Here is a 57671-nt window from a genome sequence, read left to right as displayed (position 1 = left end):
CCACCCCGTCACTATCTGCATCGGCGGTCAACTCAATCTTCCCACTTCCAGAGGCAAAGTCTAAAGCATTATCGGTTAAATCCTCAATCCGAATATCATTCGTTGCCTGTAAAATAACAGTCGTATCCCCCGATAACCCCTCCAACTCCGACTCATAAATTGTCGTCGGTGCCGCATCATTAATCTCACTCAATGGGGCACTCAAAATCGCCCCCGTCACCCCGGAATTATTCCCAGCAAACGTATCCGTACCATCCGCTGCACTATCCGCTGAACCATTAGCAATGACAATATTTGTCGGGTCAAGCAGCAATGTCCCCGATACCCCATTCACCGCCGTTGTATCCACCGTCCCCCGAACTATCAACTGTTCCTTTCCCGACACCTCGACAAATCCACCATTTCCCGCTTCAATTCCCCCACGGGCGCTAATCGTGCCATAAAACCCGGTCACTTCATCTGCCCAAACGAAGACATTACCCCCATCGCCCGTTGTCAAAGCATCCGCGTTAATCGTTACACCTGAACCAATGAAAGTACGCAACGCATTGGCAACGTCACCCTTACCCTGAAACCCTCCGCCAATCAATACCGTGCCACCACCCGTCTCAGCAGACACATCAATCTCAGCATTGTCTAACAACCCCACCCGTTCGCCTAACACCTGCACCAACCCCCCTGGTGCGATGAGAGAACCCGTACTGGTAACAGTGCTGCCGAATAACGTCACCGATTCTCCTGAATTGACCGCTAAATTCCCCTGATTCGAGATAGTTCCTCTAGGCGAATTCGTCCCATACTGCAATCCCGGTGTAATATTAATCGTCAACAATGGCGGCGCTTGGGGATTCGTGGCGCTAAACTCACTGCCATCAGGAAACGTAAAACGATTGGCGGTAGAGGCAAAAAAGGAACCGCCAATATCCAACCGGGCATTCTCCCCGAAAATTATCCCATTGGGATTAATTAAGAATAGATTCGCCGTGCCATTCGCCCGAATCAAGCCATCAATCTCTGAACGATTAGCACCCGTCACCCGCCCAAAGATAGTCTCAATATCCAAGGCATTATTAAAAAATGCCTCACCCCCCGTCGGCACAGAAAATTCTTCAAAACTATGGAACAGGTTCATCCCCCGTACTGTTCCCCCATCAATCTGGCAAACTGGACACCCCGTCACCTGAGAATTGACTGGCAGAGTATTATCGGGGACGACTTGGGCTGAAGCCGGACTCAAATGCGCCAAAAAAGCCAAAGCCAGACTGCCCATCATTGAAACTCGAAATCTCGCCTGTGCCATAGCTGATCAAATAGAGGGGTAACTAGATTATCCTTTTACTATAGTCCGGGTTAAATCTATCGGCAATAATTCACTGGACTTTGGACAAACAAAGTGCGATCGCGGTTGGGAATCTGGTGTTTTTTGAACGGGTTTCAGGTTAATATTAAAATATGATATGGGGACATAAAACCCAATGTAGGGGCGGGTTTAGGAACAAAATTAATGGAGCCACCAATCACCTTTCTACAAAACCCGCCCTGCCCAAATCTTTCACTAATTCCCTAAAGTCCCAATTTCGACATTTTTTTGGTGCGATCGCGGTTGAGAATAAGGTGGGTTTTGTTGTTCCATTATCGGTGAGGAGGGCGGGTTTTGTTGTTCCATTATCGGTGAATATCTGAATTTAGTCCCTAAACCCGCCCCTACAATTGTCCCTAAACCCGCCCCTACAATTGTCCCTAAACCCGCCCCCCCGTCTGTTGATCCTTTACCACTGGGGTAAATTCATCATTAACTGTTCTGCGGCTTGCCGATTCAATGGCTTGGAGAAAAAATATCCCTGACCATATTCACATCGCCGCCCTCTCAGTTGGGCTAACTGCATATTCGTTTCTATCCCTTCTGCCACAACATCCATACCTAAATTGTGAGCCAAGGTCACAATCGCTTGCACAATCTCTCCATTTTCTCCTGCATCCCCCATCCGACTGACAAAGGAACGGTCAATTTTTAAGGCATCAATGGGAAACTGATGTAAGCGACTTAACGACGAATAGCCAGTGCCAAAATCATCAATGTACAACTGAATATTCAATGCCTTAAGTCGCTCCAATAAAGCCGACGCCGAATCGGAATGTTCCATAATGCCGCTTTCGGTAATTTCTAACTTGAGAGTGCTGGGATTGACCTCTGTCTCTTGAATAATTTGGGCAATTTGCTCAATCAAATTCGTTTGGGAAAACTGTTTCCCCGACAAATTAACGCTCATGGTTAACGGGGGATAGTGGGGAAACTGTTGTTGCCATTGGCGTAGCTGATAGCAGGACGTCAGCAACACCCACTGACCAATGGGAATAATTAAACCTGTTTCCTCGGCTAACGGAATAAACGCGCCCGGTGAAATCATTCCCTGTTCTGGATGCTGCCAACGCACCAGCGCCTCAAACCCGGTAATTTTACCTGTCCCCAAGGAAATAATCGGTTGGTAATAAACCTCAAGTTCTTGGCGTTCAATTGCCCATCGCAGTTCAGTTTCCAAGCGTAACTGGGCAAGGGCGCGACCGGACATGGCGGTGTCAAACATAACATAACAAGCCGTTCCTTGAAGTTTTGCCCGATGCATGGCGGTATCGGCATCTCGGAGCAAATCCTCCGCTCGGTGATACCCCATACCACTCAGGGCAATCCCGATACTGGCTGTGGCAAACACCTCATACCCATCTAAGTTAAATGAGGATTCCAGGGTTTGGTGAATCGATTTGGCAATATCCGTGGCTGCTGCCGTATTGGGGATATCATCCAGTAGAATCGTAAATTCGTCCCCCCCTAACCGGGCTAAGGTATCGCTAGGGCGTAAGCACCCTTGTAATCGCTCTGCGATCGCACTCAGCAGTCGATCGCCGACCAGATGCCCTAAACTATCATTAATCACCTTGAAACGGTCTAAATCCAAGACAATCACCGCACATAAATAGTCCCAGCGTTGCCCTGCCCGTCGCAACGCATACTCCAGCCGATCCATGAATAATGCCCGATTCGGTAATCCGGTCAATACATCGTGGAAAGCATCGTGGAGTAACTGTTCCTCCATGCGTTTGCGATCGCTAATATCCACCACCTGACTAATGTAGTGTAAGGGTTGACCTTGAGCGTCTCTGACCAACACAACCTTCAAAATAGCATTGACAATCCTGCCAGATTTTGATATTAATCGCCGTTCAGTTTGCAGATGAGAGAGTTCCCCCTGCAACAAGGATTGGTGTTGGGTAAAATGGAGTGCCCGTTCAGTCGGGTGGCTAATTTCTGTAAACGTAAGAGCCAACAGTTCTTGAGCCGTATACCCCAAAGCGTCACACAATGCCTGATTAACCTTGAGGAATTGACCCTCCAGGGATGTCATTGCCATGCCAATGGGAGCCAGTTCAAAGGTGAGGCGAAATTGCTCCTCACTTTTGAGTAAAGCCGCCTCTGCCTGTTTGCGTTTGGTCATATCGGTAGCAATTCCATCCATGCGAATGGCAATACCCCTATGGTCATAAATTAGGCGGGCGCGATCGCGCAGCCAACGCACTTCGCCATCCGGTCGTACAACCCTATATTCTAGATCTTTACTCCCCTGGTGCATCATCCGATTAGATGCCCTCTCCACCCGTTGGCGATCATCAGGATGAATGACGAACTGCCAGAGACTGGGACAATCCACAAAGTCGGATACGGGGCGACCATAAACCCTTTCTGTCGCCGGATTCAGGTAAATAAACTGTTGATTTTCCAGAGACGCTGACCAGACCACATCATCTAGGGAACTGAGAATACTATCCAGCTTTTCCTCACTCTGTCGTAGGGCTTCCTCTGCCTGTTTCCGTTTAGTAATATCGGTTTGAATCCCGACAAAGTGGGTTAAATAGCCGTCTCCATCAAAGACGGGCGACACATAGAGTTCATTCCAGAACGTGCTGCCATCTTTGCGATAGTTCTGTAGAATGACATGGCACTCTCGTTGCTCTTGAATCGCTGTCGCTAACTTAGTCACCCCGGCTTGATTATAATCAGGTTCTTGCCAGAAACGGCAGTTGTGTCCAATCACCTCCTTTGCGGTATAACCCGTCATTGACTCGAAGGCGGGGTTGACGTAAATTACCGGATTATCCGGCTGATTGGGGTCAGTAATAATCACCCCATTATTACTCGCCGCGATCGCTCGCTGCATCAGATAGAGATTCGCCTCTGACTGCTGATGTCCAATCGCCAAGGCTAAAACATTGGCAACCGCTTGGAGAAAGTGAATGTCATCTTCACTAAAACGGCGCTGGCTGGTGGTATGCGCCCCCAACACTCCAAAGGGTTGCTCTTGACCCGGAATCACCACACTCACACCACTGACTACGCGATGATTGTAGAGCAGAGGGGGTCCACTAAAGCGAGTATCAATCGGTAGATCTTCAACCACAACAGGTTCTTGAGATATCAGATTATAACCCGCTTGGGAATTCCTGTTGGCACCGACTAAAGCATACCCAACTAATCCCGGCGACCAACCCACACCCGCTTTTAGTAAAAACACATTACCATTGGGTAGGAGTTCTAACACTTTGCAATACTCAACCTCTAAGGTTTGAGCAATCGTACTTACCGCTTCGTCCATCAGGGTATTTAAATCCAGTCCCGAAAGCGCCCGTTGGCTCAATTTAGCGATAGTTGCTTGCTGACGCGCCCGTACTCTCAGTTCTTGGTCTGGCTGTTCTCTATGGGTCAGATCTCGAATAACCAGTTGGGTTGCTCTTTGACCTTGATAAATGGCGGGTAAACGGGCAATTTCCACATCAATGATCTGACCGTCTAACTGTACAATTTGTTCGGTAACAAATTTTGTGGGTAAGGTTAGGGCGTGAGGTGGATTCGACCTTCGTTTGTGATCAGAGAATTTCTCTGTATACTCAGAACCAATAACTTGGTGATCTTCCCTATCTCTCTGATTTCCCTGATCCTTAGGGTTAAAGTCTGACCAAGGTTTACCGATAAGTTGGTTGTGACTAATGGTTCCCAGTAGTTTGACACCTCTAGGATTGATATAAACCAGGGTTCCCTGATGTTCGAGGGCGATCGCGTTGGGAGATTGTTCGACCAACGTCCGATAGCAAGCTTCACTGTCTTTGAGAACGGCTTCTGTTTGCTGATATTGGGTAAGTTGCTGGTAGGTATCACTGATATCATGGAATACACTCAGAATTGCTTTTTCCTGATTGAAGGTCAACACCTGCATCGATACTGTTACCCACAACGGCCTGCCATTAATTGTATGAACGCAAAGTTCCTCATTCTGGACAACACCCTTTTGGTCTAATCTGGCTAACAGTCTTTGCCAGTCGGCAGGATTTTCATAAAAATCGGGCATTGAGTTACCGACTAACTCTGAGGTAGCAACACCAAATAGTACGTTCGCGTGGGAATTTCCGTAGACAATCGTGCCATCAGAGACTCGTGCGATCGCGACAGGTACAGGAAAGGCTTGAGTAATCGCCCGAAATTGTTCTTCTTGCTGTTGCAGTTCGGCGTTAGTGTGTAGACAGTTTGCTATCTCTTGCTTCAGTTCATCCGACTGGGCGATCGCGCTGCCTTGATCGTACAATTTGCAAGTATAATACTCTTCCGAGTTAGAGTATAAAGGGGACAAAATGTCTAGCTTCTTGACCTTGGCAACAAACGGTAACCATTGCCATAAGCCGATCGACAGCAGTGCAAATCCCAGCAGATAGACCAGTGTCATTGGAATCGGCGTATCGATTAGATTCAGGTTTAGGGTGGTCAAACCAAAAGTACGGTTAACTAAATCCATAAACCCATCCAGACAAATTAAGCCGTAACCCGCCAGCATGTAGAACCAGCCCGATTTTCGTTCAATCTGTGATTTTGAGCCGATCCACCACAAATAACCAAGAATAGGCATCATTAGGGACACCCTGAGGCTCCCGATTACAATTTCCCTCATAATTCATTTAGGGCAAGCGTGAGTCATCAACAAAAGGAACAGTCTATTTTGGAAGATCCAAACGTTTGTCAGATGTTTTCTTAAAAACGAAATAACACCAAATATCCACGTTAACTGGCTCAAAGGAGAACTCCCTGGTGTCAGATTAAGTTTAGTCCGATGCATCTGCCCTGATATTTCTTCGCCAGAGTGGTATATTCAGTAATTTTTCAGCAACATCTGCTTATTGACACCAACTTGGGGATAAAAAGGAACAGTAGATTGGTGACGACAAGTACGTCGCCATCTGTTTGTATATTAGAACACTAACTTCGTCTTAGCCGTTGACAAAATCGTCATACTATGCATTGGAAAAGCGAGTATTCTAGTCTGATTTTCCCAATCCAGTACCAGCGCCCATAGGATGACTTGACTGACTCTAGCCCTATAGTCTCTTGTCCCTTCAAAGACGCTCAGCCAATCTCAACTTGGCAGAACGAGCACGGGGGTTTTCATCCCGTTCCGTGGGTTGTGGAGTTATGGGTTTTTTGGTAAGCACCCGCAATATTGGTGAATCCCGCAAGTGGTGTTTAACCAGACGGTCTTCCAAGCTGTGAAAACTAATAATACCAATTCTGCCGCCTGGTTTTAACCATCTAGGCGCACAATTGAGAAATTTTTCTAGGGAGGATAATTCTTGATTAACGGCAATGCGAAGCGCTTGAAAGGTGCGCGTGGCGGGGTGAATCCTACCATAACGGTATTTTTTGGGAACGGATCGCGCGATCGCATCGGCTAATTGGGTGGTTGTCTCAAAGGGGCGACGTTCCACAATTGCCCGGGCAATCCGCCGGGATAAACGTTCTTCACCATACTCATAAATAATATTTGCCAGTTGGGTTTCATCCCAGTGATTGATAATCTGGGCGGCGGTTAAGGATTGGCGTTGATCCATCCGCATATCTAGAGGGGCTTGATGGCGAAAACTAAAGCCGCGATCGGGAATATCCAGTTGGGCGGAACTCACCCCTAAATCAGCAATAATGCCATCAAATAACGATTCGGGCGGTTGATAGTCCACAAAATTCCCCCGCCAAAATTGGATGCGATCGCCATAAGAGGCTAACCGAGTTTGAGCGGCTGCGATCGCCTGGGCATCTTGGTCAATCGCAGTAACACGGACATCTGGGGCAGCAGATAGAATTAACTCACTATGTCCACCTCCACCCACCGTCGCGTCCAAATAATGCCCACCTGGACGAATCGCCAATCCAGCGATTAACTCCTGACTTAAGACTGAACGATGAAAAAACTGCGCTGTTTGCGCGTCAAACTCCATATAATTAAAGGGATGCAACAAAAGTAAACATAAGCGAAGCGATCAGCGATGAGCAATAACGGTTGTCAATCGGTAGGGTTGGTCAATTCAATCCCAAGGTGGACACAAATCAATAGACAATAGGGATATTCAGAAAAAGACTTGTGCTAATCGCGCTCTCTGGGACAGGATGCTATTGTACCGTTGTTCTAGACCATTACCTGAATGTCTATGTTAAAGCGTCATCGCTAAAAATTGGGTAAACCAAATACATCACTATGGCACAAATCGAAACCAGAACCGACCCAATGGTTCTCAACTTGGGTCCTCACCATCCGTCCATGCACGGCGTTCTCCGCTTAATCGTCACTTTAGACGGGGAGGATGTGATTGATTGTGAACCGGTTATCGGCTACCTGCATCGCGGTATGGAGAAAATAGCTGAGAACCGCACGAATATTATGTATGTCCCCTACGTGAGTCGGTGGGACTATGCAGCGGGAATGTTTAACGAAGCGATTACCGTTAACGCCCCAGAACAGTTAGCGGATATTGAAGTACCTAAACGCGCCAGCTATATCCGCGTGATTATGCTGGAGTTGAATCGCATCGCTAATCACCTGCTGTGGTTAGGACCTTTTCTGGCGGATGTGGGGGCGCAAACGCCTTTCTTTTACATCTTCCGGGAACGGGAATTAATTTACGACTTGTGGGAAGCCGCCAGCGGACAACGCCTGATTAATAATAATTACTTCCGTATTGGTGGAGTAGCGGTTGATATTCCTTATGGGTGGGTTGACAAATGTGAAGACTTTTGCGATTATTTCGCCCCTAAAGTCGATGAATACGAACGCTTAATTACCAACAACCCCATCTTCCGCCGTCGCGTTGAAGGGGTGGGTACGATTACCCGTGACGAAGCAATTAACTGGGGGCTGTCAGGTCCAATGTTGCGGGGGTCTGGCGTGAAGTGGGACTTGCGGAAAGTTGACCACTACGAATGTTATGACGACTTTGATTGGGATATCCATTGGGAAACCGCTGGGGATTGTCTCGCCCGGTATTTAGTTCGGATTCGGGAAATGCGGGAATCCCTAAAAATTATTCGTCAGGCATTAAAAGGATTACCGGGTGGTCCTTATGAAAATCTGGAAGCCAAACGTATCGCTGAAGGCAAGAAATCTAAGTGGAATGATTTTGAGTATCAGTTTAGTGGTAAGAAAATTCCGCCAACCTTTAAGATTCCCCAGGGTGAACATTATGTTCGCCTAGAAAGTGGAAAGGGAGAATTGGGAATTTTCATTATTGGGGATGATAATATCTTTCCCTGGCGTTGGAAGATTCGTCCACCGGATTTCAACAACTTGCAAATTGTACCCCATATTTTGCGGGGAGTGAAAGTGGCAGATATTATGGCGATTCTTGGTAGTGTTGACGTAATCATGGGTTCAGTAGACCGCTGATTAAGTTATAGATACTGGGAGGAAGTGGCACGTTAGTTGATGTGCCACTTTTTTTGGCGATATAGCAATAGACACATCGATTAGGACGTTCGGCACCATTGTAGAGACGCGCCATGGCGCGTCTCTACTTTTTTCTCTTGCTTGTGAACCCGATTCACCGGAAACTAGAAAAGTTGTGCCAAAACTCGTCCAGTTGAGGGGGAGAAAATTGTGACGTTTACATCAATTCATGCTTGTAGAAAAAGCATCCGTCAAAAGATGGAAAAATGCCGTATGGGTACGTTAATGCTAATTGAAGGGATTGACGAAACCCGATTTTATCGCCAAGCGCATTCGGATTTTAGTCCCGTGGGTTGGCATTTGGGTCATATTGCTTTTACGGAAGCGTACTGGATTCTAGAACGCTATGCTGGCTTAAAACCCCTGTTTCCAGAGTATCATCGGCTTTTTGCGGCGGATGGTTTACCCAAGTGCGATCGCCAAAAGTTACCGTCTCTGGCAGAAATTCAGGATTATCTGGATATCGTCAGAACTCAAGTCTTTGACTATCTGGAAATTGCCCCCCTGGATCACCAAGAACGCTTATGGCGATGGTTAGTGCAGCATGAGAGTCAACATACTGAAACCATTGCCTTTATCTTGCAATTACACCACCTATCGACTCAAGGTAATACCCTGTGCCAAACTGGACGCACACCTAGGTCATTCGTTCTGACTGAATCCTTTGCACCTCAAGCAGATCAGACGCCGGATAAAGGACAGATGATTGAAATTCCGGCGGGTGAGTTTGAGATGGGAAGCGACGAGATTGATGCTATGGATAACGAACGTCCATGCGATCGCGTTTTTTTAGATACCTACTGGATTGATCGCTACCCGGTTACCTGTCAACAGTATCGGGCTTTTATTGAAGCGGGGGGATATCAAAATCATAACTGGTGGTCTGTGGAAGGATGGAAATGGTTGCAGGATAATCCTGTCGCCTATCCCCTCTATTGGTCCGATGAACCCTTTTGGGATAATCATCCGGTTTATGGGGTGAGTTGGTATGAAGCCGAGGCTTATGCTAATTTTGTCGGCAAGCGATTACCTAGGGAAGCTGAATGGGAAAAAGCGGCAAGTTGGGATGTACAAAAGGGATGTCGTCACATCTATCCCTGGGGTGATACGGAACCGACATCTTATTCTTGTAACTACGATAATACGGTAGGACATACGACTCCGGTTAATGCCTATCCCCAAGGAAAAAGTGCATCAGGTTGCTACGACATGTTGGGGAATGTTTGGGAATGGACAGCCACTTGGTTTGATGGATACAAAGGATTTGTCAGTTATCCCTATCGCGGCTATTCTCAAGCCTATTTTGATGGCGAACATCGAGTTTTGCGCGGTGGTAGCTGGACAACTCGTCCGTGGGGGATGCGATGTAGTTTCCGCAATTGGTATTATCCCAGTGTGCGTCAAATTTTGGCTGGATTTCGCTGTGCGACGGATGGATAATTCGTGAAGGGAGATGGGGTGAGGGGGTGAGAGGGTGAGGGGGTGAGGATCAGGGCGGGTTTTGAATTGACGTTATCATCAATAGCGAAACAGAATTCCCTAAACCCGCCCCTACAGACGCGATGCACGAAATCTCTGTAACCCTAAAATCTATTGTTTATCGTTCTAAACCTTTAACCGATTAACGATTTCTACTATTAATCACCGCCGCAAAAAGTAGATAAAGTACACCAAAGGCAATGGCAACTTCTTCAGCACAGATGTGACTCAAGACGCGATCGCAATTCTAGAACGAGTTCCGGGTATGACTGAATGGTTTATGGGGGTTATGTGGGTTGGATTCACAGTGAAGGGTTGAATTCTGCGATCGCCCAAATTAGACGAGAGTTGACTTAACTTTTATTTTTATCATCTTTTATCTCAAATGAATTGAGGTAGATGCTGAAACATTTGCAGAGATTCTTCACTCCGCTTCAGTTCCTTCGCTTTGCTCAGGATTCAGAATGACACTAATATAGTAATATAACAATGTCATGCTGAGTGGAGTCCGTAGCGAAGCGAAGGAACGGAACGAAGCATCTCATTACTCAGTTCAAGAGGGAGAGTTTTCACGTCGCCCAAAATTTACTAACTCAATAAAACAAGGTGAATACCTATTACGTCTACATAATGACGAATCGTTCAAAAACGCTTTATACTGGCGTAACAAATGATTTATATCGTCGCGTATACGAACATAAACAAAAGTTGATTCCTGGATTTACACAAAAATATAATATTAATCGACTCGTTTATTATCAGGAAACTTCAGATGTAAGGGAAGCAATCGCCCGTGAAAAGCAAATTAAAGGGTGGTTGCGTGCTAAAAAGATTGCTTTGATTGAATCGATCAATCCTCAATGGCGTGATTTGAGTGCGGATTGGTTTGAGACGTAGTGCTATATGTTCGCGACATATTGGCACATAGTCTTCGTTGCGCGATCGCTCCCCCAAGAATGACACGATTCGACTTAAAATAGGTTAGGCTTTGCTATTCACTTCCTTTGGGGGTAAGCTCGGATGGGACGCGACACATTTGTAGAGATTCTTCGTTCCGCTTCGCTCCACTCAGAATGACAGTATTGGATTCTACTCAGAATGACAGTATTGGATTCCACTCAGAATGACAGTATTGGGTTCAGGGATGAAAAGCTGGAATCCTAACGGATATAATTATAGGATCATAGTATAGCGATCGCCTTTGAGTCGTGAGTGAAGACAATCCAGAATAAAAGCGATCGCAACTACATAGCTCTGACTTCACCCAGATTCGCTTGCTCGCTCGTAGTAGGCACTTTAGTGCCATCAAGTCAGCGCTATAACTTTTCAGCTTGATTCAAAACCGCTTTAATCAACAGGGGTAAGATTATGATTAGTTCTCATGATACCCACACCGAGGACACTCGCCCACTGAACCGTGATCCGAAAATCGAATCCGTTTGCCGATTCTTGGAGGATATCGAATCCCATTTTAAATATAAAACCCTTTTACATACCCAGCACCCGATTTCCCGTAAATCTCTCTATGTCCCGATTCAAGTCACCCGTGAACGCAATTATCGTCATGAGGTGGAAACCTTCTGGGGATACGCGGAATCAGAAGCTGAACTGAAACGCGCTTATGCGATTAAAAATCGCGACGTAGAAGCCAAGCGTTATCGGGTTCCCTGGGAACAGGCAAAGAAAAACTATCAACGCTTGATGGTTTTGGCTGATCCGGGTATGGGGAAAAGTGCGCTACTCCGCCGGGAAGCCGCATTAACGGCAGCCAGTGAACGGCAGAAATTGGTGGATGCTCAAATTACTGTTGAGGATGTGGTTTTTCCCCTATTTATCCGCTTAGTGGATTTACATGAAACCGCAGATGATATTGCGGTGGCGATCGCATCCCTGGTTCAACGGGATTATCCCACAACCTGGGCGGATATTCAACCCTGGTTACAGGCGAAATTGCGTCAGGGGAAATGTCTGTTGTTGTTCAATGCATTAGATGAAGTTCCCAAACGCGATCGCAATGCCTTAGCCACGAAACTGAACCAATTCCTGGAAACCCATCCCGGTCCGATTATTTGTACCTCTCGGATTGTCGGGTATGGTGGCGCGTTTATTAATGGGGCAAAGGAAGTGGAAATTATTCCCCTGAGTCAACCCCAGATTGAACGATTTATTCATACCTGGTTTCAATATGGCACCGATTCAGACAAAGACGGGATTTCGGCGGCTAGCTTAATTGAACAACTGCGACAAAATCCTCAACTGCGGGGCTTGGCACAAAATCCTCGATTACTTTATTTACTGTGCAGCTTATATTATGAGCAAGTTCTGACATTACCCGCCCGTCGCAGTCAAATTTATCAGAAAACCGTCGAGTATCTCCTGAGTCAATGGACGCACCATCGGGGGTCAGATAGTGGGGTGAAAATCCGCTTATTGGAAGACCTTGCCTATCAGTTTACCTGTAAAGGGCAGGAGGTGTTTGATTCCCAAGAATTGAAACAGGAAATCGCTAACGCCCTAGAACAGGATCAGGGGTTAGAACCCTTACGCCAACAAACCCCCGCCCAACTCTTGGTGCAACTGTCTGGAGAACAGGGAATTCTGCACCGCTTGACTCAAGAAGGCGATCGCTATGTGTTTATTCACCGGATTACCCAGGATTATTTAACCGCCTGTTATTTGCAGCGGGTGATTCAAGACAATCCCAGTCAGGGTATGGCGTTGGTGAAAGCCCATTTGTGGGAGTATGATTGGCATCAAAGCATTAGTCTCCTGGCGGGGTTAATGGATGATCCGATTCCCTTATTCCAAGCCATTGTTCAGGAAAAAGATGATATCTTCTCGACCTTACTCCTGTTAACTGGACGGGCGATCGCTGAATGTAAGCAATTGTCTCATCCTTTAATTACCGAAGTGATTGACCACATTTATGACTTGTGGCATCATTACCCCTTTGTTGGCTTCATTGCTTCTACCGTTGTCGCCTTGGGGCAAACCAATTCCCAGATGGCAGAGAAGTTACAGCAGGACTTGGATGAGAAACAATATTATACCCGTAAGGATTTCGTCGCGGCGTTAATTGCCGCCTTGGGTCAAATTGGCAGTCCCTCCGCCGTCGCTACGTTAATTAAAGCCCTAAATCAGGGACCTTGGTATGTGCGCGGGGAAGCGGCGACTGCTTTGGGTTATATTGGCGATGCCGAAACCGTGAAAGCGTTAATCCCCGCCCTGCGGGATGAAGATACCGTGGTTCGGGGTGAAGCAGCAGCGGCGATGGGGCGGATTGGCACATCGGCGGCGATACAGGCGTTAATTATTGCCCTTCATGATAACGATAGTTATGTGCGGGGGGAAGCGGCGATGGCATTGGCGCAGATTGGCACACCAGAAGCCTTGCAGGAATTGGTTAAGGTGCTGAATCACCCGGATAGCTTTGTCCGTTGGCAAGCCAGTGGCGCGATTCATCTGGAAAATCCCACAGTCGTGCAGGCGTTAATCCAAGCCCTGAATCATCCCCAGGATCAGATTCGCGAAGAAGCGGCGATGGTATTGGGGAAAATTGCCACCAGGGAAACCTTAGAGGCGTTAATTCCGGCGCTGCAAGATGCTGATCCAGTGGTGCGAGAAGAAGCGGCGGAAGCTTTGGCGCGTTCTGGAAATCCTCAGACGTTGGAGGTGTTAATTCCAGCGTTAGCGGATACTGATCCGGTGGTGCGCCAGGAAGCAGCGGCGGCGTTAGGGCGGATGGGGACAACTCCGGCGTTAACCGCATTAATTCCGATTCTCCAGGATCAGGATAAACGGGTGCGAAAACAGGGAATTGAGTCATTGGGGAGAATTGGTACTCCAGCGGCGCTACAAGCGTTAATTCCCCTATTAAAAGATGGCGATGGGGATATCCGAGGCGCAACGGCGACAGCCTTGGGACGGATAGGTACTGCACCCGCATTGCAGGCATTAATGCCCTTGCTAAAGGATAATGACTGGTTTGTTCGGGAGCAAGCGGCAATGGCATTAAGTCGGATTGGCACCCCGCAGACATTGGAGGCGTTGTTGCAATTCCCGACAACTGAGATTGAACGCCCGGAAATCTTGACCTTGATTCGCACATTGGCGGTGCGGTTTAGTCGGGAGAAGTCCCCGTTAGTGCCAGTGTATCCGGAGTTAGTGGGAGCTATGGGGGGATTCCGTCGGTTGGGGCGGAAGTTGAGTGGAAAGCGATAAAACCCATTGGTCATTGGTCATTCGTAGGGACGGTAGGGTCTGTAGGGGCGACCCGCTTGGTTTGATGAATAACACCACTCCATTTAATTAAGTCGGGTCGCCCTGTCCTAGCGATCGCTCCTCAACATTTCCCCCTCATCCCCTAACCCCTTCTCCCACCGGGGGAGAAGGGGAACCGGATGCTTGCTTGGTTTAATCAACAACACCACTCCATTTAATTAGGTCGGGTCGCCCTGTTCTCGCGATCGCACTCTCGGTTATCCGGGTTTAATGGAAATGCGATCGCGTTTTCAGATATGGATAGAGATGTTTCGGCGGAGGAGTCTCTACCATAAGGTTTCTATCTACTCCTCAACATTTCCCCCTCATCCCCTAACCCCTTCTCCCAACCCCCTCGTTCCCCCCTGCGAGGAGGGATGACAGAGGATGCTTCGCTTTTGTTGCATGGGAGAAGGGGAACCGGATTCTCTTGCTCCCCTCTTGCTTCCCTCTTGCTCCCCTCTTGCTCCCCTCTTGCTCCCCTCTTGCTCCCCTCTTGCTCCCCTCTTGCTCCCCTCTCCCAAGCTTGGGAGAGGGGCTGGGGGTGAGGGCTGGCGTGGGAGAGGGGTGAAGCTTAAGTTGACACCAATGCCCCGCTTTACTTCATCAACAACACTATTCCATTTAATGCGATCGCGTCGCCCTGTCCTAGTTTACTCACCAACGAGTGTTTGATACTCACCAACGAGTCTTTGATACTCGCCAACGAGTGTTTGATACTCGCCAACGAGTGTTTGATACTCATCGACGAGTGTTTGATACTCACCCACGAGTGTTTGATACTCGCCCACGAGTGTTTGATACTCGCCCACGAGTGTTTGATACTCGCCAACGAGTCTTTGATACTCGCCAACGAGTGTTTGATACTCGCCCACGAGTGTTTGATACTCGCCCACGAGTGTTTGATACTCATCGACGAGTCTTTATCGCTCTTTTGTTGTAGTGCGTTTAGCAAAGCCATGCCGCAGGCTTTGCATCTTGCTCGCTACTAATACCCAATTTAAATGCATGACAGCTTAGAACACTCAGGTGTCTCCCTGTCTCTGCGTCTCCCTGTCTCCCCATCACCCCCATTGGCTACAGTAAGAAAAGAGGATTCAAGGCTGGCTGATGACAGAGAACGAACTACTCCAACTCATTGAACAGGCGGCGCGGGAAGAATGGACAGAACTTGACCTCAGCGACAATAATATCCAAGAACTGCCTGCCGAAATCGGTCAACTCACCGCCCTGCAATCCCTTTACCTCATCGGCAATAATATCCAAGAACTGCCTGCCGAAATCGTTCAACTTACCTCCCTGCAATCCCTTTACCTCTACGGCAATAATATCCAAGAACTGCCTGCCGAAATCGTTCAACTCACCGCCTTGCAATCCCTTGAGATCATTGGCAATAAACTCCAAGAACTGCCTGCCGAAATCGGTCAACTCACCGCCCTGCAATCCCTTTACCTCTACGGCAATAATATCCAAGAACTGCCTGCCGAAATCGGTCAACTCACCGCCCTGCAATCCCTTGATCTCAGCGACAATAATATCCAAAAACTGCCTCCTCAAATCGGTCAACTCATCGCTTTACAATCCCTTCAGCTCTGGAACAATAATATTCACGAACTGCCTGCCGAAATCAGTCAACTTACCGCGCTACAATCCCTTTACCTCAGCGATAATAATATTCACGAACTGCCTGCCGAAATCGGTCAACTCACTTCCCTGCAATCCCTTGACCTCAGCTTCAATAATATCCAAGAACTGCCGCCGGAAATTGTTCAACTCACCTCCCTGCAATCCCTTGACCTCATTGGCAATAAACTCCAAGAACTGCCGCCGGAAATTGTTCAACTCACCTCCCTGCAATCCCTTAACCTTCGCGGCAATAAACTCCAAGAACTGCCCCCGGAAATTCAACAACTGCCCAACCTAAAAACACTAGATTTACGCGGTAATCCACTACCCATCCCCCCAGAAATTTTAGAAGGAAATAAGTTGTTCACAAACCCTGGCGATATCCAAGAAATCCTCGACTTCTATTTCCGCATCCAAGACCCCACAGAAACCGCCCCCCTCTACGAAGCCAAATTCATTATCGTCGGCGAAGGCGCAGCCGGAAAAACTACCTTAGCCAAGAAAATCGAACGCGAAACCTACGAACTCCAACCCGATGAAAAATCCACCCAAGGCATTGACGTTATCCAATGGCACTTTCCCCACGCCAACGGACAAGACTTTCGCGTCAATATCTGGGACTTTGGCGGACAGGAAATCTATCATCAAACCCACCAATTCTTCCTCACTAAACGTTCCCTTTATGCCTTAGTCGCCGATGACCGCAAAGAAAACACCGATTTTTACTGGTGGCTAAAAGTTGTCGAACTCCTCAGCGACAATAGCCCCGTTTTAATCATCAACAATGAAAAACAAGACCGTCAATGTCCCGTCAACGAACGCCAACTCAGGGGAGAATTCACCAATCTTAAAGAAGTTATCCCCGCCAACTTTGCCACCAATCGCGGACTTGATCACATCAAAGACGCCATTCAACAATATATTACCCACCTCCCCCACGTTGGCACCCCTTTACCCAAACTCTGGGTACGAGTTCGTGCAGCCTTAGAAAACGATTCCCGAAACTATATTACCCAACAAGACTACGACCAAATTTGCCAGCGGAATCAATTAACTGACCGCAAAGATAGGCGGCGTCTCAGTCGCTATTTACATGACCTCGGCGTCTGCCTCCATTTCCAAGATGACCCCACCCTAAAACACTATATTATTCTCAAACCCGAATGGGGAACCAGCGCCGTCTATAATGTCTTAGATAATCCCACGGTTCAGAACAATCTCGGCTGTTTCACCCAAGACACCCTGGCTGATATTTGGCATGAAGATGAATATAACCAAATGCAGGATGAACTGCTGCAATTAATGATCCGGTTCAAACTCTGTTACCCCATACCCAATCAGACGAATACCTACATCGCCCCTCAACTTTTAGATATCAATCAACCCGACTACGATTGGGATGAGCAAAATAATCTCATCTTGCGCTATGACTACGACTTTATGCCCAAAGGAATCCTCACCCGCTTCATTGTCGAAACCCACCCCTGGATAGAAAACCAAACCCTAGTCTGGCGCAGTGGCGTAATCCTCAACAAATACCAAACCCGCGCCGAAATTATCGAATATTACTATCAGCGCCAACTCAAAATCCGGGTATCCGGAAACCGCCAAAAAGAACTCCTGGCGGTAATTACCCATGAACTGGAAAAAATCCACCAGTCTTATGAACGATTGCGGTATAATACCCTCGTTCCCTGTAACTGTCCCGAATGCTTAGGCAGTCCTAATCCCTATTCCTATCGCCTGGACAATCTTCGCAAACGCTTAAACGCGGGTCGCTATGAGATTGAATGCGATAATAGTTATCAAATGGTGGATGTACGCCGTTTAATTGATGACGTGAACCTCTCCCCCTACCCGCAAGACCAAGCTGATAAACTAGGCATAGACTCACCCGTTGATAAAGCTACAGATTCCCGATTACAACAGGAACTGATTCAGGAAAGAGAAGCCTCCTTTACCCATCCCCACCGCCAAACCTCCGCCAAGGATTCCCCGATGAATGAAGCAAACGCCGCCAACTTCGAGAAAGAAATCTTTATCTCCTATGCTTGGAGAGGGGAAAGTGAGGAATTTGTCAACCGTCTCGATCAGGTGTTTCAATCCCAGGGAATCACGATTGTCCGGGATAAGCGAGACTTAGGCTATAAAGGGCTAATCAAGGAATTCATGGAGCGTATTGGACGCGGGAAATGCGTTATTATTGTGATTAGCGATCGCTATCTCAAATCCCCTAACTGTATGTATGAACTCGTCCAGATTGCCAAAAACGGCGAATTCTACAACAGAATCTTCCCGATTGTCTTATCTGACGCCACAATTTATGACCCAATAGACCGGGCTGATTATATCATTCATTGGCAACAGGAAATCGATAAACTCGAAACCAAAATAAAATTAATCGCCTCTGCCGCCAACCTCCCCAGTTTACAACGTTCCATCAACGAATACACCGAAATTCGCGCCACAATCGATGGACTCACGGATACGCTACAAAACATGAACACCCTCACCCCCGACATTCACACTGAATCGGGATTTAATATTTTAATTAACGCCATTCAACAGCAAATTGATAAATAATCATTCACTGGTAGGGGCGGGTTTAGGGATACAATGAATGGGAATACCGATAACTTACCCACAAAACCCGCCCAGATTCAACAGTATTGGGGTTCCGTTACATAAGACTATTGTAGGGGCAGGTTTAGGGATAAAATAAATGGGGATAAGCTGTTCGGCATTTAAACCTTAATGTCAATAATGGCGAAAGCCTTGCCGTAGTGCGAGCATCTTGCTCGCTACATTGAGCATCTTGCTCGCTACCCATTCCCAACTTAAATGCATGACAGCTTACCCAATTTAAATGCATGACAGCTTACCGATAACTTACCCCCAAAACCCGCCCAGATTCAACAGTATTGGGGTTCCGTTACTATTATCAGGGGATTCAGCCTATGGGAAGACAATACGCCGTCATCGGTACAGGCGCGATTGGAGGCTTTTACGGCGCTTGCTTACAAAAAGCTGGACTCGATGTCCATTTTCTCCTCCGGCGCGATTATGACTATGTAAAAGAGCATGGTTTGGCAATTTCGTCAACCTTAGGAGACTTCACCTTACCCCAGGTGAATGCCTATAACCAGGTCAAAGATATGCCCGCTTGTGATGTCGTCTTAATCGCCCTCAAAACAACCCAAAATCATCTCCTCCCACACCTGCTTCCGCCTCTGCTTAAACCTGGAACTGTGGTGATTACGTTACAAAATGGATTAGGGGTTGAACCTGAAATTGCTACCATCGTCGGGGAAACTGCTCAGGTATTAGGGGGACTCTGCTTTGTCTGTTCTAATAAAATTGGATTGGGTCAAATTCACCATCTCGATTATGGTCAAATCCAGCTAGGTGCCTATGGAAATAACCACCAACCTCAAGGAATTACGTCAACAATGCGTCAGATTGCGGCTGACTTTGAACAAGCCAATATTCCGATTCAGCTTGCTGAGAACTTACTCCTCGCCCGGTGGAAAAAATTGGTGTGGAATATTCCCTATAATGGTCTATCTGTCGTCTTAGATGCGACAACGGATGCGATGATGAAGGATAGTTATGGGTATCAGATGGCGGAACAATTGATGCGAGAAGTCATAGCTGGGGCGGCGGGGTATGGTTTAACAATCAAAGAGAGTTTTATTCAAAAGATGCTGGATTATACGATGAAAATGAAACCCTATCGCACCAGCATGAAAATTGACTATGATTGTCATCGCCCATTAGAAGTCGAAGCCATGTTTGGCAACCCAATGCGGGCGGCGCAAACAGTTGGGGTGGCGGTTCCCCAAATAACCATGCTTTATCAGCAATTAAAATTCCTAGATGCCAGAAATACCGCGATTGGGAATTAGGGATTAAATCCTGACGTGCCATGGTTTATGTGTAGGGGCGGGTTTAGGAAAATTCATGTTGCCATGGCTGATAACTTTTATGCAAAACCCGCCCTGACTAACTTTTGATTTTTGCCCACAATTGCGGCGCGACACAGCTAAAATTGTGGAATAGATTTGACGATTAAATCGGGCGCAAGGATGGTGCCCCTACAGTTTCTCTACGTAAGCGGTAAAGCGTTTAGGAAATTTCGTGTTGCCATGGCTGATAACCTTTCTGCAAAACCCGATATTTGTAGGGGCGGGTTTAGGAAAATTCATGTCGCCATTGCTAATAACCTTTAGGCAAAACCCGATATTTGTAGGGGCGGGTTTAGGAAAATTCATGTTGCCATGGCTGATAACTTTTATGCAAAACCCGCCCTGACTAACTTTTAATTTTTGCCCAAAATTGCGGCGCGACACAGCTAAAATTGTGGAATAGATTTGACGATTAAATCGGGCGCAAGCTTTGCGCCCCTCTCCCAAGCCAGCCCTCACCCCCAGCCCCTCTCCCAAGCTTGGGAGAGGGGAGCAAGAGGGGAGCAAGAGGGGAGCAAGAGGGGAGCAAGAGGGGAGCAAGAGGGGAGTAAGAGACAAGAGGGGAGTAAGAGAATCTGGTTCCCCTTCTCCCGTGCAAAAAAAGCGAAGACAGCGCAACGACGAACCGATTTTATTCAAAAATTACGGATAGTTCAACCGCCTCCTGTTCCGTTAAACCGAAATATTGGGCGCGAATGGTTTTTCCTGATTCTACAGGCATTAAGGGTGTAATTGTTCCTAAGGATAATAAATCGCCTTGTCTGAGTCGCTTACCCACGGATTTCAAATCATCCCGTAACCATAAAACCACATCTAAGGGATGTTCTAATAATGCATTAAAGGCGGCTAAAACTTCTTGATTTGGCAAGCCGTGCGTTTCTGATTGGCTGTCGCCTCAACCGTACTTAGTCCAAAAATTTGACTCCCCAATAAAATTGTGAGAACACAGGATTGCCAATAGTTATTTGTCATTTATCATTCGTCTTATGTCATTCGTTATTTGTCTTATGTCGAATGTCACTGACTTAAGCTAGGTTCGTAGTAGGCACGAAGCGTGCCAGAAGCGCTAAAGCGCTTACTACAAACTCTAAAGTCAGTGGCATTGGAAAAATCCTTCCTCATCTTCCTCATCTCCCCCATCTCCCCCATCTCTACTCGTCACTATCTCCAGGTAACTTTACCTCTTCTAACACCTTCAACCCTGCCAAAAATTGTCGATCATTGCTAATATGAGGAAACTTCAACTGAGAATCGGGAACGCCTCGTTCTAACTGACGCTGACGCAAAATAGCAAAACTACCCGGTGCTAAAATTCGTAGGCGGGGCGCGGGGATATAATTATCAGGTCGTTTTACCGCATAAGACGTATTCGCGTCTTGCAGTTGATGGTCAAAACGAGTAAGGAATAGTTGAGGATTGTCCAGACGTTGACCCGGTGCTAACTCAATATTCACAAAATAATGGGGAGTGATAATACTCTCTGAAAGTGTTAGACAAAAATCTTCTAAAGGTACGTCAAATTCCTGTTGTAAGGCTTGCATCACCTGAGTGGCATGGTGTTCCGTTGTCTTCTCTGTGGTAGCCGACATCGTTCCGCCGCGACGATACCGGAAAACAATTAAGGGCGTCTTATTGTAAAATCCAACAACTTCGATTACGTCGCCAATATCGTAGCGATAAAACCCACTATAATTTGTGGTTAAGAGGCGATAGTGTTCCCCTACCTTAACCTCCGTAGCCAGTAGGGTTTTGGGATGTTCGGCGTCCCATTGATCTTGGGGAACAAATTCAAAGAAGCCGCTTTCAATCGCCAATACACTCCCATCGGTATCTACATCGGGGTAGATACTAAATGTTGCTTCTGCTGAAGAATAAACCGCGCCAAAGACAGGCGTATCCTCAAAATAATCAGGAAAGCGCTGAAAGTAAAAATCAGATGTACCGCCGCGTGCGGTGGCGACAAAGGATAAATCCGACCAAACTCGTTTCGGCGTTAGGCGTCCCTCTTGGTTTAAAATATCTCGTAGTTCCCGCGCCCGTTCCGGATAAGCTGACCATTGATGCTCTAATTGTGACCGAATCCCCGATTCTAAGTCCAGCCAATTGGCGATTGTCCCTTTGTCTAAATCCCGAATTAAATCTTCGGCGTAGGTTTCCAAATAACTTGCCGTTCGTAGCAGGAGCATGGGAAAATTAGCAATCATCCCTCGCATCGTGCGATCGCGTAGCGCAAACAGTAAGCAAACGTAATGGCGGGCGAGGCTATTCCCCGGTTGCAGGGTTTCAAAGGGATGGGCAAACAGTTGTTGGTAGAGAAACTTCCCCATCCGTAGTATACCGACACTCGCTGGACCATACTTGACCCCTCCTGGCGTGCGTCCCAGCAGTTGTACGGAGTTGGTAATCAAGAGTTTACCAAACTGGCGCTGGCGAGTCTTCAGCGCATCAACCAAGAAACCCATGCTGGTTAAATTCGCCCCTCTTAGGGAATTCTGAAACCGTTTGGTAACAGGAATCAGCTTCTTTGAACCCGTCGAACCACTGGTGAGATTAAGATAGACAACGGGGTCAGGGGTTAAAATATTCGACTCCCCCTGGAAAATACGTTCCGTGTAGGGTTCATAACTACTATAGGGCAGAACCGGGACGCGATCGCGAAATTGGTCGATGGTTCTAATCTCTCTCAACCCCCATTTCCGCCCTAGTTCGGTGTTCTGATACCGTCGCAACAGCGTCAGCAGAAACCGTTCCTGTACCGCCTCCGTCTGATGCGTCTTATTCACGAAATTGGCTTTAACCTGTCGGGTTAGCGTGGTTAACAGGGGCAGTATATAGTTTGACATGACATCCTCACACCAGTTGAATTTGAGCGGATATTGAGCGTTTCTGGTTAGCAGACTCAGTTTTTGGCAATTTTTTCGGCATTTTTCGGCAGTTTATGGTATTTTCTAATACCGTATCGTTGTCCAGATTCCTATCCTGGTTTGCCCATGACCGATTACAAATTTCATCATTTTTGCCACTTCTTTGATAAATTGTCAAGTGTTTTCCCCATCTCCTCGGATATCGCCCCAATCTCTGATGTTTAATGCCAGAGGGGTTATTGATCTGGATGGAGTTGATCCCAAGTTGCGTTCAAAGATATAATTTCCACTCCCTCTGCTTCCCCAGCTTCCCCTATCTACTATGTTTGAGCGCAACTCGGTATGAACCCTTGCCAAGATGCGCTTTGTTTAGTCTTTGTTCCCGTTTCTCAACTGTTCCCGACTGCTAGACGTTTCAGCGGCTTACCTGATAATCGACAATCTTTTCTCAGGAGTTTGATGTGCCAATGAACCTTTCGATTTCCTCTGTACCGCGTGTCGATATATCCACCCTCACGCCAGAAGCCTTTCGCCAACGCTATCAACAAACTTGGACACCTGTCGTGATTACTGGATTGTTGGAGAATGAACCAGACTGGACGCTGGAGTATCTTTGTGCCAAAATTGGCGATCGCGAGTTTATGGTGCGGAACTACGAACGGGCTAATTATAACAGTGGAGAGGCTAAACGTTCTCGTGTCGGTAGTGGCGTTGCCTTAGAAACCATGCGATTCTCTGACTATGCCGAACTTTTACGCCGTGGCGAAGTTCAAGAGAATGATCTTTATCTGGGGAAAGCGCCCCTCAAGACTACCCCACTAACCCAAACCTCTACCTGGAAAACCTTGGGCGACAAACTTGGTTTTACTCAACCTGTCACCGACTTTAAAATGTATATGGGTTCAGGAAGCCATCGCTCTGGATTGCATTACGATATCCTGGATAATACCCTGATTCAACTGCATGGGGTCAAGAAAATTGTCTTGTTTCCTCCCTCTCAAACCTACAATCTTTATCCCTTTCCTATTCTCGGTCATTTACGTCATGGGATGAAGTTGCGGTGCTGTTTTAGCCAAGTATCTTTAGACCATCCCGATTTTGACGCCTTTCCTAAATTCAAGCAAGCCCTAGAACACAAACAAGAGGTCATTTTAGAACGCGGAGAAACGCTTTATTTACCTGCTAGCTGGTGGCATGATGTCAGCGGAATTGATAACACCATGATGTGTTCAGTCAATCGATTCTGGCGCATTTATCCGGTTAGACGCGCCTTGCTGAATTGGGAACGATGGCGGCCTATCCTGGGGCTTGTCTGTGCTATTCCTTATATAGGAGGAAATTTAATCACGGCTTTAGTTCAGCCTCATCCCCAATCCACAATTCGCCAAATCTTGTACAGAATTTAAAAACAATTAAAAATTAAACTAGCCTTTGTTTTCTATCTACTCTTAAGGGGTTACTGTTTTTAGCTATATCAGGTGCGTTACGCTGCGCTAACACACGATGGCGGCGTGGCACAGCTAAAATGGTGGGATAGATTTGGTTCGTAGTGAGGGAACCTCAGCCCTCTCCAGCTAGGCGTTAGAGAACTAAAGTTCTCACTACAAACTGCATCTTGCTCGCTACTAATATCCAACTTAAATGCATGACAGTTTATAATTATGCAATCTAAGAATTAAAATTATGCAGCCAATGCATATTCAACCATATTTTGTATTTAAATATACGAAACCTACCTGGCAAGGGTGTGATTCTTGTAGCGGACATCGGGGAACCGTAAACAAATTACTTCGGTTAAGTGAGAGCAATTGACGAATTCAATGGATAAAACAATTGCTCGATTAAAATTGCCCCCATTCTGAAATTTTTACACAGGATTAAGTAACAGATGCTGCAAGAATTATGGTCATTTCGCGGTCGATACCGCATTTTACATCTAACGTGGTTCGCCTTCTTTCTCTCCTTTGTCGTTTGGTTCAACTTTGCCCCATTAGCGACAGCCGTACAAGAAGAATTAGGGTTGAGTGCGGCACAAATTCGGACATTGGCGATTTGTAACGTAGCGCTGACGGTACCGGCTCGGATTATTATCGGTATGTTACTCGACCGTTTTGGTCCACGGTTAACCTATTCGGTGTTGCTGGTTTATGCCGCCATTCCTTGTCTGGCGTTTTCCCTGGCACAAGATTTTAGCCAATTAGTGATCAGCCGTTTAGCCCTAAGTATTGTGGGTGCAGGCTTCGTGATTGGTATCCGCATGGTGGCGGAATGGTTTCCCCCCAAAGAAATTGGCTTGGCTGAAGGAATTTATGGGGGATGGGGTAACTTTGGTTCGGCTGCATCTGCCTTTGCCCTACCCACAATCGCGGCGTTATTAACGGTTGGCGCTGGGGGTGGATTGATCAACTGGCGATTAGCGATCGCACTCACCGGTATTATTGCTGCACTCTATGGCGTCTTTTACTATAGAAACGTTCAAGATACACCTCCGGGTAAAGTTTATCAGAAACCCAAGCGTCACGGTGGCTTAGAAGTCACCACCAAGCGGGACTTTGGATTCCTGATGCTGATGAATGTTCCTCTGGTGGGTGTTCTGGCTGTCTTGGCTTGGCGTTTAAGTAATGTTGGTTTCTTAGATCAAACCGGATTAATTATCACCTGGTTAGCACTGTTAGGGTTATATCTGTTCCAGGCTTACAAATGCTGGGATGTGAATAAAGACCTGATGACCAATCAAAAACGCTATCCTGCGGATGATCGCTATAACTTCTCCCAAGTTGCGCTTCTAGAATTAACGTATGTGGTCAACTTTGGTTCAGAATTAGCCGTTGTTTCCATGCTTCCTGCCTTTTTTGAAGGAACATTTGGATTGAGTAAGCAATTAGCCGGAATGATTGCTGCTAGTTATGCGTTTATGAACTTAGTTTCACGTCCCGGTGGCGGATTAATTTCAGATACTTTAGGAAGCCGGAAATGGACGATGACGGTGTTGACGGGTTGCATGGGAATTGGCTATCTGATGTTGAGTACCGTTAATGGGAGTTGGTGGCTACCTGCTGCGGTTATTCTCACCATGGGGTGTTCCTTCTTTGTCCAAGCTGGTGAAGGGTCTACTTTTGCCATGGTGCCGTTAATCAAGCGCCGAGTTACGGGTCAGATTGCGGGGAATGTTGGGGCGTATGGTAATGTGGGTGCTGTTGCCTATCTCACCCTATTTAGCTTGCTCCCAGAAGGTGATATCGGCAACCGCGTTTTCTTCCAAACCTTAGGAGTTACAGCATTAGTCGTTACCTTCCTCTGTTGGTTCTTCCTCAGAGAACCTAAAGGATCTTTTGCGACACATCATGAAGGTGAAGAAACCGAATTGCCAGTCGAAGGTGTTCCAGTTTTGGTGGATGAACAAACCCATTGATTTTGATGATTCATTATTAATTTAGATCCCTTTGTGAGGTACAGTCTTCTAAGCAAGATCCCCGACTTCTTGGAGAAGTCGGGGATCTGTCTGCACTTACTGTGATAGCCCAGGTTCATCGTCAACGGTTTCAATCCCGTTGCCGGGATTCATTATAAGGAAACTCTCGGTCAGGTTGTTATCAACTTTACAGAAAAGTTTCAATCCCGTTACCGGGATTCATTATAAGGAAACCTCAGACCCCCTCCTGTGTGCGATCGCGAAACCCAACATCCCAGAAGACTGGTTCGGATGCGATCGCGTTTGCCCACTTTATTTTCACACCATTCTGTAAAATTAGCATTTCTCCAATGTAATTTTTTCATATCCCATGACTTTTTGTGGCTGTTTATACCAAATCAACACTTTTATTTCCTTAACCTGAACCCAAAGATAGTCAAAAAAATATGAATTCTAAATCTTAATTCCCTGTTCCCTGTTCCCTGTTCCCTGAAAAAATCTATGACTAACTCAACAAAAACACTTTGTCCCTATTGCGGTGTGGGCTGTGGTTTAGAGGTCACACCACCCGCCCAATCCGGTAAAGCCACTCATCGCGATAGTGAAGGAACACCAATATGGCGAGTACGGGGCGATCGCGATCATCCCTCCAGCCAGGGAAAAGTTTGTGTCAAGGGAGCGACAGTAAGCGAATCCTTGGATAAAAATCGTCTCAAATATCCGATGATGCGAGACTCCCTAGATCAGCCCTTTCAACGAGTCAGTTGGGATGAAGCCCTCGATCGGATCGTCCTGCAACTGCAAACCGTCCGCTTTACCCAAGGACCTGAAGCCATCTGTATGTATGGTTCCGGTCAATTTCAAACCGAAGACTATTATATTGCCCAAAAATTACTCAAAGGCTGTCTGGGTACAAACAATTTTGACGCCAATTCTCGCCTCTGTATGTCTTCCGCCGTCTCAGGTTATATCCAGAGTTTCGGGTCAGATGGTCCCCCCTGTTGCTATGAGGATTTAGAACAAACGGATTGTGCCTTTTTAATTGGTACAAATACCGCCGAATGTCACCCCATCGTATTTAATCGCCTACACAAGCATTGTAAAAAGAACCGTAAGGTGAAAATGATTGTGGTTGACCCCCGGCGTACTTCCACCGCAGAAGCTGCTGATTTACATTTAGCAATTCGACCAGGTACGGATATAGACTTGCTGAATGGAATAGCCCATTTACTAATGCGTTGGGGGAAAATTAATACCCTATTTATTGATGACTGTACGCGAGATTTTCCCCTCTACGCCGATATCATTCGCCACTATCCCCCCGAACTCGTAGCGCGTAAGTGTGGGATTCGGTTAGATGAATTGGAAAAGGCGGCTCGATATTGGGGAGATGCGGAACGAGTATTATCCTTGTGGTCCATGGGGATGAACCAATCCTCGGAAGGAACCGCCAAAGTCCGCACATTAATTAACTTACACCTGATGACCGGAACCCTTGGTAGACCCGGTTCTGGACCCTTTTCCCTCACCGGACAACCTAACGCCATGGGGGGACGAGAAGCGGGGGGACTGGCGCATATTCTCCCTGGTTATCGGTTGGTGAAAAATCCCCAACATCGAGCCGAATTGGAACAATTGTGGGGACTCAATCCGGGGCAAATTTCCCCAGAACCGGGTTTAACGGCGTGGGATATGATTCTGGGCTTAGAGACAGGTGCAGTCGGATTCCTCTGGATTGCGGCGACGAATCCGGCGGTGAGTATGCCCGATTTAGAACGCACGAAAGCGGCGTTGAAGCAGTCCCCGTTTACGGTGTATCAGGATGCCTATTATCCTACAGAAACGGCCGCTTATGCTCATGTCATCCTTCCCGCCGCCCAGTGGAGTGAAAAAACGGGAACGATGACGAATTCTGAACGGGTGGTAACCTTATGTCCCCAATTCCGTTACCGAGTTGGCGAATCTAGAGCCGATTGGGAAATCTTTGCCGAAGTTGGCAGGCGTTTAGGGTTTAGGCAACAGTTTGACTTTGCGGATTCGGCGGCGGTGCATCGGGAGTTTGTGCAACTCACCCGTGGGCGGGTTTGCGATATGACGGGTATTAGCTATGAGCAGTTACAGGAGGCTCCAATTCAGTGGCCCCATCCGGAAGAAAACCCGGATGTAGGGGCGGGTTTTACCGATAAGGTTTTGCCCACCTCTAACGTGACTAAATCCGCCCCGACCAATTCAAAACGATTGTATACAGATTGGCGCTTTCCTACCGCCGATGGACGGGCAAAGTTTGCCGCGTATCATTCACGGGGATTGGCAGAACCCCCTGATCCAAATTATCCATTGGTCTTGACAACGGGACGCCTTTATGGTCATTGGCACACCCAAACTCGGACGGGTCGAATTCCCAAGATTCAGCAAATGCATCCGCAACCGTTCCTAGAAATCCATCCCCGTGATGCCCAGAAATTGGGGATTGAAGAAGGGAATTGGGTGGAAGTGCGATCGCGCCGGGGCAAAAGTCGGTTTCCGGCTCAGGTAACGAAAGCGATCGCGCCAGGGACGGTATTTGTGCCGATGCATTGGGGGGCGTTGTGGGCAGCGAATTCCGAAGCGAACGCCTTAACCCATCCAGAGTCTTGTCCGGATTCTGGGCAACCGGAGTTAAAAGCCTGTGCGGTGCAGGTGAGTTTAGTTCCAGAGTCCGCAGAGGTGTTATGGGAACAGGAGGTTGAGCAACAGTCGATTTTGGGCAAATAATTCCGATTTGAGTGTCCACCAGTAGGGTGGGTTAGGCGGTGCTTCGTAAAAAAACGAACCATCTAATCCTATATCCGCCGTAACCCACCAGGTTATCAACAGCGCCATTGAGTAAAGGGCGACCCGAGTCAATTGAGGGGACGCCGTTGTGAATTGATGCAAGCGGGTCGCCCCTACCATAATCAACCGTAGGGGCGCACAGACGTGCGCCCTTTGTCAGACGTGCGCCCTTTGTCAAAACCCGCCCCTACCATTCATCCCCGAATCACCACAATGGCACGATTTCCGGGAGTTTTTGCCGACTCTGTAGTTGTGCGATCGCTAATCGGGGAAAGTCCTTGGCGCTGGTCGAAAATCACCAGCCAGCCTGTATCTAAACCCAACCCCGCCAGATAACGATCCAGTTGTTCTAACCCAGCTTTTATCGGATCAGGACGCCCCTCGCGCCACACTTTTAACTCCATCCCCAATGTGACATCCCCATAACGCAGACATAGATCCATCCGGTCTGTACCAATGGCATATTCCCGTTCCAATGTACCGCCTCCATTCACCACCCGATGCAAAAATGCCATGAGTACCAGATGAGGCGCAATCTCATGATACGGCGCACTTTTGAGTAAGGGTTCCCCATGCTGTCGCCAAAAACTAAGAAACGCATTTAGGAGTTCCCCTGGAGCAAGTTTTCCGTCTGGAGTCAGCCAACTGGGGGAAATTTGCGGTAAGGAGGCTTGCGGGGTTTGGCTTAACACCCGAGGGAGTACCTCCTGATAGATGGGATTCGCGATCGCTAATCCGCCCTGGGAACTCATGCAACACAAGCCCAAATCAATCAGGAATTGGACATCATCATTGGGAATATCCCCCAACTCCCGACCGACGAGCATGGGTTCAATAATCGCCCGTACCCGGTCTTCTTGCAATAGACTAGCTAAACTATCCAGGTGAGTATCTTGCCGTTGAATCAATATTTCCTTGGCTTGCTCGATATGATCCACCGTAATCACCTGTTGCGGATCAGGCAAAATGACTTCCACAATTTCTTTAGCTAAAGCATTGACTAACCAGGGTTGACCCTGGGTTAAGTCAAATGCTCGCTGTACTGCCTCACGCTCAAAAACCTGCCCGGTTTCGCTGGTATGCTGCTCGTACAATTGGGCGACTTCTTTGGCGGTAAAATTGCTGAGGGTTAAGGATTTAATCTTGATATTGAAGGGACTTGAGGTGTTCAAGCGATTACTCCCCCCAGACGCGACTTTATAATCCCGTACATCCCGCACCCCAATCAGCGCCAGAGAGTGAGGAAATCGTTGGGGACGTTTGGGATACCCAGAACGCAATTGACGCAGTACCGAAATTAGAGTTTCATCCTGCAACGCATCAATTTCATCGATGAACAGGACAAGGGGACGGGGGGAGATTTTTGCCCAAGCCCTTAATGCGGACTGGATACGCTGTCCGGGTTCTGCCGGAGACCATTCCGGTGGATGGAGTTCCCAGGGTAAATAGTCTTCGGCATTCTCGCGCCAACTGCCCAGCATGGCGTTTTCTGCGACACCTGGATCATGGGGGAAGGCGGCTCCTACTTCTGCGGATACCATGACGGCGGTGTATTGTTCGCTGGCGGTTAACTGTTGGGCGAGGGCAAGCATGGCGGTGGTTTTGCCCGTTTGCCGGGGCGCATGGATGACAAAGTAGCCCTGCTGCTCAATCAGTCGGTCTAGGTTAGGGAGTCGCGCTAGGGGCGAGAGCATGTAGTGGATATCGGCTTTGCAAGGACCTGCGGTGTTAAACCATTTGGGCATGAGTTTTGAGGTTTGAGTGTGTAGGGGCGGGTTTAAGCTGTTATGCATTTAAATTGGGTATTAGTAGCGAGCAAGATGCTCGCACTACAAGGTTTTCACCCTTACTGACATTAAGGTTTAAATGCCCAACAGCTTATGGGTTTGAATGTCGCTATTGATGATAACCTTTCTTCAAACCCGCCCTGACCGAGTTTTGAGGGCTTTTAGCCCATTTCTTTTTGTCACAGATAGGGTCAAAGATAGCAGTTTTTTCTGGGGGACCAGCCCCCCAGACCCCCCGATGGGGGACGAGTGCCTCCCCCATACCCCCTGCACAACGCTTCGCTAATTCCATACCTCATCTGGTGATCTTCATCTGTCAATAAAGATGTCAATAAGACTTTATCTTTGAAGATATTAATGTCGCTAACAACCTGATTTTAAAAGGGTTTAGATGTCCTGGATTCACTTAAATTAACGGGAATTTCGATAATAAATTCTGTGCCTTTGCCTAAATCAGATACACAGCTAATTTTACCTTGGTGTTTGTCTACGATAATCTGGTGACTTATGGCTAACCCTAACCCTGTGCCACTTCCCACTGGTTTGGTGGTGAAAAACGGGTCAAAGATATGCTGACGCACATTTTTACTCATGCCAATTCCGTTATCGCTAATCCGAATAATAATGGATTGGGGGAAGTTTTTAGTGTTGAGTGTTGACCCAAGGCTAGGCTGATCTGGAACCTGGTTTGTAGGGGCAGATTTAGGAATTTTCGTTTCGCTATTGATGATAACGTTTGTGCGAAATCCGCCCTGACTGACTGTTGAGTTAACCTCCTCATTTCCCCTACTTTCAGACGCGCCATGGCACGTCTCTACACGCTCCTGTGTACCTCCCGATTCTCTATTATTAGAGACTTCGGTGGTGATCGTAATCAATCGAGGTTCGGCTTTACAGTCTAAGGCTTCAATCGCATTATCAAAGATATTGATAAAGACTTGATTTAACTGGCTGGCATAACAGGCAACTTTGGGAAGTTGGCTATAGTGTTTAATCACTTGAATTTCTGGGCGATTGCCTTCAGCCCGGAGTCGGTGCTGTAACATGAACAGGGTGTTATCTATGCTTTCATGAATATCAACAGGTTTTAATTCTGCTTCATCTAATTTGGAAAAGCTTTTGAGCGATCGCACAATTTTTTCGATGCGTAGAATCCCGACTTCCATGGAGTTGATCACCTTAGACCAATCCTCGACCATAAACTCTAAATCGATATCCTCACTCAGTTGCTGAATCTCGGCGGTGGGTTGAGGATAGGTTTGCTGATACAGTTGCACCAGATGTAATAAGTCTTGGAAATAGTTACGGGCATAAGTAATATTGCCGTAGATAAAGTTGGCGGGATTATTGATTTCATGGGCTACACCACCAATCATCCGCCCTAAACTGGACATTTTCTCGGTTTGGATCAGTTGGGCTTGGGTGCGTTTTAATTCTTTCAGGGTGTCTTGTAGCGCTTTGGCTTTTTTCCGTTCGCGGGTTTCTGATTCCTGCAATTCTAATTCCATTTGTTTGCGATCGCTAATATTCCGGTGAGTACCTGTCATCCGCAGGGGTGAACCGTTTTCATCCTCAGCGACGACTTTCCCGTAGTTGGAAATCCATTTATAGTTCCCGGATTTCGTTCGGAGTCGATAGTCTAATTTGTAGGGGATGGAGTGATTGTGTAAATGCGCCTCTAACAGTTCCATCACCCCCGGTTTATCATCGGGATGGATCAGGTTTTCCCAAGTGCTGACGTGTCCTGAGAGTTCATCACGCTCATAACCCAGCATATCAAACCAGTGACGGGAGAAATACACCTCTGCGGTGTTGACATTCCAATCCCATAACCCATCTCCTGAAGCGTCTAATGCTAGTTGTAAGCGTTCTTCACTTTGGCGTAAGGCGGCTTGCGATCGCGCCCGTTCGATGGCAATTTTGGCAAGGTAGAGAATTTGGTCAATTAAGTCTTGATCTAGGTTAGTTGCGGTTTGCGGTTGGTGATAATACCCAGCAAATGTACCTAAGATGCTGCCATTACTGGATAAAATGGGGACAGACCAACAGGCTCGCAACTCATGAGCTAAGGCTAAGTCTTTATAATCTGCCCATAAGGGATCAGTGGCAATATCGGTGACAATAACCGTTTCTTGGCGATACGCCGCCGTACCACAGGAACCTACGCCCTCCCCAATTTCCACACCATCGATCGCTTGATTATAGGTATCAGGTAAACTCGGTGCTGCACCTAAGCGCAGTTTCCCCTGTTCATCGACTAAGAGAAAGGAACAGCGCATTTGCCCAGAGCGTTCCTCAACAAATTGGGTTAAGGCTGCCAAAATATCGGGGAGGGGAGCATCGGAAGCAATCTGTTTCAGGAGATCATTTTGCTGTTCTAGCACCATTTGGGCTTGCTTGCGTTCTGTTATATCCAGAACGGTTCCCATTAGTTTAATCACCTGATTTTGGGCATTCAGGACAGGTTGACCTCGACCTTCTAGATAGCGAATTTCACCATCGGGACGAATAATTCGATATTCAATCGTATAGGATTGAGGAGTCTTGATCGCGTTTTTTACCTGTTTGGTAAATAAAGGACAATCATCGGGATAAATCCAACTCAGATGTTGCTTATAGGTGAGCGGTTCTAGTTGAGGTTCTAGCCCATAAATTCGGAAGAGTTCCGTTGACCAAATAATCTCTCCCGTCAGCAGATCAGACTCCCAACTACCAACAGATGCAATTTTCTGGGCTTCGGTGAGTCTGGCTTCAGACAGGCGCAGGTTGGCTTCGGCTGTTTTGCGATCGCTCATATCAATCGCAGTCCCCAGGGTTTGTTGGGTTGTCCCGTCTGCATCCTGTTTAAACACGGTTTCTTGGGCAAATAACCAACGCCATTCCCCATTTTTGTGGCGCATCCGGTACTCTAACTCAAAGACTTCCCCCACGTTGGCATATTTAATGCGTTGTGCATGATCCGAGAGGATGGCAAAATCATCCGGGTGCATCAGCCTAGAGAGAACCTGGTTTCCCATCTGTTGGATTTCTGCGGGGGTGTAACCTAAAATTTCATGGATTTCCCGGTTCGCGTAGATATTACGTTGTTCTACCCAGTCATGAATGTAGATAATATTCGGATTGGCATCATTAATCGCCTGTAACCAGCGCTGAGACTCTTGCAGGGCTTGATCCAGTTGCTGGCGTTCAATTCCCACCGCGATTTCATTCGCAACCGAGGCGAGGGTATCCAGAGTCGATAGGGATAAGGGATGACGGGCGAACATTGCCATAACCCCCACCAGTTCATTGTTTACGATCAGGGGATAACCAGCAAAGGATACCATTCCTTCCCGTCGCGCCCAGTCTGGATCAGTGATTTCCGGATCATTGAGAATATCATTGGTGAGATGGGGTTGGCGTTGGCTAGCGATGCGACCAATTTTTAAATCACCCACGGGGACTCTAGCATGAGCGCCATTAATATGAGTGTACAATCCCGCCGAGGCTTGTAACTCTAAGATATTGTCTTGGGAATTCAGCGTCCAAATTCGGGCAAAGGCGATATCAAGGTGTTGAACAAAAGCCTGAGTACAGCGAAACAGCATCGCGGATAACTCACTTTCCTGACTCAAGGCAAATCCGATATCTGAACGCAAAGCTAACCGCCGCGCATGTTCGGCTAACTCGGCTTCGGCTTGTTGGCGATCGCGGATTTCTTGGTGCAACTGGGTGTTTTGGTTCTGGAGTTGCTGGGTTAAGAATTTGAGATGTAGATGAATTTTAACCCGGGCTAACACTTCATCCAGTTGAATCGGCTTACTAATATAGTCAACCGCCCCTAAGGATAATCCTTTGACTTTCGCCTCACAATTCGACGTATCCACCGCCGCTGTCATAAAAATGACGGGAATATCTTTGGTTTTCTCCCAGGCTTTCAGATGACGACAGGCTTCAAACCCATCCATGTCTGGCATCATCACATCCAGTAAGATCAGATCGGGATTCAGCTTCTCTAAGAGTTTCAGCCCTTGCTCACCACTTTTAGCAATTCGCACCTCAAAGCCAGCGTCTCTCAAGAAATCCGAAACCAGTTTCAGATTCTCTGGCGTATCATCGATGACTAGAATTTGTGCATATCCTTCAGAATTCTGCATCTCTCCCCAGACGTTCGTCAACTCGTTTGGGGAATCTGGATGTAACTGAGAGTTTGGATAGAGTGACATTTTAGCTTAGTTTCCCTTGCCCGGTAATGCCATTCTATTCGCTTGGCACGGGATGGGGTAGATAAGGAGTCTAGTTTTACTCAAAATTTAACTTAGCTAGCATCAGCGAGACGATTTTCCGTAAAGAGGGCGGGTTTTGTCTGTTGAATTATCTCAGACTATCAACATTGATCCCTAAACCCGCCCCTACATTTAACGATTCGGTAAATTTAACCTGCCAGTTTGCCATAACAGTTGACGTTCAAGCAGGCGATCGCGAAGATTTAATCGTAGTAGTCGAATTGTCACTCTACCTCAGCAATGCTTTAGCCTTAGCCATTCGCACCAAATGTTCTAAATATTCATAACTTTGCCAAATTTTTTCTTCATCAGGTGTTAACCCGACAGTGCGATTTTTCTCCAACAAGGTTTGAATTTGAGTTTGCAAAGCTGGAGAGGGGCGCAGGGCAATAATTTCTTCGGGTGTTGGTAGAGTTGCTAAGAATTCCAAGACTTCAGCCATCCCCGAAAAACCAACATGAGTGTGTGCCTCAAATTCTCGTAAACCCAGTTCCAGAATTTGAGGTAAGCAATTCTCCAGAGCGTTAACTCTTGTGCTACATCGTCAGGAAGGTCAAAGGTAACTTGCATGGGAAAAATTATCTAGGATATAACGTACTATTTTACAGCGCTTTTCAAGTAAGTGATGTACACAGACAGATCCCCGAATTCTTGCAGAAGTCGGGGATCTTGCTTAGAGAATAATCAATAAAAAAATCCCAATCCCTAATCGCCAAAACAATTATCCAATAAATCAACAATTTTGTCATAGTCAAACTGAGCCGCCATTCCCAACACTTCAAGGGCAAAGGGAATATAATCTGGATTAATATCTTGCAGTCGCATCGTTTCCTCCTCAACCCCAGCAACATCCCCCAGACTCGCCGCTTCATAGAGAAGCCTTAACTCCTCCTGAGTCGGAATTACGCGATCGCCTGATTCCAAATACGAGTTAGAGGGTTCAGCTTTATCTTCATAAATCCATGACATATTTAAATACACTTGAACTTTCTGTAACAACTCTTCGGTGGCAATTGGCTTGGTAATAAAATCAGTACAGCCAGCCTCTAAACTCTCAACGCGGTTAGTGGCAAAGGCATTAGCAGAAATGGCAATAATTGGTGTTGTGTTAAACTCAGAAATTTGACGCAATTCTTGCGTCATCTGATGTCCATCCATCACAGGCATAACAATATCAACCAGAATCAAATCCGGTTGCCATTCCCTCGCGTTCTCTAATCCCTCTTGTCCATTCTCGGCTTCTTGGATTTCAAAACCAATGGGTTCTAAAACACTCCTGAGAACCGCGCAATTTTCCCAGCGATCATCTACAATCAAGATTTTACGTTTAGCACCAGTATACCCCACAATTGTATCCAGGGGTTTTGCTGGAATAAACTTGGCTGAAGAAGAGACTTCCGGTAAATCCACCTCAAACCAGAATTTACTGCCTACGCCGGGATGACTTTCAACCCGAATTTGGCTTCCCATCAAGGCGATGAGTTTCTTAGTAATTGCTAATCCTAATCCGGTGCCTTCATGGTGACGAGAAGTTTCCTTAATTTGCTCGAAAGGTAAGAATATTTTCTCTAAGTCTTCGGCACTCATGCCAATTCCCGTATCTTCAACCTGGAAGCGGATTTTGTCATTTGTCATTTGTCCTTGGTCATTTGTCATTTGTCCTTTGTGAATTATATTTACTGTAAAAGTGACAGTCCCTGTATCGGTGAATTTAACCGCATTAGAAAGCAGGTTCATTAAGATTTGACGCAGGCGCTTTTCATCCCCATGAACGATTTGCGGTATATGGGTAGGAGGATTGTAGTTAAAGGTGATATCTTTTTGAATGGCTTTGAGGCGAAATATTTCACAGAGTCCGACGAGGAATGAGGGAAAATGAAAGTCTTCGGGATAGAGTTCCAGTTTCCCCGCTTCCACTTTCGACAGGTCTAAAATATCGTTAATCAGGGTGAGTAAGTGTTCACCGCACTGGTGGATGATTTCAATTCCGTCCTTTTGTTTTTGGGTTAAATTGGAATTGGTTTTGAGAATTTGAGCATAGCCTAAAATACCATTCAGAGGTGTGCGAAGTTCATGACTCATTGAGGCTAAGAACGCACTTTTGGCACGATTTGCGGCTTCGGCGGCGTCTTTGGCTTGGGCTAATTCGATCTCGGTTTTCTTAAGTTCCGTAATATCAATTTCAATCCCATCCCAAACGGTGCGTCCATCGACTAAACGACGGGGGGCAGAACGTACATAAGACCATCGAATATCACCGCTAGGTGTTCGCTTCCGCATCTGCATCTCATAAATCGAAAGATTACGCCAGGATTCTTCATTAAGTTGGTAATTTAGCTGACGATCTTCGTCAACAATTAGGTTAAATAAAACACTAGCATCCTGGATAATTACCTCTGGTTTAATGCCGACTAATCGTTCAATCCCGGCGGTGATGTAGGAGAAGTAAAACTGACCATTGGGTTCTCGAACAAGTTGATAAATTAAACCATTGGGCAGATTATCGGCTAGAGTACGCAATTGGTATTCGCGCTCTTGTATGGCTAGTTCTGCCTGTTTGCGTTCGGTAATATCTTTACCAATTCCCACTGTAGAACCATCGGGTAAGCGAATATTTGCCCAAGTAATTTCCAGAACTTCGCCCCTGCGGGTTTGAGTCTGAAAGTCTTGCCAAGTGCCATCGGCTTTGAGCATAAAGTCTAACACTGAGGTGCGATAGTCTGGGTCAGGATAAATCTCTGCCATAATATCAATATCTCGCATTTCTGCCAGTGACCATCCCAATGTTTGCTCCAATGCTGGGTTAATGAATTCTACCTCAACCCCTTCTTTATAGAAACACAACAGGATTGGGATAGAATCAAAAATCGTCTGGAGAATTTCTTTTTGCTGACTCAATGCCAGTTCAGCCTGTTTGCGATCGCTAATGTCTCGGAGAATGGCGGTACAGATAATTTCGCCATTGATGTCTAGCTTAGAAATTGAGGCTTCCATAGGAAACTCTGTCCCATTCCGGCGGCGACCAAACAGTTCATTGCGTTCTCCCATTTGTCGGGCTTTACCCGCATATTGGGCAAAATTAGTAACATGTTGGCGGTGAATTGTAGCGGCGCGAGGGGGTAAGAGTAAATCTAGAGATTGACCTAATATTTGATCTGCCTTGTAACCAAACATTTGTTCTGCACCCTGATTGAATAGGATAATCCGTTGTTCACTATCCACGGAAATAATCCCATCTTTGGCAATTTCTAGAATCCCGGCAAATCGCGCTTGAGAGGCGGCTAGAGCCAGTTCAGCTTGTTTGCGATCGCTAATATTTCGGGTGAGGGCAATCACTTCATTTTGATTCAGGGGAACCATTCGCGCCTCGAAGTATTGTTCCTCTTGATTTAGGGGTAAAGAATACTCAACACTGACTAGGGATTTAGTTGTCAAAACTTGCTGAATCGCGGCATAGAGTTTTTCTCCTGCATCAGTCGGGAATACCTCTTGAATTTTATGGTTAACAAATGAGTCCGGTGAGGTATATAATGCCTGATAGTTTTTGGTGCGAAAATCCAGAATTGTGCCATCCGCCGCCAGCCGAAATAGGATATCAGGAAACGCATCAAAAATGGCTTGCATTTCCTGGTTTGTTTGCCGCAATTGAGTTTCCACCTGTTTCAATTCGGTGAGATTCCGACAATTGACGACAACGCCAGAAATCTGCTGATTTGCATCCACATAAGGGATATAGGTGACGCTAATAAACTCCTGTTTCCCTCCCGGATAGTCAAACCATTCTTGATAGTTTATGGTTTCTCCCGCCAGACAGCGATCTAAATTGGGTTTAATTACCTGTACAAACACCTCCTCTCCCAGCAAGTTACTCACCGAATGTCCGACAATTTCGTCATAGTGTTTTTGATTCCAATCCAGATAGGCTTGATTGACAATTTGATAGGTGTAATCCCGATCAACCAAGGAAATGGCATCAGTTGTTGATGACACAATCCGTTCATAGCGTCGCAAGGCGTCTTCGGCTTCTTTGAGTTCAGTGATATCTTGAGAGGTTCCCAAGATCTTAATCACCTGGTTATTTTCATCCCGTTCAAATACCACTTCCCGTGACAGTAACCAACACCACGAGCCATCTTTGTGGCGAAATCGACTCTCGGTGGTTAAGATATCGCTATCTGATGCCGTGTGCCAAAAGTTCAGGTTGCGCTCAATTAACGGTAAGTCATCAGGATGCAAGGTATCCAGGAAAAACTGCATTCCTCGTCCAACAATTTCTGCGGGAGTGTAACCCAATATATCCAGAGATTGTCGATTAATATAGAGATCGGTTTCCGCCGTGGGGTCAAACAGATAAAGCAGTTGCGGCGAAGCATTAATGATTTTTTCGATAAACCGTTGATTTTCCTTGAGTTGGAGTTCAATCTGTTTGCGATCGCTAATATTAAGAGCTGTGCCAATTAATCGATAGATGCGGGAGTTGCTGTCTTTCAGTGGCGTTAAATTACTAATCCACCAAGAGTCTTTCCCATTAACCTGTAGCGAATGTTCATAGGTAATTTTCTCTCCCGCCGCCAGACAGCGACGATACCGTTGACACACCGCCTCGGCAATGTCTGGTGTTAATACCTCATGTGGCGTTTTCCCTTTTATTTCTGAGTTACGAAGACCGGACATCCGTTCATGGGTGGGATTAATGCTAACATAGCGAAACTCACCGTTTTCCAGAACATCAACGATAAAGACAGCCGCTTCAATGCCTTCGTAAATACTGCGTAAAAACGCTTCGCTTTCTCGTAAGGCTTCCTCCGTTTGCTTCCGTTCCGTGATATCCTGGGCGACAACCATCCCAGCAATAATCTCTCCCGCCTCATCTCGCACCGCCCGCGTTTGCACCAGTTGAATCCGATTTCGATAGGGCATTTCCAGGGTTTTTTCTATCCCCGCTAAAGCCTCACGATACAGGGTTTCAACTACCGCACATTCTTGCTCAGATAACACCTCCCAAATCGTTTGTCCTTCTAAGATATTTCGACTATATCCTGAGCCTGAGCGACCTAATCCTTGACCATCTGCGACTAAATACCGGAGTTCGTGATCAAACAAGAAAATTGCCCCATTAGGGAAATTTTTTGCCATAGTACGGTAGAGTTGTTCACTATAGCGTAGGGCGTCTTCCGCTCGTTTGCGATCGGTAATATCGGTAATCATCCCTAAGGTTCCCGTACATTGTCCCGATGTATCACAAATCGGAGTCGTAGCGATTAACGTCCACAAATCTGAACCATCATTGCGGCGGAACTTAAATTCGTGCTTTTCATGAATTCCCTGACGGCGACGTTCTAAATTCCGGGTAGCCATGGCTTTCCCCGCTTCATCCATAAAAGCAAACATGGGTTGTCCCAGCATCTGCTCCACTGAACACCCCAACATTTGCGCCATTTTCGGGTTAACAAATATCGTATTTCCGTTCATGTCGATACTCCAAATTCCCTCATCGGCGGTTTCGACAATGCGACGATATTCTTCCTCTTGCTCTCGTAAGGATTCCTCCGCTTGTTTGCGCTCAGTAATATCAATTAAATACCCCACACACTCTATGGGAGTCCCAGTTTCATCCTGAACCAAGCGCAGTTGAGTGGTGAGCCAATGATACGTACCATCCCCATGTTGGAAACGGTATTCGTAAGTACAATGTCCCTGAGCAAACAGTTGCGGTATAACCTCGTTCATCACCGCCTTATCCTCTGGGTGAACTCGCTCACACCAAAACTGGGCATTGTGGATAAACTTCTCAGCATTATAGCCAAGAATTGTACTAGCATTTTCACTCATAAACGTGGCGGAGTAATCGCCTTCAATTTGAGAACTAAAAATAACCGCAGGACTCGCGGTGAGCAGATATTGTAAGCGTTCTTTGATCGATTGAAGTTCTAACTCCGCTTGTTTGCGTTCGGTAATATCTTCCGCAACTCCGACAAACCGCAAGGGTTCTCCCGCCTCATTCCGCACCACCGAAACATCGGCGATAATCCAGCGTTGTTCACCATTAGGTTGAATAATCCGATACTCCCGCTTCACTGAATGTCCTTGAAACTGTTGGTTAAGGGAATTGAGAACCAACGGACGATCTTCTGGATGTACCGCCTCTATCCAGGATTCTGGGTGTTGATATAGACTTTCACAAGAACGTCCCCAAATCGTTTCGTAGGCGGGACTGACGTACAGAAACTCACCAGAATTGGCGGAGCGGACAAAGAAGAACTGACTTACGGTTTTGGCAATTTCTTGGAAGCGGTTTTCGCTCCTGATTAAGGCTTGTTCAAACTGCTTACGTTCGGTGATATTTTGGGTGACAACCATCCCGGCGATGATGGTTCCAGCATCATTTCTCACCGCCGTACTCTGACATAAATAAGTGAAGTCTCCAAAGCTAATTTCTTGAGTCTGCTCAACTCCAGCTAACGCAGCATGATAGAGTGGCTCCACCAAGGCACAATTTTCTGGCGGTAAAACCTCCCAGAGGGTTTTCCCCAGCAAGGCTTCCCCGCGATGTCCGGCTTCTGTCAACGCCTGACCATCCGCCACCAGATAGCGTAGGTTAGGGTCAAACAGGAACATGGCTCCATTGGGGAAGTTCCTCGCCATGGCGCGATACAGGTATTCACTGGTACGGAGAGCGTCTTCAACCTGTTTGCGATCGCTAATATCCCGCGCTACCCAAATTACCGCCTGATCGGACAAAGGCGCAATGGAGATAGTCAACCACATCTCGTGGTTATCGAGGGTTAAATTATAGTCAAAATAAAGGGGTTGCTGGCTATCCAGTACCTGTTGCACTTGGGTAAATAAAAGTTCCCCTGGGTCTTGAAAAAATTGCTCGACAATGACATTCAGTAAGTTAATGTCTTCCGGGGACAAGTAGGTTCGCTTTGTCGGTGCAACGTTGATATTTTTTTCAGCATCAATCATCAGGACAATATCGTTAATCGCTTCAAAAATCGTCCGAATTTGCTGCTCAGAACTATACAGCTTACCTTCGAGTAACTGACGCTCCGCCATTTCTCCCTTTAATCGTTCGTTCGCGTCCCTTAATTCAGCCGTCCGTTGAGCGACATTGGCTTCTAGAATCCGATGGTAATTCCGTTGCAGTGCCTCGGCTTGCTTGCGCTCGGTGATATCAAAAAAGGCTACAATTGCGCCAATAATTGTCCCATTTTTATCCAATAGTGGTGTTCCATAGGCTTCCACAGGAATAATCTGATTCCGTTGATGAATCTCCAGATCATCCACTATCATTTGTTCCCGATTAAGGGCGCGAACGGCAGGCAGATTTTCTACCGGATACAACTGCTGGGTGTCGCTCTGATAAATCTGATAGGTTATAGCTAAGTCCTCGATTTTGGCGTCGGGTAATGTCTCAATTTCTAGTAACTCTTTTGATTTTTGATTGGCATAGGTCAATTGTCCAGTTACATCATGAACTGATATGCCGACGGGTATGGCTTCTAGAATTTGAGTTAGGTTATGTTCACTTTGGCTTAAGGCTTGATTGGAGGCTTGCAGTTCGGTAAAATACTGGCGTAATTGTGCTGCCATTGTCTGAAATGAATTTGCCAGTTGACCGACTTCATCCTGACGGTTAATCGGGACTGATTGCTGCCATTCTCCCCGCGCGATCGCGTCAGCGGCTAGATTTAACTGAAGAATCGGTTTTGTCACCCAGCGAGCGGTACTAATTCCCAGTAAAATAGACACAATTAATGCCGCAATACACAATGCGATCGTGGTGCGTGTATTGGCATAAATCTCTGCCATAAAGTCCGATTCAGGAACAACGGTGACAATCAACCAATTCAACCCAGATTGCTCCTGGATGGGGTTAATTTGCAGGAAATAGCGATTGTCGTTAAAATTAAACTTAAATTTTTGAGCCTGTTTAATTTTAGACCAGTGATTCACCTGATTCAAGAGAACGTTGACAGAGGCTTTAGTCAGAGAATTCCTACTATTTTGAGCAGGTAGCCTCCAGTCTTGAGGATTTAATTTTTTGAGATAATCTGAATCCAAACCTGGCTTAAACGGAATTTCCCCCGTAGAACTAGCAACCAGTTCTCCTTTTTGATTAATAATGAAAACTTGACCTGCTTGACCAACTTCCACACCCTCTAGAAACTCAGCCAACTCAGGCACAAAAAGGGTAGCTGACACAACCCCTTGAAACGTCCCATCTGAGTCATTAAATGGAAAAAAATTAGCAATCATTAATAGGGGTTGATCAACACCCTGGGATAAAGTAACAACCGGACGCCAAATTCCTTTACCTGCTTGCTTTGTCGCGGGATACCAAGCCTCACCTTCGGGTGGATCATTGTGGGGATCAATTTCATATCTATATGGGGTGCGTTTCAGTCGCTTTCCCTGAAGATTGGCAGTATACCTGTGAAAGGTGTAGTTTGTCGATTGATCAAGAACACGGATAATTAAAGAATCACTTGCTAATGATTTTCCTACAGTTAGAAAGTCTTTTTCTTCAGTAGCAATTCCTATACCACTTACTGTGCTATGAATTTGCAGTTGTTGGGCGAAGTAGCGTTCTAAACCCGGAAAATTTTTCCAGTCTATAACCCCAGTACGAATAGCAGCGGCAAGGTTTTGAGTAACCTGGTGAGGACTCTCTAAATAATGGTACACATTTTGTTCGACGCGCTTGTCTACCTCATCGATTAACTGATAGGCTAAGTTGTCAACTGTCTTTTGACCATTACGATAGGAAAGATATCCAACCAATCCCACCGTTCCGACAATTTGCAGGACAAACGGAACAATAATAACGGTTCTCAGAGGCAGGTTTCCGGCAACATTAGCTAGGAATGATTTTAGGGATTGAGCAGGATGTAGCATACTTTGTCATTTGCCATTTGTTATTTGTGATAATTGAACGGTTAGGTCAGGGCGGGTTTTGTTACATCAGGGTGACAACGAAATGTTAATGGTAAAACCCGCCCCTACAAAAGATGTTTCATCAGAACGTCTCTTCTCCCCCATCTCCCAGACGCGCCATGGCGCGTCTCTACATTGCTTCCCCAGCTTCCCTATCCTTATCAATCTTGGCGAAAGAAGGCACAGATTGGGCTTACTATTGGGTAGTTGCCCCTGTTGGGTTCACTACCTTCTGACACATGACTGAAGGATCACATCGCATTCAGACGAGTCGTCTGATACTATTTACAACGCTTTGGCTAACCTTATTTATATTATCGGTTAAAGTTTCTGCTGCTTGGGCGACGCGATCGCTGAGTCTTATGGCAGAATCGATGCAGACGTTATTGGTTAGCTTCAGTACCCTGCTGAGTTTATATAAGCTAATCGCCCATGAGCATCCCATCCGGCGATCGGTGTATGGTCATGGTAAATGGGAAACCCTGATCCTATTTTTGCTGATTGGCTTTCTGGGGTTTACCGGATTAAATGTCTGGGGAATGTCAGCGCAACAATTATTGAACCAACCGTCAGATGAGTGGTTGACGTTTCCGGTGCGAGTGAGTTTACCCCTAATTCAATTACTCGCCGTTGTGATCATTACCAGTTTAGGATTGGCATTAGTTGGACGGTATCAAGGGAAACAACTGAGAAGCGCTGCCTTAGGGTTTAATGCTCGACAACTGTTGTTGGATGTTTGCCTGACTCTGGTTGTACTCCTGGGATTTTTGGGCGTCGAGGCGGGGTTAGTCTGGCTGGATGTAGTGCTAGCCATTGTCCTGGTTCCCGTGGCGGTGAGGAATTGCTGGCAAGTGATCAACTGGCAATTTCCCCTACTGGTTGAGCAAACCGCGATCGCTCCCGAAATTCTAGCGCAAATTGCTCATCAAGTTGGCGGAATTACACATTGTTATCATATTCAGTCACGAGGCGTTGTCGGGCGTTATGTGTATATTCAAATGCACCTGATTATCCATCCTGAATTTGCTGGCGTCACCTCTTTACTGGTGGAACGAATTAAGGGCATGATTGAGGAAGAATATGGTCCGGTGCAGGTGACATTTTATATTGAGGATGACTTTACGGTGGCGGCAAATCGTCAGCGTTCAGGGTTAATGTCTGATCAAAATCATGATAGTCAAAATAATCCTGAGTTCGGCGATTGGTAATTTGTCGTCATTAGTCATTAGTCATTTGTCAGAATCATGTCCGGTTGAATAAGCTGTTCGGCATTTAAACCTTAATATCAATAATGGCGCAATCCTTGCCGTAGTGCGTTTAGCGAAGCCATGCCGCAGGCTTTAGCGAAGCCATGCCGCAGGCTTTGCATCTTGCTCGCTACATCAAGCATCTTGCTCGCTACATCAAGCATCTTGCTCGCTACTATAGCAGTAGACACATCGATTAGGACTTTCGGCACCATTGTAGAGACGCGCCATGGCGCGTCTCTACATAAATGATGTGTCCTAACCGCTATGGCGGTTGCTATAATACCCAATTTAAATGCATGACAGCTTACCCCTAATTACGGTGATGGGGAGTAGGGGCTTGGGTTTTGGAGTCCGTACATTTTTAGTAGGGGTGATGGGTCTGGACATGATATCATTTGCGATAATTGAACGGTTAGGTTGGGGCGGGTTTAGTTACATCAGGGTGACAACGAAATGTTAGTAGTAAAACCCGCCCCTACAAACAGATGTTTTATCGGAACGCCTCTTTTCCCCCAGCTTCCAGACGCGCCATGGCACGTCTCTACATTGCTTCCCCTGCTTCCCCTGCTCTTGATAACTGATAACTGCTCACTGATAACTGATAACTGATAACTCCCCCTGCTTCACCCATCTCCCTCATCTCCCTTATCTCCCTTATCTCCCTTATCTCCCTCATCTCCCTCATCTCCCTCATCTCCCTCATCTTCCTCATCCGGAAGAGTAATATTATACTTTTCTAATTGATCCTGTAACTTAGCCTCCCGTTCCTCCATTTGTTGCTGTTGGAGTTTTAACTCAATTTCCAAGGCTTGAATATTTTCGCGACGGGCTTCCATTTCAGCACGCTGACGAGTTAAATCTTGACTTTGTAACGTCAAATCTTGTCGCCATTGTTCGGTGCGGGTCACTTCTTCCTGTAAGAACATGGGGGTAATTCCGATAGTTAGATATCGGTGGACGAAGTTTAATACCCACTCCTTGGCAGATTGAATATCCAGAACCTCTTGATTGTCAGAAATATCTACCAACACTAACGATCCTTGATGAAAGGCGTTCGCACCATCCAGCGAAATGCTTTCTGGTGGATTAATGACTGCCCAGCAATCATCCGATTCTTGACGGGCTAACAATTGGAGTTTAATGCTGCCGTCTTTGTCATTTTTTTGCACTTCACCCAGATGTAGCATAGCTTGTTAGTTGTTGGTCGTTAATGAGCAAGGAATTGATTTTCACGAAGGAGTGACATCCTCCCACACCAAATCAAAGATTATGGTGTGGGCTTCCCCAAATCACTTTGAGGATTTCCTGGTTTTTCCCCTTGAACCTCTTTTAACTTGGGAAATTCCTTCTTAGCTTTGGGCAAATTGTTAAGCTGTTGTATCTCACCAGGAAACTTGGCATCTACTGGAATGATGTACTCTTTTTCCAGGGAGCATCTATCAATCAAGCACTTACGACTATTGCACCAATCCTTTATCTCCCCCAATGCATAGTTGTATGCACGACGACAGATTTCCATCCACTCAATCAACCGTTGTTCTTGAGCAGCGTCTGGATAGATTCGGTAACGATAGTTAAGTGTCAGCATACCAGTCAGTGACATTCGTTTTAAAGTCGCTTTAGGCGATCGCGCAAAATTTCGGCTTGATGCATAGACTCACTCAATGCATCCTTAGCACCCTGAACAATAGGGGCGGGGGCTTTATTGACAAAGTTTGGATTCGCCAAACGACTCGACAGAGATTTGACTTCAGCATCGATTTTACTGAGATCTTTGTCTAACTTAGCGCGAAGTGTTTCGACATCAACTAATCCGGCTAGAGGAATAATCAGTTGAACAGTGCCAATTACGCCTGCCATTGTGGTTTTGAGTTCTTCGGTTAAGGCTGGCACAATCGTCAAGGTATCGACTTTACCTAAGTCTTGCAGGTAGGATTCACCCTTCTGTAAAATATCACGTTCATCCGGATTTTCGCTTTGCAAAATCACCGGGGCTTTTGTCTTCGGTTTCACACCCGCTTCAGCACGCAAGTTACGGATGGTGCGGATTGTACCAATGAGTAACTCGAACTGCTTTTCTAGGTCTTGATTGATAGGAAATGCACCGGGTTCGGTTTCCGAGTCGGGTAGCGCGGGATAGGGTTGTAGCGCTAAACACTCGTCTGTTTTTTGCGTTAAAGTATGCCAGATTTCTTCGGTAATATGCGGCATAAACGGATGCAATAGTTTCAGGATACCATCGAGGACGTGCGCCAGGGTTTGCTGGGCAATGTGCCGTGATTGGGTTCCCTTTTGGCGCAACCGTTGTTTAACCAGTTCGATATACCAGTCACAAAAGTCACCCCAGATAAAGTCATAGAGCCCCTTGGCGGCTTCTCCTAAACCGTACTGATCGAAATCCTGACGGGTTTGAGTGACGACTTGATAAAAGCGCGAGAGAATCCAGCGATCGCATAATTCTAATGTATCCCGTTCCTGTGCCAATGGCGAACCCAAGACTTGAGGCGATTTCCCATCCAGGTTCATCATCACAAACCGCGCCGCATTCCAGAGTTTATTGGCAAAGTTGCGCGAGGCTTCTACGGATGCCGATTCATCGGTTTGGCGATTATACTCTAAACGAATATCTTGACCTGCACCCGCGACTTCCCGGATTAAGGTATAGCGTAGCGCATCGGTTCCATATTTCTCGATCAGAAGCAGCGGATCAATACCATTATTTGCCGACTTGGACATCTTTTTGTTATTTTCATCCCGGACTAAACCGTGGATATAAACGGTTTGGAATGGCATTTGATCGGTAAAGTATCCGCCCATCATCGTCATTCGGGCAACCCAGAAAAAGATGATATCAAAGCCTGTAACTAATACGGTGGTAGGATAGTACGTCTCTAAATCTGGTGTCTGTTGGGGCCAGCCCATGGTGGAGAAGGGCCACAAGCCGGAGGAAAACCAAGTGTCGAGGACATCGGGGTCTTGGATGAGCTTGACAGATTCGCCAAATTGTGATTTCGCTTTTTCTAAGGCTTCGGCTTCACTGTGAGCCACGATAAAGGGAGTATTATCAGTAATTTGTCCCCCGGTTTGACTCACCGCATACCAAGCCGGAATTTGATGTCCCCACCAGAGTTGACGCGAAATACACCAGTCTTCTAATTTAACTAACCAGTCCCGGTAAACTTTTGTCCAGCGATCGGGGACAAAATTGGGGGAGTGATGCTGATCCAGCGATTCCAGCGCTTTATCCGCCAGGGGACGAATCTTGACGAACCATTGGGTGGATAATAGGGGTTCAACGGGGACTTTGCCGCGATCGCTATAGGGAACGGTATGATGATAGTCTTCAACTTTAACCAGACAGCCATCTGCCTCTAGTCGCTGCACCACATTTTTCCGGGCGACAAATCGGTCTTGTCCTTGAAACTCGCCCGCATTTTCATTCAGCGTGCCATCTTTATTCAAAATATTAATAAAGGGCAAGTCATGGCGTTTGCCCATCTCAAAGTCATTAGGATCATGGGCGGGTGTAACTTTGACGCATCCCGTACCGAAACTAGGGTCAACCAACTCATCCCCAACCACCGGAATCTCTCGCCCCATAATCGGCAAGGTCAAGGTTTTGCCAATTAAATGCTGATAGCGTTCATCATTGGGATTCACCGCCACGGCTGTATCCCCCAGCATGGTTTCCGGGCGAGTTGTCGCCACTTCCACTGACCCATTTCCCTCACTCAGGGGATAACGAAAATGCCACAGATGACCATTAACCTCCTTATTTTCCACCTCCAAATCCGAAACCGCCGACTGGGATTGGGGACACCAATTCACCATATATTCACCCCGGTAAATCAGTCCGGTGTCATAGAGTTGGACAAAGGCTTCCAGCACAGCATTAGACAAGCCTTCGTCCATGGTGAACCGTTCCCGCGACCAATCCACCGACACGCCTAAGCGACGCAATTGGTTAACAATCCACCCCCCTGATTCTTCTTTCCATTGCCAAGCGCGATTTAGATAGGTTTCCCGTCCTACCTCTTGACGAGTTTTGCCTTCGGCTTTCAGTTGCCGATCTAAGATTGTGGACACGGCAATACTGGCATGGTCAGTTCCCGGAACCCACAGCGTATTAAACCCTTTCATTCGGTTATAGCGAACCAGGATATCCATAATGGTTTGTCCCAAGGCGTGACCCATGTGCAGGCTACCTGTGACATTGGGCGGTGGAATCACCATGGAATAGGGTTCACCACCTTGTTCGGGGTGGGCTTGAAAGACGCCCTGTTCTTCCCAAAACCGCTGCCACTTGGCTTCGGTCGTGGTGGGATCATATTGAGTGGGTAGGGAGGGAGTGGTTGCTGTCATGGAAATCTTGGGTTTTACGTTTAATTTTGCCATACCCGACGACGGGGTTTGGGGTTCACCGAGGTTAACGTCAAAAAATAGATGAATTAAGTCTTGTTATTTTTTCAGACCACGGTAAGATATAAAAGCCTCAAGCCAAGACCCGATTATACATAAGCAAGAGGCAATTGCCTTTGTGCCTTATAGGTGTTAGCTGATGAAACACACCCTTTCAGTTTTAGTTGAAGATGAAGCTGGCGTCTTAACTCGCATCGCTGGTTTATTTGCCCGTCGCGGCTTCAATATTGAAAGTCTCGCCGTTGGTCCTGCGGAAAAAGTTGGGATTTCCCGGATTACGATGGTAGTGCCTGGGGATGAGCGATCGATTGAGCAACTCACCAAGCAACTCTACAAGTTGATCAATGTGATCAAGGTTCAAGAGATTACCACGACTCCTTGTGTGGAACGGGAATTAATGTTGATCAAAGTCAACGGCACCAGTTCCACGCGATCGGAGATCATTGAACTTGCCCAAGTATTCCGGGCTCGGGTGGTCGATATTGCCGAAGATTCCCTGACCATTGAAGTTGTGGGAGACCCTGGAAAAATGGTCGCGATCGTCCAGATTTTGAGCAAGTTTGGACTTCGGGAAGTCGCCCGGACAGGAAAAATTGCCCTAATCCGCGAATCCGGTGTCAATACCGAATATCTCAAGTCCCTAGAAGCCAAAGTCTAGCTGAAAACCCGAACCCCCCATCAATCTGAACCTGTAGAGACGCGCCATGGCGCGTCTATCGGTATCATGGCGCGTCTATCGGTATGAGGCGAGGGCATCACGTTGTCCTTTGAGGATAACCTAACCTTATCTCCCCTATATCCCCCATCTCCCCCATCTCCTCCTGCTTTTGATCACTGATAACTGCTCACTGCTCACTGATAACTCCCCCTGCTCTAAGAATCCGGTTGCTCGATCGCCTGTGCCACCTGCAACGCTTCAATCAGTTGAGCCATAGCATATTCTAAATGAGCGCCAGCATCAACCGCCACCCAACCATCAGTGGTTTGATGACGCCATTCAAAGTGGAGATGGGGACCCGTGGAAAATCCGGTGCTACCAACCAGCCCAATCACATTACCCTGATCCACCGATTCACCCGGTTGCACAAAAATTTCTGACAGGTGAGCATAACGGCTTTCCTGAGTCCCTTCCTCATGGCGCAAAATCACCGTGAGTCCGTAGCCACCTAAGTAATCAGCCGTAGCCACCTCACCCGGAGCCACCGCCAAAACGGGTGTCCCCGTCGGGGCAGCGATATCTGTACCCGCATGGAAACGAGATGTCCCCGTAATCGGATGGGTGCGCCACCCGAATGCTGAGCTAATTGCCGACGGAATGGTTAAGGGGAAAATAAAGCTGGCATTACCGACGATAGTACGTCCCTGGGGTCGGTTGGAGAAATTATAGTAAGTCAGACCCGTGGGAGTGGTTTTGGATGATGCCGTTGGGGATAGAGAGGAGACGGGAGGACGGCGAGTAAACTGTCTGCCCCCAGAATTGCCAGACACTGCAACCCTTTGAACTGACCGGACTGGGCGTCTCACACTGGCATTAACCGCAACTGGAGGTGTAGGAAGTCGAGTTGCGGCTCCACCAGTTCCTCCCTGAGGTTGAGGGGGTTGAGGTTGAATCCGCCCTGCCACTGTTCGTGATGTTGGCGTCGCTTGACCCCCACAACTCCCACTCGTTAATCGTCCATTGCGCGACACGGTTTGACACCCTGTTGACCGCTCAGTCACAACCACAGTGGGTTTTTCCGTTCCCTGTGTTGCCCCCAGACTGTAGTTCGTCGAATCAATATAGCTATTATTCGGCGCGGCTGGGGTTTGAGTTGCCGTTTGAGCGGGGGACGGATTAACAATAACTTTTGGGGGTTTGGCTAAGGTAGCGGGAGCCGGAATGGATAAATTCGGCGCGTTCAGTCTCGGTTTTGCCGCTGGAGGTGTCGCCACTCTGGGTGTCGGTGCAGCCGGAGCCGGAGCTGGGGCTGGAGGCTTGCTAACGGTAACTGGTGCAGGAGCAGCAGGTTTAGGGGCTGGGGGAGCAGGGGGACGGTAGGCAGGTTTAGGCGCTGGCGCTGGCGGTGCAACAATAGCTTGTGGCGCAGCAGGTTTAGGCTGGGCGGGAGGTGCTGGGGGCGGCGGGGTAAATTTAATCGCTGGGGGAGCAGGCGGTGCGGCTGGGGCTGCGCCTGTGTCGATTGGTGCATCGGTTTGAGCAACAACCAAACCACTACTGAGAACACCAAGTCCTCCCATCACACTGATACCCTGCTTCAGCCAGGGATACCGATAAAATACGCCCGTTGGGGTGGAATTGGCGACGGTTTGTTTATTCATTTGCGACTCACTCCTCATGGCTCACTCTTAGTCAATATTGAGTAAAATTTTCAGTCAATTTAAGGGTATTTATATACCTTCTCGTGACAGTCCTGACCTTTATGGCAACAGGGATAATTAGGCAAGAATACCGATTCATTCATTCCAACAAGTTATAAACTGAACCCAGTAACATTTGGCGTTTGGACTCAAGGCAGATCTTGAGAATAGCCCAGACTAATTGTACCGGGCTTGAGGTGAATTTCGGGACTGATGGTGGTATCAGCATTTGTATCCATTGCCTGTGCTGAGTTTACGCTAACTCTTAGATCACCCGTTGACGTGACGCCTTTAACGATGCCACGATGTCCGTTGACCTGAATCGAGACTCCCTGATGAAACAGTAACCTTTGATAGGACAACCGTAAATTATCAATGCCTGATTCTAACCCGTAGTGGTATCCCGATCGCAATCCCTGGATCACGATTGCGGCTAACATTTCCAGGGAGGTTACGGATGGACTCATGGATTGAGTCGTAAAAAAGGATTGTAAATTAATCCCTGTTTCTGGCACAGGATTGCTCCAGTTAATGCCTACACCAATCACCGCTTTAGTAATCTGCCCCTGAGACAGTCGAGTTTCGGTGAGAATCCCCCCCAACTTATAGCCCAACAACAGCAGATCATTGTGCCACTTAATCAGGACAGGAATACCATAACATCTCAACGCTGTAGCAATACCCCAAGCGCTGCACATCGTTAGCTGGGCGCTATTGGATGCTTCCACATTCGTGGTTAAAGCCAACGATAAGTATAGCCCACCCTGCTCCGATTGCCATTGCCGTCCCCACTGTCCTCGTCCAGCCGTCTGTTGAGCGGCGATAACAACGGTAGGAGGTGGGGTTCCTCTGTCTAGTAATTCCCAGAGGGTTTGATTAGTAGAGGATAGGCTGTCAAATAAATAGATCGCAAGCTCCCCGATATCTTGAAGTCCTGGGAGTTTAGAACGGGATAGCTGTTGCGTGACGGTTTGGAGGGCTATTTCCAGAGCTTGTTGATCAAGTACCACTACGGCTTAAAGATTAGCTAAGCTAGCCTATTGTACTCCTGAGCTTCCCTTGATGGAATAGTGTTTCCTATGTAAATTTTCTGGGACACAGCAGACAATGAACAATGAACAAAAATCAATGCATACGTGGCACTGGCAAACGTGGGACAACTTACCGTATCTAACCTGTAGCCTTCTCAAACCTTGGCATCACGGCTTCTTCACCTCAGCCTTTTCCCCTCGTACCCCTGACCAAATTGTAGAAGCCCTACAGCCTGAAGCGAATGTTTATCGGGTGCGCCAAGTTCATGGGAATACTGTCCTCACCCCCTCTGAAATTGTTGGTTCAGTCAGTCAAACGGAGACTCAGACGCCGGAAAAACCTGCGGCTGATGGTATCTTCACTGAACACCCCCAGGAAGCTGTCTGGGTTTGCACGGCTGACTGTACGCCTGTGCTGATTGGCGATGAACAAACGGGACGAGTCGCGGCTATTCATGCGGGATGGCGAGGAACGGCGGCTCGAATTGTGCCAAATACGATCGCACGATTCCTAGAAACTGGTAGCCGCCTAGACAATCTGAGGGTTGCCATGGGACCTGCGATCGCGCCAGAAGTGTATCAAGTTTCGGAAACCGTCGCCATAGAAGTCGGTTCTAGCATTATCTCTACAGATAAAACAGATACTTCTGAATCAATTTTGGCTGAATTACAGCAGCTTCCCCATTCCCCAATTTTTGAAGATCCCCATCCAGGGCGAGTACGTTTAGATGTACGGCGGGTGAACGCGATACAACTCGAACAACTCGGCTTACAGGATGAACAAGTCGCGATCGCGCCTCACTGTACCTATCAGCAACCGGAGTATTTCTTCTCCTATCGTCGCACTCAGCAAAAAAAGGTGCAGTGGTCAGGAATTGTCAGTAGATAAAATTGTAGGGGCGCATAGACGTGCGCCCTTACTGGAAAAAACCAATGACCAATGACCAATGACCAATGACCAATGACCAATAATTACATGTCCGACGCTGTCGTTTGACCAATGAACGGTGACAGGTAAGCCACTAACGCCCCTAGCGCAAACGCCAATACATTCCGGAATAAAGGCAACCATTCAGCCGTCCGAGTGACAACTGGACCAATTCCGAAAGCAATGAAGAGAATACCCCACAAGGGAGAAAAGATTAATGCCCATTGCCAAGCCACAAGCTGTCCATCTTTGCGAGGAATCGCGGCAAAGCCCAAAACGACACCACCCACCAAAGAGGTAATCAGGGTGAGAATCCACTGCTCTTGAGGCAAGCCCGGAACAACGTTACATCCACCCTTATTTAGGCAAGTTTTAACCGTATCTAACGCTTGGACAATTGCCTGGTTTTCCCCATTGTCACGCACAAAGTAGAGGTTGCCAAAGCGTGTCTGTAACTCTACCCAAAAGGTACGGGGTAGAAATTGATATAAATCGTCGCCCACATTAAAGCCCAACAGATTACCGCCGCGTGGGTCAGCAATCAGTAAAACACTTTTATCATTGAGTCCCCAGTAATCGCGAACAGCTAAACCGGGTGTACGGTCATATTGGGTGAGTACCCGCAGCTTCCAGCCTGTTTGTGCCTCAAAGGTTTCTATGTCTTGAATTAAGGCTTCTTCCTGAAGCTGGGGGAGCAGGTTCGCCAAGTCAATAATCGGTGTCTGGGTTTCCGGGAGTAGATCGGGGTTGTTATAAGCCTGGGCAGATGGTGCGATCGCCCAAACAGAGCCAGCCAGACAAAACGCCACCAAGATTACCAAAAATCGTTTAAAAAGATCCAGCATTGCGATACACAAAACAATGGACAGGGGTGAGATATCTTAAACGGGAGATAAGATCAGGTTAAGGTAAAGATTTCTTTACACTTGTTTACTTTACTCTAATATTTGGGATTTGTCATTTGTCATTCGTCATACTCAAGGGAGCGAGAAGCAAGCTACGTCATTTGTGATAATTGAACGGTTAGGTCAGGGCGGGTTTAGTTATATCAGGGTGAAAACGAAATGTTAGTGGTAAAACCCGCCCCTACATAAAGATCTTTCATCGGAATGTCTCAGCTTCCCCAGCTCCCCCAGCTTCCCCAGCTCCCTATCTCACCCATCGTCCCCTTGCCGAGAAACAGGAGCATTATCCTGAATCTCCTCATATCTCTCATATTCTTGTTCAACCGTATCCGGATCTGTATCCTGTTGTTGCAAATCAAGAGCTTTGCGCTCAGAGGGGGGTAAACGATCAAGGGAACGACGACTCGCTCCAGGGTTTCTCCAGGTTTTCCAAGCCGCTTTAACACCCGCAACAACGCTACGACTGCCGACTTGGGCTTTTTTCGCCTGATTTTTCGCACCTTTGATACTTTGATCAACTTGCTGCACGACTTGACCCGCGCTTTTAACGCCTTCATTCATATCGTTGCTCAAGTCACTAATTTCTAAACCCGTCAGACGAATCGACTCTAAAGTAGGCGGCAATTCTCGCCGCAGCGTATCTGCCAACTTTTCCACACTACGGGCTGCTCGTGCTAATTCTTGCAGCGCGGGTAATGCTGCCACTAAAACAGCCGTTAAGCTAACTGCGACTAATAAAATAGAGAGTCCGAGCCAAAATAGAGGATCAATCACCGACCGGTTGCCTACACTTGATGATCAGAAACGGACGCGGGTGATTCACTCGCCACGTCCGATTGAGTCGAGTTTAGTTCGTCTCGTGTCCTGGCGGAAGCCTCTTGTCCCGCCGCGATCGCATCTCGCAGTCGGGTCAAGGTTCCATCCCAGTTGCGTAGGGCTGATTCGGAAAGGCGATCGGCTTGTAGTTGTACAGTCGTTGATAGATCTTCGGCTAAATCCGGTAAGGCATCTGTAGATTTTTTCAACAACCGTCGCGTATCCCGCCCTGAACGTGGGGCAATCAGCAATCCGGTGAGGGTGCCAATGACACCCCCCACGACTAAACCCCCAATAAATACTCCAGCACTCTTTTTTGACATCGTTTGGTCTCTATCCTTACACCAATTTTAGGCAGACTTGCTCAGAGAATTTGATGAGAAATATCTGTAATCGTCTGCTCAAGAACGCAGATGGCAGCTCGCTTGTGTTCTTGATAGCTCCCTTTTAACTTGACACTCCCCGTGCTAAAGCAACGGAGATTCTTGGTTCTTTGACTTGCCGTTAGACGACAGGATTGCTCCAACCGCCCAAGAGGGCAAGTCTCCCCAAGCGTAAGTTCCGGTATGTCCTACCGTACTTAATCCTTTTTGCAGGATGTTTAGACTGGCGGCAATGTCCCTGTCTTCAACGTACCCACAGTTGCCACAGACATGTGTTCGTTGGGACAGGGACTTTTTGACCCGATCATGGCACTTTGGGCAATCTTGGGAGGTGTAGTGAGGTGGAACGGCTACCGTCACTTTCCCGTACTTATGCCCAAAGTATTCCAGCCATTGCCGGAACATAGACCAACCAGCGTCAGAGATCGACTTAGACAAGTGGCGATTCTTTACCAACCCTTTCACATTCAAGTCTTCATAGGCTACCAAATCGTTAGACTGGATCACGGAGTACGCTACTCGCTTGCAATACTCTTTTCGCTGCCTACTTACTCTTAAATGCTTCCGTGCATATCGCTTTCTTGCCTTATGATAGTTTCTGGACTGCGGTTTTGCTCCCTTGCGGTACTTCTTTGACTTCTTGCGATTAGCTCGATTGAGTTGTCTTTCCGATTTGCGGTAAAACTTGGGTGACTCCTCTGTGTGACCGTTGGAATCAGCCAGGAAGCCTTGTACAGACGCGCCATGGCGCGTCTCTACCTTCCGGCAATTTTCATAGAAACGGCTGATAGCAGTCCAAGCACGTTCAGCCGATGCTTGACGCGCCTGAGAGTTGAGTTCAGAGGCAAAGCTAAACTCTTTCGCCAATACACTGCAATATTTGTTGAGGTCGTATTTGCTGGCACCTTCGTTGTCCATCCAGTATCGTAAGCATTTGTTTCGGACAAACTGAGAAGTCTGAATCGCCTCATCAATGGCTGCGTATTGAGTTGGTTTGGCTTTTACCTTGAACTCAAAAACTATCATAATCTTGTTTTTGCTTAGGCTGGTTATTATAGCATAAAAACAGAAAATTGTACTAGACTCACAACTAAAATTGCTTGGCTAGACGACTCGCTCGGTTTCATCCCCCCTTTGAAACACAGGGGTTTTCACCTTCGCTACGCTATATATGGAGGGCAATTGGCTTGACTTCTCCTGGGCATAAATGACCGAGGATTGTGACATACTCCTACACCAACCTGAGTACAGGTATGGTGTAGGCTTCCAAGACAATCCGACTATTGTTTAGGAGACTCTTGGCTTTATTAACGACACGGGATGCCCCTCCGCGCCGGAACAATACAAAAGTCTGTTCGT

32 protein-coding genes and 2 pseudogenes (1 of these 34 running past the window's edge) are annotated in these 57671 nt (G+C 47.1%); 14 read left to right on the top strand and 20 right to left on the bottom strand.

The window, feature by feature from the left end:
* From RH949_RS08895 to rsmH, 3 genes are all read right to left on the bottom strand, one after another.
* Window positions 1-1300, bottom strand: the 5' portion of a protein-coding gene (locus RH949_RS08895) for a two-partner secretion domain-containing protein (RefSeq protein WP_446352604.1). Its footprint begins 3329 nt before the window's first position; only the first 1300 of its 4629 coding nucleotides appear in the window; the start codon lies at window positions 1298-1300; the stop codon falls past the left edge of the window.
* A gap of 469 nt (window positions 1301-1769) precedes the next feature.
* Window positions 1770-5951 (bottom strand): PAS domain S-box protein, encoded by a 4182-nt coding sequence (locus RH949_RS08890; RefSeq protein ID WP_446352603.1) that lies wholly within the window; start codon window positions 5949-5951, stop codon window positions 1770-1772.
* 481 nt (window positions 5952-6432) lie between these two features.
* The gene (gene rsmH / locus RH949_RS08885; protein WP_446352602.1) at window positions 6433-7308 is read right to left on the bottom strand and encodes a 16S rRNA (cytosine(1402)-N(4))-methyltransferase RsmH; all 876 of its coding nucleotides are present in this window, start codon (window positions 7306-7308) and stop codon (window positions 6433-6435) included.
* 257 nt (window positions 7309-7565) lie between these two features.
* Here rsmH and RH949_RS08880 point away from each other — a divergent pair, with 257 nt between their 5' ends.
* The 7 genes from RH949_RS08880 to RH949_RS08850 all read left to right on the top strand — a co-directional run bounded on the left by RH949_RS08880 (window position 7566) and on the right by RH949_RS08850 (window position 20080).
* Window positions 7566-8750 (top strand): NAD(P)H-quinone oxidoreductase subunit H, encoded by a 1185-nt coding sequence (locus tag RH949_RS08880; RefSeq protein ID WP_446352601.1) that lies wholly within the window; start codon window positions 7566-7568, stop codon window positions 8748-8750.
* Window positions 8751-8960: 210 nt separating this feature from the next.
* Window positions 8961-10250, top strand: a complete 1290-nt coding sequence (locus RH949_RS08875) for an SUMF1/EgtB/PvdO family nonheme iron enzyme (RefSeq protein ID WP_446352600.1) — start codon at window positions 8961-8963, stop codon at window positions 10248-10250.
* Window positions 10251-10895: 645 nt separating this feature from the next.
* A complete protein-coding gene (locus RH949_RS08870; RefSeq protein WP_446352599.1) occupies window positions 10896-11186 on the top strand; it encodes a GIY-YIG nuclease family protein in 291 nt (96 codons plus the stop codon).
* Window positions 11187-11657: 471 nt separating this feature from the next.
* Window positions 11658-14510, top strand: coding sequence for an NACHT domain-containing protein (locus RH949_RS08865; protein ID WP_446352598.1), 2853 nt, complete (start codon window positions 11658-11660; stop codon window positions 14508-14510).
* A gap of 706 nt (window positions 14511-15216) precedes the next feature.
* Window positions 15217-15492, top strand: coding sequence for a hypothetical protein (locus RH949_RS08860; RefSeq protein WP_446352597.1), 276 nt, complete (start codon window positions 15217-15219; stop codon window positions 15490-15492).
* Between the two features lie 167 nt (window positions 15493-15659).
* On the top strand, window positions 15660-18758 hold the full coding sequence (locus RH949_RS08855) for a leucine-rich repeat domain-containing protein (protein WP_446352596.1): 3099 nt from the start codon (window positions 15660-15662) through the stop codon (window positions 18756-18758).
* Window positions 18759-19132: 374 nt separating this feature from the next.
* The gene (locus tag RH949_RS08850; RefSeq protein WP_446352595.1) at window positions 19133-20080 is read left to right on the top strand and encodes a putative 2-dehydropantoate 2-reductase; all 948 of its coding nucleotides are present in this window, start codon (window positions 19133-19135) and stop codon (window positions 20078-20080) included.
* Window positions 20081-20771: 691 nt separating this feature from the next.
* Here RH949_RS08850 and RH949_RS08845 read toward each other — a convergent pair.
* The 4 genes from RH949_RS08845 to RH949_RS08830 form a co-directional block, all read right to left on the bottom strand.
* Window positions 20772-21008 carry a hypothetical protein gene (locus RH949_RS08845; protein WP_006103613.1) on the bottom strand — a complete coding sequence of 79 codons (237 nt, stop codon included), beginning with the start codon at window positions 21006-21008 and terminating at the stop codon, window positions 20772-20774.
* On the bottom strand, window positions 20987-21112 hold the full coding sequence (locus RH949_RS08840; protein ID WP_006103625.1) for a hypothetical protein: 126 nt from the start codon (window positions 21110-21112) through the stop codon (window positions 20987-20989). Before RH949_RS08840 ends, RH949_RS08845 begins: the two co-directional genes overlap by 22 nt.
* A gap of 179 nt (window positions 21113-21291) precedes the next feature.
* Window positions 21292-22983 (bottom strand): GH3 auxin-responsive promoter family protein, encoded by a 1692-nt coding sequence (locus tag RH949_RS08835; protein ID WP_446352594.1) that lies wholly within the window; start codon window positions 22981-22983, stop codon window positions 21292-21294.
* A gap of 7 nt (window positions 22984-22990) precedes the next feature.
* A complete protein-coding gene (locus RH949_RS08830) occupies window positions 22991-23182 on the bottom strand; it encodes a hypothetical protein (RefSeq protein ID WP_006103723.1) in 192 nt (63 codons plus the stop codon).
* 289 nt (window positions 23183-23471) lie between these two features.
* On the opposite strand from RH949_RS08830, the gene RH949_RS08825 reads away from it, so the two are divergent.
* The 4 genes from RH949_RS08825 to RH949_RS08810 all read left to right on the top strand — a co-directional run bounded on the left by RH949_RS08825 (window position 23472) and on the right by RH949_RS08810 (window position 29170).
* Complete coding sequence (locus RH949_RS08825; RefSeq protein WP_446352593.1) at window positions 23472-24410, top strand: cupin-like domain-containing protein; 939 nt, start codon at window positions 23472-23474, stop codon at window positions 24408-24410.
* 482 nt (window positions 24411-24892) lie between these two features.
* Window positions 24893-26416 carry an MFS transporter gene (locus RH949_RS08820; protein ID WP_446352592.1) on the top strand — a complete coding sequence of 508 codons (1524 nt, stop codon included), beginning with the start codon at window positions 24893-24895 and terminating at the stop codon, window positions 26414-26416.
* A 175-nt stretch (window positions 26417-26591) separates the two neighbouring features.
* Window positions 26592-26750, top strand: coding sequence for a hypothetical protein (locus tag RH949_RS08815; protein ID WP_446352591.1), 159 nt, complete (start codon window positions 26592-26594; stop codon window positions 26748-26750).
* A 167-nt stretch (window positions 26751-26917) separates the two neighbouring features.
* Window positions 26918-29170: a molybdopterin oxidoreductase family protein gene (locus RH949_RS08810; RefSeq protein ID WP_446352590.1), complete on the top strand. Its 2253-nt coding sequence runs from the start codon at window positions 26918-26920 to the stop codon at window positions 29168-29170.
* Window positions 29171-29424: 254 nt separating this feature from the next.
* Here RH949_RS08810 and RH949_RS08805 read toward each other — a convergent pair whose 3' ends face one another.
* The 4 genes and pseudogenes from RH949_RS08805 to RH949_RS08790 all read right to left on the bottom strand — a co-directional run bounded on the left by RH949_RS08805 (window position 29425) and on the right by RH949_RS08790 (window position 44183).
* Window positions 29425-30975, bottom strand: coding sequence for an ATP-binding protein (locus RH949_RS08805; RefSeq protein ID WP_446352611.1), 1551 nt, complete (start codon window positions 30973-30975; stop codon window positions 29425-29427).
* Between the two features lie 419 nt (window positions 30976-31394).
* On the bottom strand, window positions 31395-35222 hold the full coding sequence (locus tag RH949_RS08800; protein WP_446352589.1) for a PAS domain-containing protein: 3828 nt from the start codon (window positions 35220-35222) through the stop codon (window positions 31395-31397).
* A 289-nt stretch (window positions 35223-35511) separates the two neighbouring features.
* A pseudogene (locus RH949_RS08795) lies at window positions 35512-35852 on the bottom strand (hypothetical protein).
* 135 nt (window positions 35853-35987) lie between these two features.
* Window positions 35988-44183 carry a PAS domain S-box protein gene (locus RH949_RS08790; RefSeq protein ID WP_446352588.1) on the bottom strand — a complete coding sequence of 2732 codons (8196 nt, stop codon included), beginning with the start codon at window positions 44181-44183 and terminating at the stop codon, window positions 35988-35990.
* Between the two features lie 278 nt (window positions 44184-44461).
* On the opposite strand from RH949_RS08790, the gene RH949_RS08785 reads away from it, so the two are divergent.
* A complete protein-coding gene (locus RH949_RS08785) occupies window positions 44462-45430 on the top strand; it encodes a cation diffusion facilitator family transporter (RefSeq protein ID WP_006103684.1) in 969 nt (322 codons plus the stop codon).
* Between the two features lie 665 nt (window positions 45431-46095).
* Here RH949_RS08785 and RH949_RS08780 read toward each other — a convergent pair.
* The 3 genes and pseudogenes from RH949_RS08780 to RH949_RS08770 all read right to left on the bottom strand — a co-directional run bounded on the left by RH949_RS08780 (window position 46096) and on the right by RH949_RS08770 (window position 49834).
* The gene (locus RH949_RS08780) at window positions 46096-46659 is read right to left on the bottom strand and encodes a hypothetical protein (protein ID WP_446352587.1); all 564 of its coding nucleotides are present in this window, start codon (window positions 46657-46659) and stop codon (window positions 46096-46098) included.
* Between the two features lie 125 nt (window positions 46660-46784).
* Window positions 46785-47060: pseudogene (locus RH949_RS08775) on the bottom strand (helix-turn-helix domain-containing protein); the annotation flags it as partial.
* A 20-nt stretch (window positions 47061-47080) separates the two neighbouring features.
* The gene (locus RH949_RS08770) at window positions 47081-49834 is read right to left on the bottom strand and encodes a valine--tRNA ligase (RefSeq protein ID WP_446352610.1); all 2754 of its coding nucleotides are present in this window, start codon (window positions 49832-49834) and stop codon (window positions 47081-47083) included.
* 196 nt (window positions 49835-50030) lie between these two features.
* Here RH949_RS08770 and ilvN point away from each other — a divergent pair, with 196 nt between their 5' ends.
* Window positions 50031-50549, top strand: a complete 519-nt coding sequence (ilvN, locus tag RH949_RS08765) for an acetolactate synthase small subunit (RefSeq protein WP_006103562.1) — start codon at window positions 50031-50033, stop codon at window positions 50547-50549.
* Window positions 50550-50764: 215 nt separating this feature from the next.
* Here the strand turns inward: ilvN and RH949_RS08760 are convergent, their stop codons facing one another.
* A complete protein-coding gene (locus RH949_RS08760) occupies window positions 50765-52210 on the bottom strand; it encodes a M23 family metallopeptidase (RefSeq protein ID WP_006103545.1) in 1446 nt (481 codons plus the stop codon).
* A gap of 188 nt (window positions 52211-52398) precedes the next feature.
* Window positions 52399-53259 carry a biotin--[acetyl-CoA-carboxylase] ligase gene (locus tag RH949_RS08755; protein WP_446352586.1) on the bottom strand — a complete coding sequence of 287 codons (861 nt, stop codon included), beginning with the start codon at window positions 53257-53259 and terminating at the stop codon, window positions 52399-52401.
* Between the two features lie 118 nt (window positions 53260-53377).
* Between RH949_RS08755 and pgeF the strand changes: the two genes are divergently transcribed.
* On the top strand, window positions 53378-54169 hold the full coding sequence (gene pgeF / locus RH949_RS08750) for a peptidoglycan editing factor PgeF (protein WP_044209330.1): 792 nt from the start codon (window positions 53378-53380) through the stop codon (window positions 54167-54169).
* A gap of 83 nt (window positions 54170-54252) precedes the next feature.
* On the opposite strand, the gene RH949_RS08745 is transcribed toward pgeF, so the two are convergent.
* From RH949_RS08745 to RH949_RS08730, 4 genes are all read right to left on the bottom strand, one after another.
* On the bottom strand, window positions 54253-55053 hold the full coding sequence (locus RH949_RS08745; RefSeq protein WP_006103642.1) for a TPM domain-containing protein: 801 nt from the start codon (window positions 55051-55053) through the stop codon (window positions 54253-54255).
* Window positions 55054-55362: 309 nt separating this feature from the next.
* The gene (locus RH949_RS08740; protein ID WP_006103649.1) at window positions 55363-55887 is read right to left on the bottom strand and encodes a DUF948 domain-containing protein; all 525 of its coding nucleotides are present in this window, start codon (window positions 55885-55887) and stop codon (window positions 55363-55365) included.
* A gap of 11 nt (window positions 55888-55898) precedes the next feature.
* Window positions 55899-56252, bottom strand: coding sequence for a YtxH domain-containing protein (locus tag RH949_RS08735; protein ID WP_006103589.1), 354 nt, complete (start codon window positions 56250-56252; stop codon window positions 55899-55901).
* 144 nt (window positions 56253-56396) lie between these two features.
* Window positions 56397-57338 carry an RNA-guided endonuclease InsQ/TnpB family protein gene (locus RH949_RS08730; protein WP_446352585.1) on the bottom strand — a complete coding sequence of 314 codons (942 nt, stop codon included), beginning with the start codon at window positions 57336-57338 and terminating at the stop codon, window positions 56397-56399.
* Between the last annotated feature and the right edge of the window lie 333 nt (window positions 57339-57671).

The organism is Coleofasciculus sp. A1-SPW-01 (assembly GCF_040217205.1).
Classification (GTDB): domain Bacteria; phylum Cyanobacteriota; class Cyanobacteriia; order Cyanobacteriales; family Coleofasciculaceae; genus Coleofasciculus; species Coleofasciculus chthonoplastes_A.
This window is presented reverse-complemented; position numbering and strand designations above follow the sequence as displayed.

Coding starts and splice junctions, on each gene's coding strand:
- RH949_RS08855 (WP_446352596.1), top strand. CDS start 15,660: ATGACAGAGAACGAACTACTCCAACTCATTGAACAGGCGGCGCGGGAA.
- rsmH (WP_446352602.1), bottom strand. CDS start 7,308: ATGGAGTTTGACGCGCAAACAGCGCAGTTTTTTCATCGTTCAGTCTTA.
- RH949_RS08880 (WP_446352601.1), top strand. CDS start 7,566: ATGGCACAAATCGAAACCAGAACCGACCCAATGGTTCTCAACTTGGGT.
- RH949_RS08760 (WP_006103545.1), bottom strand. CDS start 52,210: ATGAATAAACAAACCGTCGCCAATTCCACCCCAACGGGCGTATTTTAT.
- ilvN (WP_006103562.1), top strand. CDS start 50,031: ATGAAACACACCCTTTCAGTTTTAGTTGAAGATGAAGCTGGCGTCTTA.
- RH949_RS08790 (WP_446352588.1), bottom strand. CDS start 44,183: ATGCTACATCCTGCTCAATCCCTAAAATCATTCCTAGCTAATGTTGCC.
- RH949_RS08825 (WP_446352593.1), top strand. CDS start 23,472: ATGAACCTTTCGATTTCCTCTGTACCGCGTGTCGATATATCCACCCTC.
- RH949_RS08800 (WP_446352589.1), bottom strand. CDS start 35,222: ATGTCACTCTATCCAAACTCTCAGTTACATCCAGATTCCCCAAACGAG.
- RH949_RS08780 (WP_446352587.1), bottom strand. CDS start 46,659: ATGCTACATCTGGGTGAAGTGCAAAAAAATGACAAAGACGGCAGCATT.
- RH949_RS08840 (WP_006103625.1), bottom strand. CDS start 21,112: ATGACAAATAACTATTGGCAATCCTGTGTTCTCACAATTTTATTGGGG.
- pgeF (WP_044209330.1), top strand. CDS start 53,378: ATGCATACGTGGCACTGGCAAACGTGGGACAACTTACCGTATCTAACC.
- RH949_RS08785 (WP_006103684.1), top strand. CDS start 44,462: ATGACTGAAGGATCACATCGCATTCAGACGAGTCGTCTGATACTATTT.
- RH949_RS08850 (WP_446352595.1), top strand. CDS start 19,133: ATGGGAAGACAATACGCCGTCATCGGTACAGGCGCGATTGGAGGCTTT.
- RH949_RS08770 (WP_446352610.1), bottom strand. CDS start 49,834: ATGACAGCAACCACTCCCTCCCTACCCACTCAATATGATCCCACCACG.
- RH949_RS08835 (WP_446352594.1), bottom strand. CDS start 22,983: ATGTCAAACTATATACTGCCCCTGTTAACCACGCTAACCCGACAGGTT.
- RH949_RS08730 (WP_446352585.1), bottom strand. CDS start 57,338: ATGATAGTTTTTGAGTTCAAGGTAAAAGCCAAACCAACTCAATACGCA.
- RH949_RS08735 (WP_006103589.1), bottom strand. CDS start 56,252: ATGTCAAAAAAGAGTGCTGGAGTATTTATTGGGGGTTTAGTCGTGGGG.
- RH949_RS08890 (WP_446352603.1), bottom strand. CDS start 5,951: ATGATGCCTATTCTTGGTTATTTGTGGTGGATCGGCTCAAAATCACAG.
- RH949_RS08865 (WP_446352598.1), top strand. CDS start 11,658: ATGATTAGTTCTCATGATACCCACACCGAGGACACTCGCCCACTGAAC.
- RH949_RS08805 (WP_446352611.1), bottom strand. CDS start 30,975: ATGCCCAAATGGTTTAACACCGCAGGTCCTTGCAAAGCCGATATCCAC.
- RH949_RS08820 (WP_446352592.1), top strand. CDS start 24,893: ATGCTGCAAGAATTATGGTCATTTCGCGGTCGATACCGCATTTTACAT.
- RH949_RS08745 (WP_006103642.1), bottom strand. CDS start 55,053: ATGCTGGATCTTTTTAAACGATTTTTGGTAATCTTGGTGGCGTTTTGT.
- RH949_RS08810 (WP_446352590.1), top strand. CDS start 26,918: ATGACTAACTCAACAAAAACACTTTGTCCCTATTGCGGTGTGGGCTGT.